Source organism: Bacillus sp. JJ1474 (assembly GCF_036965225.1).
Taxonomy (GTDB): Bacteria; Bacillota; Bacilli; order Bacillales; family Cytobacillaceae; genus Cytobacillus.
In genome coordinates, this window is the sequence record NZ_JBALPC010000066.1 from 1 (window position 1) to 56,215 (window position 56,215).

The following is a 56,215-nucleotide window of genomic DNA, read 5'->3' on the forward strand; positions in this document are numbered from 1 at the left end:
GTAGGACGTCGCTAGGCAAAAGTAAAGGACATCATATAGATGTCTTTTTTTGTTGTTGCTAAAAACGATTATGACGCTCTTTCGGAAGAAAATTTTAAGCTGATTGTAATTAAGAGAGGTTCAAAACGCCTTTCACGCAGAAAAGTAAAGGTCAAAGGTAGTAAAGAGAAGTTTAAAACACCCTTCACGAAGAAAAATAGGGCCCGAAGGTAGTTAAGCACCGTTCAAAACGCCCTTCGTGAAGAAAAGTAAAGGTCAAGGTAGATAAGGAAGGTCCATGGAACGCTTTTTCATAAGAATCCATCAAAAATGATCGCTATGAGTGCTTCATGGAACACATTTTGCTAAGAACTCACCGAAAACGCTCACTATAAAAGGTTCATGGGACGCATTTTGTTAAGGCTCCCTCAAAAACGCTCACCATAAGAGGTTCAGCGAATATGTGTTACAAATAAAAATTGCCGATGATTTTTCCCGGCTCCGGAAGGTTTGAAAATCGCAGAGATATAAAACCAAAATAAAAAGCCCCAAATGGAGCCTACATTATGAAAGTATTTCTGGATTTGTGACTTTTTTTAGCTGTTTTAAATAATATTTATATTTTGGATTACTTGTATCTGTAGAAATTAAATCACTTTCGCAATCTGTACAGATAAAAGAAGTGTATAGATGTATGCCTCTTAATTTTGTTTGCTCGCAAATGACACACTCTTCCCCTATATGCTTCTTTGCTAATAGCGAACTCAATAACTCCACCTCCATACACCAATTCTGTCCTAATTTACCGCATTGTATACAATCCTTTGAAAATTCGATTAAAAAGATTACTTGTTTACTAATGTATGTTAAAAGATGAATTTGGTTGTATGTCTTACTCAATTCTTTCCCATTGGCTTTTGTATTAGAAAGTATCGCAGTTCACTTCTATTTGGTAAAATAGATGGGATGATTAACAATATATTTGGTGATGATATATGAATCAAAATAAAATGCCTATATTTGACGCTTTAAAAGCACATATTGAACGTAGCCCTGTTTCCTTTCATGTTCCTGGACATAAATATGGAGGCCTTCTTCCTGATGAAGCAAAGGGGTATTTTCAGGAATTATTAAAGCTTGATGCAACAGAGCTTAATGGATTGGATGATCTTCACTCTCCAGAAGGGATTATTTTAGAAGCTGAAGAGCTGCTTGCCCATTTTTATGGAACGAAAAGAAGCTTTTTCTTAGTGAATGGCTCAACTGTTGGAAATTTGGCGATGATCATGGCTGCGATCGCAGAACATGATACCGTGCTTGTCCAAAGAAATTGCCACAAGTCAGTTTTAAATGGGGTACAGCTTATGAAGGCCCATCCTGTTTTTCTAGGTCCTGATTTTGATGAGGAATGGGGTGTCGCAGGAGGGGTATCTCTTCAAACAGTAAAAATGGCTGTGGATGAGTATCCGGAGGCTAAGGCCATTATTCTTACATATCCAAATTACTATGGGATGGCCAATGATATAGAGGAAATCATTCAATATTCTCATTCTAAAGGGATTCCCGTTTTAATTGATGAGGCACATGGTGCCCATTTTGCAGGAAACGAAATATTCCCACGGTCAGCTGTGCAATTAAAGGCTGATATAGTTGTTCAGTCAGCTCATAAAACACTTCCTGCAATGACAATGGGGGCTTATCTTCATTTTAATAGTGAAATTCTTTCAGAAAGAAAAGTCAGTGACTATCTTCAAATCCTGCAATCAAGCAGCCCCTCTTATCCCATTATGGCGTCATTAGATATGGCGAGGCACTATTTGGCTACTTATTCAAATGAGGATATGAACGATCTTTTTCAAAAGATAACTGAATTTAGAAGGAGATTGCAGCAAATAAGGGGCATTCAAGTACTAGATTATCGAAATGGCAAAGGAGATCCGCTCAAAATAACGATTCAATCCACCACATCATTGAGTGGATATGATTTGCAAAGATTGCTCGAAGGTACAGGAATTTATGCTGAAATGGCTGACCCCTATAATGTACTGCTTGTTTTTCCTTTATTAAAAAAGGATTTGGATTTTTCTATTGAAGAGATAATTAGGCGTTTTGAGACAGCTCTTCAATCTATCCCAAATACACAGAGGGACAATATAATAAGCAGCTTTGGTAAACCGAGAATTTCAAAGCTGAGCTTGAATGTGAAGCAGATGGCAAGCCTCACAAGCCAATCTATCCCCTTGGAAGAGGCAGTCGGTAAAATAGGTGCGCAATTGCTTATTCCTTATCCTCCTGGTATCCCACTATTATTTCCTGGGGAAAAAATTCAAACGGAAGATATAGATTTTATTAAATTACTGCTGAAAACAGGTGCCAGATTTCAAGGCGGAGATAGCTTGAAATCTGGAAGAATAGACATATTTCCCGAATAATTTAACTTCATTCAGCTGAAGTTTTCCACTTCTATAAGTGGGAGAAGAATGAAAAAAGGTATCAAATTCATTGGGGGTATTACTTCCGCTGAATGAAGTTAAGCCTCCGGCGGATGCCTCAGATTTTTTAGAGGAAATTATCGAGCAAGCTCGATAAAAATCTGGGCGCAATTTCGCCGAGGCGAAATTGATTATATTATGATTGAATCATCTTGGAGGTTAGCGATTTGAAAAAAGGTATTTTTATAACAATGGAGGGCCCTGATGGAGCTGGGAAAACAACCATCATTAACATGCTTGGCTCAAGATTAGAAGCAGAAGGCTATCAGGTTATGCAAACGAGAGAGCCAGGTGGGATTGATATTGCTGAGCAAATTCGAAATGTCATTCTGGACAAGAACAATACAAAAATGGATCCCCGTACCGAGGCCTTATTGTATGCGGCGGCACGAAGGCAGCATCTTGTTGAAAAAGTCATTCCAGCTCTTGAAAAAGGTTATGTTGTTTTATGCGATCGATTTATTGATAGCTCCCTAGCCTATCAAGGCTATGCTAGAGGATTAGGAATGGATGAAGTGTTTTCAATTAATCAATTTGCCATCGAAGGAATGATGCCGCAAATAACGTTCTATTTTGACATTGAACCAGAGGAAGGTCTTGAAAGAATCAACCGGCATAAGGAACGGGAAGTAAATCGTCTAGATCTTGAGAACTTAGAATTTCACCACAAAGTACGCGAGGGTTATTATAAGCTAATAAATAGTTATCCTGAACGGATTTATAAGATAGATGCTTCCCAATCAATCGAAATGGTGTATAAGGCAGCTGAAGAAAAGATAAAAGAGATAATCCATAGGGAAGAATAAATGAAGGAGGGTGACTATTTACATGTGTATCACCCTCTTTTTTGTACCTCAAAGTTTAGTCAATATGGATAAAACATGTTAGTTCTTTAAAAAATTGCTATAATGAATGTAGTAAGGCAATTTTAGAAAAGTGGAACAAATGAAAGGGGATGAGAGTATGAAACTAATATTAGCGGTTATTCAAGATCAAGACAGCAATAAATTAATGAATGCATTGGTAAATAATAATTTCCGGGCAACAAAGCTTGCAAGTACTGGCGGCTTTCTAAAATCAGGGAATACAACCTTCATGATCGGAACAGAGGATATTCGTGTTGACAGGGCATTGCAAATTATTAAAGAAAATTGCAAATCAAGAGACCAGCTAGTGGCCCCTATCTCTCCAATGGGAGGAAATGCAGATTCATATGTTCCATATCCAGTTGAGGTCGAGGTCGGAGGAGCAACCGTCTTTGTACTGCCAATTGAAAAATTCCAGCAGTTTTAATAGAATTTTATTATAAAGAATTAAAGTGGTGATGACAGTGGTCAAAACGTGGGAAGACCTAGAAAGCATTCAGCCTGTTGTTTTGAAAATGTTTAAAAATAGCATCTTAAAGGATAGGCTTGCCCACGCTTATTTGTTTGAAGGGATGAAAGGGACTGGCAAACGGGATGCCGGGAGTCTTTTAGCCAAAAGTGTTTTTTGCCACTCACCCATTCAAGGCTATATGCCTTGTGAGGATTGTGTAAATTGCAAAAGAATTAACAATGGGAATCACCCTGATGTTCATCTTGTTGAACCAGATGGTCTGTCCATTAAGAAGGCTCAAATCCAGACTCTTCAAGAGGAATTTTCGAAAACAGGTGTTGAATCTAGGAAGAAATTATATATGATAGTTCATGCTGATCGAATGACGGTAAATGCTGCCAATAGTTTGTTGAAGTTTCTTGAAGAACCACATCCTCATACAATGGCGATTTTAATGACAGAGCAGGCACAGAAAATACTTCCTACTATTCTTTCTCGCTGTCAAACTATTTCCTTTCAGACGTTATCACCTGAAAAAATGATTGAAAATCTTAAATTAAATGGAGTATCGCCACTGTTGGCCCCATTAATTGCCCAACTTACCAATAATATAGATGAGGCAATTGAGTATAGTCAGAATGATTGGTTTGTACAAGCACAAAAAATAGTGTTAAAATTATATGAAGTGCTTAAGAAAAGTCCTTTAGAGGCGATGGTAGCTCTCCAGGATGATTGGTTTAAGCATTTTAAAGAGAAAGAACAGTTAGATATAGGTCTTGATTTATTACTTCTAATCTTTAAGGATTTACTATATATACAGCTCGGCAAGGAAGGTCAAATTGTCTATCTAAATGAGAAAGCACGTTTAGAACAGTTTGCGTTGCATTCCTCTAGCAGACAAGTATCGGAGCAGATGACAGCAATTTTGGAAGCAAAGAGGAAATTGCATGCAAATATGAATCCGCAGCTGTTAATGGAACAGCTTGTGTTGAAATTGCAGGAGGGGTCTTCATTTGTATGATGTAGTAGGAGTCCGCTTTAAAAAAGCGGGCAAGATATATTATTTTGATCCCGGCGGGCTAGAGATAGAAAGGGATGACTTTGTCATTGTTGAAACAGTCCGTGGTGTGGAATATGGCAAGGTTGTCGTTCCACCGAAAAAAGTGGATGAGCATGATGTGGTTCTGCCCTTAAAAAAGGTTCTGCGAATCGCGGATCAAAAGGATAAAATGATTGTCGAAGAAAATAAGCAGGCTGCAAAAGAAGCTTATGAGGTTTGCAGTGAAAAAGTAAGTACTCATCATTTAGATATGAAACTAGTTGATGTTGAATATACATTTGACCGAAATAAAGTCATCTTTTACTTTACGGCTGATGGAAGAGTAGACTTCCGGGAGCTTGTAAAGGATCTTGCAGCGATTTTCCGTACAAGAATAGAATTGCGTCAAATAGGCGTTAGGGATGAAGCAAAAATGTTAGGCGGCATTGGCCCTTGTGGAAGAATGCTATGCTGTTCTACTTTTCTAGGCGACTTTGATCCAGTCTCCATTAAGATGGCAAAGGACCAGAATCTCTCCTTGAACCCAACGAAAATATCAGGCCTATGCGGACGTCTGATGTGCTGTTTGAAATATGAAAATGATGAATATGAGGAAGCAAAAGCCCAGCTTCCTGACCTTGGTGAGTGGATTCAAACACCTGAAGGTCCTGGCAAAGTAGTAGGATTAAATATTTTAGAACGGGTGCTGCAAGTGGATGTAACTGCTGCTGAACGCGTGCTTGAGTATACTTTAGAAGAATTAGTAAAACAGGGTGCTGTATCAGTTCAATCCACAGATTAATGAGGTGGAATACGTGGATAAAAAAGAAATCTTTGATTCAGTAAGTAATATGGAAGCCCAAATTGGACAGTTATATCAACAGCTAGGTGAGTTAAAGCAGCATTTGGCAGAAATACTAGAAGAGAATAATGCTTTAAAGCTGGAGAACGAGCATTTAAGACGCCGTTTGGAATTAACGACAGATAAAGGAAAGACGACAGTAAAAAAAGGGACGACAGCCACATCGCCAGTGGATTCCGCTGATTACAAAACAGCTGATATTGGAGAAGGCTACGATAATCTTGCCCGTCTTTATCAAGAAGGTTTTCACATATGTAACCTCCATTTTGGAAGCCCGCGAAAAGAAGGAGATTGCCTGTTTTGCTTATCTTTTCTTAATAAGAAATAATTTTTTGGCCTTCCTCTTAATGGGAAGGCTATTTTTTACATGTTAGCTTCACAAGGGACGTTTCGGCAGCATCATCATCGCACGAGTAAAAGCGTTACCTTTTAGGTGGAGCATCAACGCATTTTAAATAATATGGAGGAAAGAGAATGGATATTTTAAAAGGAGACGAGCGTTTAGATTATTTGCTTGCGGAAAATTTGCGTATTATTCAAAGCCCGACGGTGTTCTCCTTTTCACTTGACGCCGTTTTACTTGCCAGGTTTGTTCATGTGCCGATTCAAAAGGGTCGGTTAATCGATCTATGCAGTGGAAACGGTGTGATTCCGTTATTTTTGAGCATGAGATCAAAAGGCTCCATTGTAGGGGTTGAAATTCAGGAACGGCTTTTTGATATGGCAAAGAGAAGCATCGAATATAATCAATTGGAAGATCGGCTTCAGATGATACATGGGGATATTAAGGAGATGACAAAGGAGCTTGGATTTGGAAAGTTTGATGTTGTTACTTGTAACCCACCTTATTTTCCTACTCCCTCATCGGAAGAAATCAATGAGAACGAGCATTTAGCCATTGCCCGCCATGAAATTCTCTGTACACTGGAGGATGCGATAAAGGCTTCAAGCGACTTAGTCAAGCAGGGCGGAAAGGTAGCATTTGTTCATCGGCCGGGAAGGCTCTTAGATATTGTAACACTTATGAGAAAATATAAATTGGAACCAAAAAAGGTCCAATTTGTTTATCCGAAGCAAGGAAAGGAAGCAAATACATTATTAATAGAAGCAACTAAATACGGCAGTCCAGATTTAAAAATCTTGCCCCCATTAATTGTCTATCAGGATAATAATGAATATACCCCTGAAATAAGGAAGATTTTATATGGAGAATAATCATCTTTTCTATGTGCTGCAGTGCAGGGATTATACGTTGTATGCAGGCTACACGAATAATTTAGAAAAGCGGATAAAGCTTCACAATGAGGGAAAAGGGGCAAAATATACAAGGGGAAGAGGACCGGTCAAGCTTGTATTCTCAAAAGCGTACGATAATAAAAGTGATGCCTTAAAGGCAGAATATGAATTTAAGCAATGGCCGAAGAAAAAGAAAGAAGAATTTATAATTAAAAATAAAGAAAACAACTTCGGAAGTTAGAGAAATGTCTAGCTCCAGCGCCTACCCCCTCGAGGTCACAAGCCAATCCTCCCAGAAAGGTAAAAAACACCTTTCCGTGAGGCTCGTCTTGTGCTTGTCGGGGGTGATCAAGGCGCTTCCGCATTTCGTTGAGACGGGTGGTACATATGTGGCAGCAAAAAAGCTTTGATAAGGAAGACAGTAAGGGAATCCTGTATTTAGTTCCGACCCCCATTGGGAATTTAGAGGATATGAGCTTTCGGGCTATTCGTATTATGAAGGAAGCAGATTTTATTGCTGCTGAGGATACAAGAAATACGAAGAAGCTATGCAATTATTTTGAAATAGATACGCCGATCATCAGCTATCATGAACATAATAAAGCGGTGAGCGGGGAGAAATTATTAGAGAAATTAGCAGACGGAGCGAAGATTGCTCTTGTGAGTGATGCAGGGATGCCAACGATTTCTGATCCCGGCTACGAGCTGGTCACCGCTGCAGCCGCTGAAAAATTAACGGTCGTTCCGCTTCCAGGTGCGAATGCCGCTTTAACTGCACTCATTGCATCAGGACTTAATCCGCAGCCTTTCTATTTCTATGGATTTTTAGACCGGAAAAAGAAAACCAAAAGAAAAGAACTTGAGGAGCTTTCGAAAATTTCCGCCACTACGATTCTTTACGAAGCCCCACATCGTTTGAAAGAAACGCTTACACTTATTGAAGAGCAAATGGGGAATAGAAAGATTGTTCTTTGCCGCGAATTGACAAAGAAGTTTGAGGAGTTTATTCGCGGGACTGTGAAAGAGGTATTAGATTGGGCCACATCTGAAGAAATTAGAGGAGAATTTGTTCTGATCCTTGAGGGTTCATCAGAGAAAGAGCAAGAAGAGGGAGAAATTTGGTGGGAGGATTTATCCATTGAAGCTCATGTGGAACATTATATGAATGATAGCGGAATGAATAGTAAAGATGCGATAAAGCAAACAGCAGCCGACAGAGGCATGAATAAGAAAGAGGTTTACCATGCCTTTCATGTTAAATCAAATGATAACGAAGAGTAAAAAAAGAAGCTTCTCTATGCAGAGAAGCTTCTTTTTATTATTTTACAAGTTCAAATCTGTTTTGAATTTCACTTAATAATTGTTCAGCACCCTCACGGCTAACAATTAATTTTCCATTAGCTAATTGGATGTTATCGTCAGAAACTTCCCCAGTTACTAGGCAAGTCATATTTGGCTTGTACTTTTTAAGGATAATACGATCATCGTCTACGTAGATTTCTAAAGCATCCTTTTCAGCAATATCCAATGTACGTCTTAACTCGATAGGAATAACCACGCGACCTAGTTCATCAACTTTACGAACAATACCTGTAGATTTCATATAAAAATTCTCCTCCCAAATCTTAAAAAATATTTTTCTATTTATAGTTCTTTCGCCAATATNNTTTCCCAAATACGTCAATTACTTTATTTTTAATTTAATTAGAAGTTTTTACCTTATCCAATAAAGGTTATTACATCAAGGTTTACTGACATAACAGCAAATTTTAATGGTGGTTTAGTAAATATTTTAACTCTTTAGATATATTATTTTATTATTATCAAAAAAATAATATTCGACAAATATCAACAGTACTTACAGAATTCAACATAATAATATACGAGTGGAGATTTATATTTATTGGGATAAAAAAATAAATAATTTATTTAGTTAGGCAGTGTTCATTTCAGTTGAAGCAAAATATATAACTCTCACAGTTTTTAGGGCTCTAGCTTATCTATATTTGTTGCACAAATACTAAATATTAGGTATATTTTGATGGTATAAGAGGTTATGCTGACTTAATGAGTCGGTTTGCTCACATAGGTTCTAATTAATATAAGAAGCCTATATTTGGCACGTATTACAGTTTAATCTCGTCCATTGTAAGGTCGGGATTTTTTAGCTAAAAAGGAGGGGATATTGTGGGAGGTAAAAAAACGTTTTATCTTACTACACCTATTTATTATCCAAGCGGAAATTTACATATAGGCCACGCCTATACAACGGTAGCTGGCGATGCAATGGCTCGCTACAAGCGTTTGCGCGGATTTGATGTCATGTATTTGACTGGTACGGATGAGCATGGTCAAAAGATCCAGGAAAAAGCGGAGGAAAAAGGGGTTACATCCCAAAGCTATGTAGATGAAATTGTCGAAGGAATTCAAGTGCTTTGGAAAAAGCTTGATATATCCTATGATGATTTCATTCGCACAACACAGGATCGCCATAAGGAAGTTGTTCAAAAGATCTTTGCTCAATTATTAGAGCAAGGAGATATTTATCTTGGGGAATATGAAGGATGGTATTGTACACCATGCGAATCGTATTTCACAGAGCGCCAGCTGAAAGATGGGAACTGTCCGGACTGCGGAAGACCCGTTAACAAAGTAAAGGAAGAATCATATTTCTTTAAGGTAAGTAAATATGCTGATAGACTGCTGCAATATTACGAGGAGAATCCTTCGTTTATTCAGCCTGAATCTCGTAAAAATGAGATGATTAACAACTTTATTAAGCCAGGATTAGAAGATCTTGCTGTTTCTAGAACAACCTTTAATTGGGGAATTGAGGTTCCAGGCAATCCAAAGCATGTCATTTATGTGTGGATCGATGCCTTATCGAACTATATTACAGCTTTAGGCTACGGAACAGAGGATCCTTCCAAATACGAAAACTTCTGGCCGGCAGACGTGCATTTGGTAGGAAAAGAAATTGTTCGTTTCCATACGATTTATTGGCCAATTATGCTGATGGCTTTAGATTTGCCCCTACCTAAAAAAGTGTTTGCCCATGGCTGGTTATTAATGAAGGATGGCAAAATGTCCAAATCTAAAGGAAATGTAGTGGACCCTGTCACCTTAATTGACCGTTATGGTTTAGATGCATTGCGTTATTATTTATTGCGTGAAGTTCCATTTGGATCGGACGGTGTGTTTACACCGGAAGGCTTCGTAGAAAGAATTAATTTTGATCTTGCGAATGATTTAGGAAACTTGTTAAATCGGACGCTGGCAATGGTAGATAAGTATTTTGGCGGGGTTATTCCAAAATATAATGGCTCAAATAGTGAGTATGATCAGTCATTGCTTCAAGCAAATAAGGAAACGGTTAAGAAATATGAAGAGGCAATGGAGAATATGGAGTTTTCCGTAGCTTTATCGACCATTTGGCAATTAGTCAGCAAATCCAATAAATATATCGATGAAACACAGCCATGGACACTGGCAAAGGATGAGGCAAAGACTGCTGAACTTGAAAGTGTAATGGCACATTTAGCAGAGTCCTTAAGAAGAATTGCCATTCTTATACAGCCGTTCTTAACAAGAGCGCCAAAGGAAATATTTGCGCAACTGAATGTAAATGGAGACAGCTTTACGGCTTGGGAGAGCTTAGAAGGATTTGGTTTAATTCCTGAAGGGACAAAAATCGCCAAAGGAGACCCTATTTTCCCTCGTCTTGATTTAAATGAAGAGGTAGAATATATCAAAACAAAAATGCAAGGATCAGCACCAAAAGTGGAAGAAGTGAAACAAGAGGAAAAGCCTGACAGTGAAGAAATCACTATTGATGACTTTATGAAGGTTGACTTGCGGGTAGCACAGGTTATTCATGCAGAGCCAGTAAAAAAGGCAGATAAGCTGCTTAAGCTTCAGCTAGATTTAGGTTATGAAAAGCGGCAAGTCGTTTCTGGAATTGCTCAATTTTACAAACCAGAGGACCTTATTGGCAGGAAACTTATTTGCGTTACGAATTTAAAGCCTGTTAAGCTTCGTGGAGAGCTTTCAGAAGGAATGATCCTTGCCGGAAGCAAGGATGGAGAACTTTCACTAGCAACCATTGCTGAGTCGCTTCCATTAGGTGCAAGAGTAAAATAAATGTTTTATAACATAGAAATGTTTCACGTGTAACATTAGACGTAAAACATTTCTATGTTTTTCTTTTATAAAATAATATTTATTCACATAATTAACGATAATATCAATGATAAGAACGTAAAAAAGAGGATTTTGTTATTTTTCAATAATGAGTAAAAAATGGCAATACTATATTTGGAAAACTACCCGCTGATTGTATCAATTGTTACATATATGAAAGAAATGTTACTGAAATATAATTTATGTAAAAAGGGGAATTTTTGATGTTTTTCGACACCCACGCACATTTAAATGCCGAACAATATAATGATGATCTAAGAGAGGTTATTGACAGAGCATTGGAAGAAGGAGTTACCCGCATTGTCGTTGTTGGCTTTGATCGTCCAACCATTGAAAAGGCGATGGAACTGACAGAGCAATATGAATTTATTTACGCAAGTGTAGGCTGGCACCCGGTTGATGCCATTGATATGACTGATGAGGATCTCCAATGGATTGAGGAGCTCTCTAGCCACCCGAAGGTAGTAGCACTTGGTGAAATGGGGCTCGATTATTATTGGGATAAGTCTCCAAAGGACATTCAGAAGGCGGTTTTTAGAAAGCAAATTCAGCTGGCAAAAAAGGTAAAGCTGCCGATTATCATTCATAATCGGGATGCAACTGCTGATATTGTATCCATTTTGAAGGAAGAGGGAGCAGGGGAAGTCGGAGGAATCATGCATTGCTTTAGCGGCAGCCCGGAAACGGCCAAAGAATGTGTTGAAATGAATTTCTATATTTCACTTGGAGGGCCTGTTACCTTTAAAAATGCGAAGAAACCGAAGGAAGTAGCGGAAGTCATCCCAATGGACAAGCTATTAATCGAGACTGACTGCCCGTATTTAGCCCCTCATCCTTATCGCGGCAAGCGGAACGAGCCTAGCTATGTAAAACTGGTGGCAGAACAAATTGCTGAAATTAAAAATGTCTCAGTGGAAGAAGTAGCCAGAATAACAACAGAGAATGCTAAAAAAATATTCGGCATAATTTGATAAAGAATTTTGTCGATATTCTAGGGTACTTGTCCTTTTTTTTCCTAGTTCCAAAAAGTTCTACATTTCCTTGTCCCATCATAGGATAACCATGTCGATAAGTCTCTCTTTCCTTTCTCAAAAAGATTTTGCATAATAGGAAATACGTTTAGGAGAGGGTGGTGCTAAAATAAGGAAAGTGAAAGAGAGTTGACAAAACTGTAAGATAGTCTATATAATCACTCCGAGAGAAAAGGAGGCGTTTTTCATCGTATTTCAAAACATGAAAAACCTGTTTTCCGAGTCTTTGAGTAAGAAGAGAATTGTCATTATTACTACTAGTTTCATAGTTTTTGCAGCTGCTTTAGGCTTCTTTATATTCGAATCAACAAAGAAAACGGTGGCAATGACATTAGACGGTCAGGAAAAGGTCATTAAAACACATGCGGGAACAATTCAAGAACTTTTTAATGATTTAGACATTTCTTTACGCAAAGAGGACTATGTGTCGTTATCCCTTGACACGAAGGTGAAAAACAATTTAGAGATTGTTTGGGAGCCGGCAAAACAGGTTCACATTGTGAAAGACAACGAGAAGAAAACGATTTGGACAGTGTCCAAAACAGTAGAAGAGCTTTTGAAAGAACAGGAGATTACGATAACTGATCATGATAAGGTTCAGCCAAATCTCGAAGAGCCAATTAAAAATAAACTTGAAATAGTTGTCAATAAAGCTTTTGCATTAACATTGTCGGATGGCGGGAAAGAGCAACAGGTTTGGTCCACTTCGACTACGGTCGCTGACTTTTTATCACAGCAGGGGATTACGCTAAACGAACTAGATCGTATTGAACCCAAAGCGGATACGGTTGTCAAAAAAGACGACACCATTCAAATCATTCGAGTAGAAAAAGTCACCGATGTTGTGGAAGAACCAATTAAATTTGCTGTTGTAACGAAGAAGGACAGCAGCCTGGATAAAGGTTCCCAGAAAGTCGTTAATCAAGGCAAAGAGGGCTTATTAACGAAGGAATATGAAGTTGTATTAGAAAATGGCAAGGAAGTTTCAAGAAAATTATTAAACGAGAAAACCGTTCAGGAAAAACAGGATAAAGTGGTTGCTGTTGGTACGAAGCCGTTAGCTGTTAATGTGGTTGCATCCCGCGGCGAAACAGGCGGGAAGGAAATCTATGTGTCCTCGACCGCATATACGGCTCATTGTAACGGTTGCTCAGGCAAAACCGCGACAGGCATTAATCTGCGTGCAAATCCCGATGCGAAAGTGATTGCAGTAGATCCTAGAGTTATTCCTTTAGGCACGAAAGTTTATGTAGAGGGCTACGGGTATGCGATCGCTGCAGATACCGGTTCTGCCATTAAAGGAAACAAAATCGATGTGTTCTTTGCTACAAAGGGAGAAGCTTATCGCTGGGGACGCAGAACAGTAAAAATTAGAATCCTAAATTAATTTTTTGAAAGTGCAGGGGACCCCTAAATCCTCTGCATTTTTTCTTTTTTTCTTTCTTTCGACTTTTCATATATAATTAAAATCATTATTTAACCAATCATATATACAGACGAATAAGGTTACAAAAATGTTTCAATTTTTTCTCAAATATTTTATTTTTATTTTAAATGTCTCTAATGAAATACAGAGCAAGATAACAGGAGGATTTATGAAGATTAGGGAAATCATCGTGGTCGAAGGAAAGGATGATACGACTGCGATTAAAAACGCACTCGATGCGGATACGATTGAAACAAATGGTTCTGCCATTAATGATGAAACATTAGAAAAGATAAAGCTTGCTCAAGAGACAAGAGGGGTCATTGTATTTACTGATCCTGATTATCCGGGGAAAAAAATCCGCAATACAATTAAAGAACATGTCCCTGGCTGTAAGCATGCATTTATCGATAAAAAGGATGCTCTACATAAATACGGGAAGGGTGTTGGTGTCGAACATGCTTCTCCCGAGATGATTCGGCAAGCTCTTCGCGAGGCACACCTCATGCATGAAGAGGTGGAGGAGGTCATCACTCAAGAGGATTTACTTGCTGCAGGCCTAATTGGCGGCTCCGGAGCAAGGGAAAGAAGAGAGAAGCTAGGTAGGCTTTTAAAAATTGGATTTACAAATGGAAAGCAGCTACATAAAAGTTTAATGATGTTTCAAATTAGCAAAGAAGAGTTTGCGGTTGCCATCCAAGCGATCCGTCAGGAGGAAGAACATGCATAAAGATATAGCGACCCCGGTAAGAACCCGTGCCATACTTGAAAAATACGGATTTTCTTTTAAAAAGAGCTTAGGACAAAACTTTTTAATTGATACTAATATTCTCAGAAGAATTGTGGATCATGCCGAGTTAACGGAAAAATCAGCAGCGATTGAAATTGGCCCTGGGATTGGCGCTTTAACAGAACAGCTGGCGAAAAGAAGCAAAAAGGTAGTGGCCTTTGAAATTGACCAGCGGCTTTTGCCGATTTTACAAGAAACCCTTTCTCCTTATCCGAATACAAAGATCATTCATGAGGATGTACTGAAAGCGGATGTTAGAGGAATGATTGAAACAGAATTAGCGGGGATGGACGATATTATGGTTGTTGCCAATCTCCCCTATTACGTAACAACTCCGATTATTATGAAGCTGCTTGAGGACAAACTGCCAATCAGGGGAATTGTTTGTATGCTTCAGAAAGAGGTGGCAGATCGAATTTCTGCTAAGCCGGGAACAAAAGATTACGGTTCCCTTTCCATCGCGATTCAATACTATACAGAGGCTGAGACGGTTATGATTGTTCCAAAAACCGTATTTATTCCTCAGCCGAATGTCGATTCAGCTGTTATTCGTTTAACGAAAAGGGAGAAACCGGCTGTTTCCGTCCAGAATGAGGAATTCTTTTTTCAAATTATTAGGGCCAGCTTTGCGCAAAGGCGGAAAACCTTATTAAATAACTTAACAAGTTATTTGCCGGATGGGAAACAAAAGAAGGAAGACATTCTTGCTGCATTAGAGCAAGCAGAAATCGAGCCTGGCCGTAGAGGGGAAACCTTATCTATTGAGGAGTTTGCCCGGTTAAGTGACAAATTAGCTGCAATATTTTCTTAAGGCTCACCATGTGTGAGCCTTTTTCTATGGAATGAATAGCTTATGGTGAGCGTTAGGAGGTTCTTCTGCCAAAAAATCGTGTTATGAACGGGTCATGGCGAGGGTTTGAATGGCCTTCAGCTGAAAACGAGTGTCATGGACGGCTCATGCCGAGGGTAAAAACCCCTTTTGCTGAAAACGCTTGTCATGGACCTCTCATGGTAAGGGATTAAGGCACGCCTACAGAAAACACGTGTCATGAACAACTCATAGTGAGCGTTAAAAACTTTATTTATAGATAAATACAGCACATGTTTTTAAACCGATGCATAATTTATGAGAGAACTAGACTATATTCTTTAGAAGGCCCTCCTGAAATGGCAGCTTTTCGATGCCATATGTAGGCTTGATGGGGCTAATTGGAGTGACTTTAGTTGAACATAAACATTATGGATATTGTCGGGAGGGTTTCTTACCATTGTGATATTCTGTTTCGGGTCATCGATTTTCGGGAACAGAATGGGCAAAAATATGCCATCCTTTATGGGGAAGACATTCGGCTAATTGCAGACGCGCCTATTGAGGACTTAATTACAATTAGTCCATCGACAAGGGCAAAGATTGCTGAGGAGTATCATTCCATGGAAGAGCAGTCTCTCCAGCTATTCCGTCAGGATGTCGAGCTGATCAAGCAAAAACAAGAGTATGAAGCCACAGACGGCTACAGCAAATCATTGAGCTATTTTCAAATGCCTGGAAGAGTCCTTCACCTTGATGGGGATCCGGCTTATTTAGAAAAATGCTTAAATTTATATGAAAAAATAGGTGTCCCAGTGACGGGCATTCATTGCAATGAAAAGGAAATGCCGCTGAGGATTGGGCAGCTTATTGACTACTATAGACCAGATATTCTTGTGGTCACCGGCCATGATGCCTATTCAAAGGCAAAGGGGAAAAAATCAGATATTAACGCCTATCGCCATTCTAAACAATTTGCACAAACGGTTAGAGAAGCAAGAAAGAAGGTCCCTCATTTAGATCAGCTAGTCATTTTTGCAGGCGCATGCCAGTCTCATTTTGAATCCATCATCCTAGCAGGCGCTAATTTTGCCAGCTCCCCTTATAGAGTGAATATACATGCGCTAGATCCGGTATATATAGTGGCAAAAGTTAGTTTTACTCCTTTTATGGAGCGAATAAATGTATGGGATGTTTTACGAAATACACTAACAGGAGAAAAGGGCCTGGGCGGAATAGAAACAAAAGGAGTTTTGAGAACAGGAATGCCATTTAATAGTGAACATCATAATGAGTCCTAAATGATAAACCGTTCTTACTCGAGGCGGTTTGTTTTTTTGTAGAAAAAGTTGGCATATTTCTTTGGAAATAGCGTACATATTCTAAGATGAATAAGGATAAGCTAAAAATGTTGAAAAATAGAAGAAATTGTGGACGAAAATATATTGACAATCTTTTTTAAAGACTGTTATAATTTATATTTTTATTTGACTCCACTGTGTCAGTGTGATATACTTAACATAGTGAGGTGGAACGAATGGCAAAAACATTATTGGATATCAAAAAAGCTCTTGATTCAAACCTTGGGAAAAGATTATTGCTCAAGGCTAATGGTGGAAGAAGGAAGACGATTGAGCGTTCAGGTGTTTTAGCAGAAACGTACCCTTCTGTATTTGTGATTGAGCTGGATCAGGATGAAAATGCGTTTGAACGTGTATCCTACAGCTACGCAGATGTTCTAACAGAAACTGTTCAAATTACATTCTACGAAGATACAACAGGACGAGTTGCTTTAAATTAATATAAATTTTTTTTGCTTCAAAGCGGCGAACGAATGTTTGTCGCTGTTTTTTTGTAAAAAAACGATTTAACTCTTATGAATAAACATTGAACGTTCATACTATAATTACCGCAGTGTGAAAGGAGATGTTAATCATAGGCAGGCGAAAAGGGATTATGACAGAAGGCTTTAAAGAGGAGCTAGCAAAGGAACTTGGCTTTTATGATGTTGTGCAAAGAGAAGGCTGGGGCGGTATTAAAGCGAAGGATGCTGGAAATATGGTTAAACGAGCAGTTGAAATTGCACAGCAAAGCCTAAAGAATAATCGGTAACCTTTTGAAGCTTAACATAAACTGTATATAAAACAGATCGTGATTAATAGCGAAATGGATTTACTGCGGTGTGCCGGGGCTAATGCTCCGGCACTTTTTTATAGAAATTTAGACAAAAAGAACAACTTTTTATGAAGAAAGTCTAATCAGGACGTCTTACTTTTGTTGTTTTGTGGTAAAATAGGACAAAAAATGGAGACGTTTTGTCAAAGTAGGTGAAGATGTTGAAGCTTTTAGTAAAGGCACCGGCTAAAATTAATTTATCTTTGGATGTCTTGCATAAACGTGTGGACGGCTATCATGAAGTTGAAATGATAATGACAACCATTGATCTAGCCGATCGCCTTGAATTAACTTTATTAGAGCAAGAGGATATCAAGATCATTTCCCATAACCGTTTTGTACCGGATGATCAGCGAAATCTTGCTTACCAAGCGGCACTTCTTTTAAAAGAGCGGTTTCAGGTGAAAAAGGGAGTCGCCATTACAATTGAAAAAGCCATCCCAGTCGCTGCAGGGCTTGCTGGAGGGAGCAGTGATGCTGCTGCTGTATTAAGAGGGCTGAATAAGCTATGGGATCTTGGATTAAGTTTAGATGAACTCGCTGTGATTGGAGCGGAAATTGGCTCGGATGTTTCATTCTGCGTTTACGGAGGAACGGCCCTTGCTACTGGAAGAGGGGAAGTAATTAAAGAACTTCCTGCCGCGCCGACTTGCTGGGTCATACTGGCTAAACCCTTTATCGGGGTGTCAACAGCAGATGTGTATCGAAGACTTCAATTAGATGGAGTGAATCATCCGAAAACAAAAGAAATGATTCAGGCAATAGAAGCCGGAAGTTATGAACAGGTTTGCGGTCTAGTTGGAAATGTGCTAGAAGACGTTACCTTCCGGCTGCATCCTGAGGTAGCACAAATTAAAGAGCAAATAAGAAGATTTGGTGCAGATGCTGTTTTGATGAGCGGCAGTGGGCCGACTGTATTCGGACTTGTTCGCCATGACTCTAGAATGCAGCGAATTTATAATGGTTTGAGAGGCTTCTGTGATCAGGTATTCGCAGTAAGAATGCTTGGAGAACGACATAGACTTGATTAAATCCGGATAATGGTGATATATTAACAATAAAATATTCGGATTTGGGGGTCCTATGATGAAGTTTCGTCGAAGTGAGCGTTTAATTGATATGACGAATTATTTATTAGAACATCCAAGACAATTGGTTTCATTAACTTATTTCTCAGAAAGATATAAATCAGCTAAGTCCTCCATCAGTGAAGATTTAGCGATTATTAAGGATACATTTGAACAACGGGGAATTGGAACGTTACAAACGGTTCCGGGTGCAGCAGGCGGTGTGAAATTTCATGTCAAAGTATCGAATGAGGAAGCAAAATCATTCATATCGGAGCTTTGTGAGTTAATTGCCAGTCCTGATCGGTTATTACCTGGTGGCTATTTATACATGACAGATATAATAGGAAATCCTTCTATTGTGAATCGGGTCGGGCGTTTATTTGCTTCTGCTTTTGAGGAAACACCCATTGATGTTGTCATGACTGTAGCAACGAAGGGAATTTCTTTAGCTTATGCAGTAGCCAATTATTTAAATGTCCCTGTTGTCATCGTTAGAAAGGACAGTAAAGTCACAGAAGGCTCAACGGTCAGTATTAATTATGTATCTGGCTCATCCAGAAGACTATCAACGATGATGCTTTCAAAGAGAAGCTTGGCAGAAGGTTCTAGAGTGCTTATTGTCGATGACTTCATGAGGGGTGGAGGCACCATCAATGGAATGGTCAGCATGCTTGAGGAATTTAAAGCCTATGTTGCAGGCATAGCTGTTTTAGTGGAAGCAGAAAAGTCAGAGGAACGTCTCGTGGATGAATATTTATCTCTTCTGCGATTATCAGATGTTGATGAAAAGGAAAAGAAGATCAATGTGAATGAAGGTAATTATTTTAAAAAATAAATGATTATCAAATTATATTTGAGGGGGATACAAATATGAAATATGTTCAAACTGCAAGTGCACCAGCCGCAATTGGTCCATATTCACAAGGAATCATCGTAAACAACTTATTTTACAGCTCAGGTCAAATTCCGTTAACGGCTGAGGGTGTCCTAGTGGAAGGAGACGTTATCGCTCAGACTCATCAAGTGTTCAAAAATCTGCAGGCTGTACTTGAGGAGGCAGGCGCGTCTTTAGAAACAGTCGTGAAGGCAACCGTATTTATTAAAAATATGGACGACTTTGGTGCAATTAATGAAGTATACGGAGAATACTTCCATACCCATAAGCCTGCACGCTCTTGTGTAGAAGTTGCTCGATTGCCTAAGGATGTTTTAATAGAAATCGAAGTAGTAGCTCTTGTAAAATAGCAGGTAAAATAAAAAACAAGCTCGTTGAATTCGCGAGCTTGTTTTTTTATAGGTATAAAGCTTCGTAGTTCAGACGCTTTTACTATTTATTGTATAATTTTTGGTAGAATAGTCATAATGGATATGGGGTAATAAATAGAACTTCATCATTTGGAATAAAAGATTCTAAAAATTTTTTCGATTCAAGCAGGAAAAACTGAGTATATGTGGAATTAAATAGAGTAAGATGTGTATCTTTTAGCAAAGGTGGTGAACAGAATGGAAGTAACTGACGTAAGATTGCGCCGCGTTAATACAGATGGCCGAATGAGGGCGATTGCCTCTATTACTTTAGATCATGAATTTGTTGTTCACGATATTCGAGTAATTGATGGGAATAATGGATTATTTGTTGCAATGCCTAGCAAACGTACTCCGGATGGCGAGTTTAGGGATATTGCTCACCCTATTAACTCAGGAACACGGGGGAAAATCCAAGAGGCTGTATTATCAGAATACCACCGTTTAGGTGAATTAGAAGTTGAATTTGAAGAAGCAGGAGCTTCCTAATAATAAACAACTAGAGCCTACTTCATAAGTAAGGCTCTTTTTTGTTATTCGATTGTGTATAGCACTCCTCTCCTAATTCCCCATTACTCTTCATTTCAAACCTATCATTTTTATGAAAAAGCTCTGCGATTATGCTGTCTTTACCCACCTTCCTTCCTTCAAATGGAAATAATTCAATCATTATCATGTAAAAAATATGTAGTTTTTTGTCATTCCTTGAAATATGACCGTTTATAAGATATATTTTTAATGGACAAAAAGGTTGTAAGAAAGAAAAATGCGGATGGAATTAACATCTAATATATTCGTAAATAAGTGAGTGAACCAATATAATGATAAAGGAGTATTGGGGCTTCACGCTGCCTTAATTTGTTCTGAAGGCGCTTGCGCTTTTCTAGAAATGGGCGATATTATATATTTCACTTGAAATGGGGGCCTGTCTGTGTATAATCGTTATGCGGTCATTTTAGCCGCGGGCCAAGGGACGAGAATGAAGTCTAAGCTTTATAAAGTCCTGCATCCTGTGTGTGGAAAGCCGATGGTTCAACATGTGGTTGATCAAGTTTCAAAGCTTAATATAGAGGAAATTGTAACGATCATTGGTCATGGGGCGGAATTGGTACAGGCACAACTCGGTGACAACATTAAGTATGCACTGCAGAAGGAACAGCTAGGTACGGCTCATGCTGTCATGCAGGCAAAGGAAATGCTTGATGGGAAAGAAGGCGTTACGATTGTCGTTTGTGGAGATACTCCGCTTATCGCACATGAAACAATGGAGGCACTCTATAAACACCACGAGGACAAAGGCGCTAAAGCAACGGTACTGACTGCTTGGGCCGACAATCCTGCTGGCTATGGACGCATCGTCCGAAATGAAAGCGGACATGTCGAGAAGATAGTCGAGCATAAAGACGCGACAGAAGAAGAACGAAAGATTCAAGAGATCAATACGGGTACTTATTGTTTTGATAATCAAGCTTTATTTCAAGCCTTAAGCCTGGTAAGCAATGATAATGTCCAGGGCGAATATTATTTGCCGGATGTCATTGAGATTTTGAAAAATGAAGGAGCCCCTATTGCAGCTTTCCAAACCGCTGAATTTGAGGAGACTCTTGGTGTGAATGACAGGGTTGCTCTTTCTGAGGCGGAACGATTGATGAGAAAGAGAATAAATGAGTTCCACATGCGAAATGGCGTGTCAATCATTGATCCATCCAATACGTATATTGATTCCGATATATCGATAGGAATGGATACGATCATATACCCTGGCACGATTCTTTCTGGCAAAACAGCGATCGGATCTAATTGTGTCATTGGTCCTCATAGTGAGATTTCAGATTGTACGGTTGGTGATCATACCACGATCCGGCAATCTGCAGCTTTTGACAGTCAAATTGGTTCTGATGTCCAAATTGGGCCATTTGCTCATATCCGTCCGAAATCTGACATTCATGGGCATGTGAAAATTGGAAACTTTGTTGAAGTGAAAAAAGCTGTTTTCGGTGAAGGAAGCAAGGCATCTCATTTAAGCTATATAGGGGATGCTGAAGTCGGCCGCGATGTAAATATTGGTTGCGGCACGATTACAGTCAACTACGATGGGAAAAATAAATTCCTGACGAAGATAGAAGATGGAGTTTTCGTAGGCTGCAATTCTAATCTCGTGGCACCAGTAACCATTGGGGAAAATGCCTATGTTGCAGCGGGCTCAACGATAACAGAGGATGTTCCTGGAGGGGCTTTATCCATCGCAAGGGCGCGTCAAGTAAATAAAGAGAATTATGCAGAAAAACTAAACGGCAAGAAATAATTCAGGTGGAGGCTTAACATGTCTAATCAATATTTAGATCCAAATTTAAAGGTTTTTAGTCTTAATTCTAACCGTGAATTGGCAAAAGAAATTGCTAATGTTATCGGAGTAGAGCTTGGAAAATGTTCAGTGCAGCGTTTTAGCGATGGAGAAATTACAATTAATATCGAAGAAAGCATTCGTGGATGTGATGTTTATGTGATTCAATCTACAAGCTCTCCAGTGAATGAACATTTAATGGAGCTCCTCATTATGATTGATGCCCTAAAACGTGCATCGGCAAAAACGATTAATATTGTTATGCCTTATTATGGGTATGCACGTCAAGATCGTAAAGCTAGAGCCCGTGAACCAATTACGGCAAAGCTTGTCGCAAACTTACTTGAAACAGCAGGTGCAACACGTGTTATTACACTTGACTTGCATGCTCCGCAAATTCAAGGTTTCTTCGACATTCCAATTGATCATTTAATGGGTGTTCCGATTCTTTCTGATTACTTTAAAGATAAAGCTATGAATAACGATGTTGTTATCGTATCACCAGACCATGGCGGTGTAACCAGAGCAAGAAAGCTTGCTGAACGATTAAAAGCTCCGATTGCCATTATTGATAAGCGCCGTCCGAAGCCGAATGTAGCGGAAATTATGAATATTGTTGGACATATTGATGGAAAAGTAGCTATCTTGATTGATGATATTATTGATACTGCTGGAACGATCACATTAGCTGCAAATGCACTTGTTGAACATGGTGCGTCTGAAGTGTATGCATGCTGTACACATCCAGTATTATCAGGCCCGGCCATTGAGAGAATCCAAAACTCCTCAATTAAAGAGTTAGTTGTGACGAATTCAATCGCCCTTCCAGAAGAAAAGAGAACGGAGAAAATAGTTCAGCTTTCAGTTGCGCCTCTTATTGGAGAAGCAATCATCCGTGTACATGAGGAGCAATCTGTAAGCACACTATTTGATTGATTTAAATATTATTAACAATAGACAGGCATGCTAAATAGCATGCCTGTCTTTATTTGCTCCACAATGTTATACTAAATATTGTTAGAAGGTTTAGACTCCCCCCATTTAGGGCATTTTTTATATAGAGTCTTGATTAATGTAATAAGGAAAGGGGACCTACTTATGACAACTGTTTTACAAGCAAAGGAAAGAAAGGAATTTCGCGGCTCGGTCTTAACGCGTATTCGACAAGAAGGGAATATTCCTGCTGTGGTCTATGGGGCCAAGATTGAAAGTCAATCGATTTATTTTAATGAGAAGGATTTCACGAAAGTAATCCGTCAAGTGGGCAGGAATGGCGTCATTTCATTGGATTTAAGCGGTAAGAAGCATAATGTAGTGTTAAGTGACTATCAGGCAGACCCGATAAAAAATGAGATTATTCATGTTGACTTTCTTGCAGTAGATATGAACCAAGAAATAACTGCTAATGTCCGTATTGCTCTTACTGGAGATGCAGCAGGAGTGAAGGACGGTGGTGTTATGCAGCAGGCTTTACATGAAGTTTCTGTTACAGCTACGCCGGATAACATCCCTCAATCTGTTGATGTCGATGTAACTAGTCTTCAGGTTAATGAAACGTTAACAATTGGTGATATAAAAACAAACCTCAGCTATGAGATCAATAATGAGGAAGAGGAAGTCATTGCTTCTATTCTTCCACCTAGACAAGAAGAAGAAATTCATAGCGGTGAACAGCAGGCTGGTGGAACTCCGGAAAATGAAGAAGGCAGAGAAACTAAGGCTAGTGAATAATAAAGGTTAAAATAGATGAGTTCCTTGCAATGAATAAGGGGCTGACCCGAAAAATGATTGGTCAGCCCTATTTTCACGTTCAGTGCTCTGTGCTTTTTATAATAAGAGGTGGAATCATGAAACTAATAGTAGGGCTAGGGAACCCTGGGAAGCAGTATGAGAAAACAAGGCATAATATTGGTTTTGAGGTCATTGATGCACTTTCAGAGAAGTTTAATATCCCTCTTGACCAGGCGAAATTCCAGGGGGTTTATGGAGTGGGCCATGTAAATGGGGAAAAGGTATATTTATTAAAGCCGCTTACATATATGAACCTTTCAGGTGAATCTATTGTTCCGTTAATGGATTATTTCGAAATTGACAATGATGAGCTTGTAGTTATCTATGATGATCTAGATCTCCCGGTTGGGAAGATCCGGTTAAGGCAAAAGGGCAGTGCTGGAGGGCATAATGGAATCAAGTCCACCATCGCACATTTGGGTACACAAGAGTTTAACAGAATAAGAGTTGGAATTGACAGGCCGTCGAGCGGGATGAAAGTGTCTGACTATGTGTTAGGGCGCTTTTCAAAAGAAGAGCAGGAGCAAATGGGTGAAGTCATCAAAAGATGTTCAGATGCCTGTGAGGAATGGATCTCTAAGCCGTTTTTACAAATCATGAATGAATTTAATCAATAATTCCTCATATATCTCTACTTTTTTCATAAGATAGTATATCATTCTTATTATGCTGTATAAGCTATTGCCGAATGAATAAGTTCCTTTAGAAACGATCATACTATTGATACTGAGTGTATAATAGGAGGAACAGGCATGGCTATACATTATCATTGCCGCCATTGTGGAGTGGAGATTGGTACGATAGAAGATACCGACATCCACACGGAGCAATTAGGCTTTCATTTATTAAATCATGAGGAACGTCAAGAGATGATTGCGTACGATATGGCGGGCAATCTTCAGGTAAAGGCAATTTGCGAGGATTGTCATGAATTACTACAGAGAAATCCGGAATACCATCAGCATGATTTTCTAATTCAATAACAGGCTTTGGACATCCATCCAAAGCATTTTTCTATTTAATTCAAAAATGCGGAGAACGCTTTGAATAAAAAAGGAACGCAGACTAAGAACGCCACGTCCTGTGGCAACGTCTGCATGACCCGCATCCACGGGCCTCATTCTTCTTAAGAAAGGGAGGGTAGTCATATGAAAGGACTCAAGAATATGATTAGTGGGCAAGATGATCTGCAATCCGTCTTGTCTGGAATTAAGGAAGGGCTTAAGGAGCAGTTAATATCAGGCTTATCCGGTTCTGCAAGGACTTTATTTCTATCATCTGTCTATGAGCAAACACGAAGGCCGGTATTAATCATTACACATAATCTTCTGCAGGCGCAAAAGCTTTATGATGATATCGTTCATCTCGTTAAGGAATCAGAAGTGTTTTTATATCCGGCTAATGAATTAATTGCCGCTGAAATTAGTATTGCCAGCCCAGAATTAAAGGCACAGCGAATCGAAGTGTTAAATTATTGGAGTAAAAGTAAAAATGGAATATTAATTGCACCAATGGCAGCCTTAAGGAAAATTCTTCCACCAGCCTCTCTCTGGAGAAAAAGTCAGCTTACCTTAAAGATAGGAGATGAACTTCAGGAGGAGCAGCTTCTAACATTCGTCCAAATGGGCTACTCGCGTGTGAGCATGGTTTCGTCTCCCGGTGAGTTTAGTGTAAGAGGCGGAATTATTGATATCTATCCATTAACAGAATCCGATCCCATTCGAATTGAATTATTTGATACAGAAGTAGATTCTATTCGATCGTTTTCATTGGAAGATCAACGGTCCAAGGAAAAAATATCTGAAGTTACAATTGGTCCCGCAACTGAATATCCATTAACAGTTGAGCACTTTCAGAAAATGATTGAAAAGATTGAAGCGGGATTAGGCATAAGCCTAAAGAAGTTAAAGGATGAAAAAGTAAAAACATTGCTCACACAGAACATCGGATACGAGCTTGAGCAATTAAGAATGGGGAGCAAGCCTAACCAGCTATTTAAGTATCTCTCTTTTGCATATGAAAAAGAAAATAGTTTAGTAGACTATCTTCCAGAAAATGCGCTGATTTTCATCGATGAAATTAGCAGAGTTCAAGAAATGAATGACTCTCTTGAAAAGGAAGAGGCCGAGTGGTATACAAGTCTATTAGGTGAGGGGCAAATGATTCATGATGTGAAAATATCCCATAATTTAAAGGGGTTTTTACAGCAAAAGAAACAGCCGCTCATTTATTTGTCATTGTTTCTAAGACATATCCCAAATACGAATCCGCAAAATATTATTAATATTTCCTGTAAACAAATGCAAAACTTCCACGGTCAAATGAATGTCCTCAAAGGGGAAATTGAACGATGGAGAAAAGGAAATTACACGGTCATCTTTTTAGGCTCTGATGAAGAAAGAGTGAAGAAGCTTCAAAGAGTTTTGGAAGACTATGAAATCGAAGCATTCTATATCAAGAATGATCAGCCTCTCCTTTTAGGAAAGGTTCAAATTATGGCAGGTGGTTTGTTAACTGGATTCGAGCTACCAAGCCAAAGATTTGCGGTCATTACAGAAGAAGAGCTTTTTAATAAAAGAACGAAAAAGCAGACCCGCCGTCAAAAGCTGTCTAATGCGGAACGGATTAAAAGCTATTCCGAGTTAAAAGTTGGAGATCATGTCGTTCATGTGAATCACGGGATAGGAAAATATTTAGGAATTGAAACACTTGAAATTAATGGGGTTCATAAGGATTATCTCCATATTCGTTATCACGGTACGGATAAGCTTTATGTTCCAGTCGAGCAAATTGATCTTATTCAAAAATATGTAGGCTCCGAAGCAAAGGAACCTAAATTATATAAGCTTGGCGGAAGCGATTGGAAGAGGGTTAAGAAGAAGGTTGAATCCTCTGTACAAGATATTGCAGATGACTTAATTAAGCTTTATGCAGAGCGAGAAGCATCGAAAGGACATGCTTTTAGCCCAGATGGGGAGATGCAGCGGGAATTCGAGGCAGCCTTTGCATATCAAGAAACAGAGGATCAGCTTCGTTCCATTCACGAAATTAAAAGAGATATGGAAAGAGAGCGCCCGATGGACCGGTTATTATGCGGGGATGTGGGCTATGGGAAAACAGAAGTAGCGATTCGTGCTGCCTTCAAAGCGATCGCCGATGGAAAACAAGTAGCTTTCCTTGTTCCGACAACTATCCTTGCTCAGCAGCATTACGAAACAATGAGAGAGCGCTTTCAGGATTATCCGATCGAGGTCGGATTGCTAAGCCGATTTAAATCTAGGAAACAGCAAACAGAAACGATCAAAGGTTTAAAGGTGGGGACCATTGATGTGGTAGTCGGGACTCATCGTATTCTTTCAAAGGACATTTCGTATCGAGACCTAGGCCTGCTTATTGTCGATGAGGAACAGCGGTTTGGGGTCACACATAAGGAGAAAATAAAACAGCTGAAAACAAATGTGGATGTTCTAACATTAACGGCTACACCTATTCCTAGAACTCTTCATATGTCGATGCTCGGCGTGCGTGATTTATCGGTCATCGAAACTCCTCCGGAAAATCGCTTTCCTATTCAGACATATGTGATGGAGTATAATGGAGGAATTGTACGAGAGGCGATTGAAAGAGAGCTTGCTCGCGATGGGCAGATTTATTTCCTTTATAACCGAGTAGAGGATATAGAACGGAAAGCGGAGGAAATATCTATGCTTGTTCCAGACGCAAGAGTGACCTATGCCCATGGGAAAATGACTGAAAATGAGCTCGAATCGGTTATGCTAGGTTTCCTTTCCGGCGAATATGATGTACTTGTGAGCACGACAATCATTGAGACTGGGGTAGATATCCCAAATGTCAACACGCTCATTGTTCACGATGCCGATAAAATGGGGCTATCACAGCTTTATCAGCTGAGAGGAAGGGTTGGCCGTTCTAATCGGGTCGCCTACGCGTATTTTACCTATAGAAAAGATAAAGTACTAACCGAGGTAGCTGAGAAGCGGCTCCAGGCTATTAAAGAATTTACAGAGCTTGGCTCCGGATTCAAAATTGCCATGCGTGACCTGTCCATTAGGGGCGCGGGAAATTTATTAGGTGCTGAACAGCATGGCTTCATTGATTCTGTTGGGTTTGATTTATATTCGCAAATGCTTAAGGAAGCGATCGAAAATAGGAAAGGCAATCTGGAGCATGAGAATAAGCAGAGGCTCGAAATTGATCTAGAATTAGATGCTTATATTCCTGATTCCTATATTTCAGATGGCCATCAAAAGATTGAAATGTATAAACGCTTTAGAGGTGCTTCAAGTATAGAGGATATCGAGGAGCTTCATGATGAAATGCTCGATCGATTCGGAGAATACCCTGAAGAGGTTGCCTATTTATTCCAAGTCGCACAAATGAAGGTTCTTGGAGAGCTTGCCGGAGTGGAAACGATTAAACAGAGTAAACAAGAAATACTGATTCTGCAATCAGAAAAGGCAAGCGAACGAATAGACGGTCCGAAAATCTTTGAAGTCACAAGTAAATTTGGACGTACAGTAGGGCTTGGGATGGATGGAAAAAAACTCAAGGCAGTACTCCATATAAAAGGAATCAAACCAAATGAATGGTTAAAAATAGCCTTTGAAGTGGTACAAGGGATGAAGGATTCCGTTAAAGAACAGCATAGTCAGGCATTATAAATTCTAATGCCCCTTAAATAAATAAGCAGAGCAAAAGCCCTAAAAGCTTTCAAATATGTTTACTCATGGAAAACGAAGGGTATTTCTTTAGAAAAACCACCAAAGTTCATCTAAGTACAGAAAACGATCCAGATGATTTTTCCGAGTTTTAATGGAAAGATAAACTCGAGAAAAAATAATTGAACGTGTATAGAACTTTCCATATGAAAGATACTAAGTTCAAACATGGCGATGTATTCAATTTCTCCCAATTTTGAATCATGGCCAGATAAGAAAAGCTGAAAATTGCGCGCTTTCAGTGCGGGACTCCAACCTTGGGCATTATACTTTAGTACAATGCGCCAGAAGTCGGACATCTGTCTGAATTTGGAAAATCCTTTTTCTTATTTCTATAAAAAATCATCAGATGAAAGTGAGGCAACATTGGATGAAAGCAACTGGTATTGTTCGTCGAATCGATGATTTAGGGCGTGTGGTTATTCCTAAGGAAATTCGCAGAACGCTGCGTATTCGTGAAGGAGACCCATTAGAAATTTTCGTTGACCGTGATGGAGAGGTCATTTTGAAGAAGTACTCACCGATCAGTGAACTAAGCGACTTTGCAAAAGAGTATGCGGAGGCACTGTTTGACAGCTTAGGAAACCCAGTATTAATTTGTGACAGAGATACATATATCACTGTTGCAGGGGGATCCAAGAAGGAATACTTAAACAAAAACATTAGTGAATTAGTAGAGAAGACGATGGAGGACCGTAGTTCAGTCCTTATAACACAATCAGGTGAATTTGCACTGGTTGATGGTCATACTGAAGCCATTTCTTCCTACACCATTGGACCAATCATTGCAAATGGAGATCCAATTGGTGCTGTGATCATCTATGCCAAAGAAGATACGTTAGGAGAAGTTGAGCAAAAGGCTGTAGAAACAGCTGCAGGATTTTTAGCAAGACAAATGGAATCATAAGGTGAAACTTCCATCAGTGGGCCTCCATATAATTGGGGGCCCACTGATGGTTTTTCGGGTTGGCTGCCCTTTAAATTAATAAACTGTTATATATGTGCTCCTGCGCCATAGTATACTCGGGGAAGCGTTGTTCAGCTCGTCGCATGGCAGCACGAGGTAAATTCAATGAAGTGACTCATGGGGGCAATTAAGTAAGCAGCCATGTTATAATACTTTCGAATGTAAGATTTGGAAGGAGAGGGGCAATGGGTCCCGAGAAAAAAGCTATAGAATTATTTAAAGGGGCTTTCGTTTTAACTTTTGCCGCATTAATCGTAAAAATATTAAGCGCCGTCTACCGCGTACCGTTTCAAAATATTGTGGGAGATGTTGGTTTTTATATTTATCAGCAAGTTTATCCGTTTTATGGAGTTGCCCTTGCTTTATCTACATATGGTTTTCCGGTTGTGATTTCAAAGCTTTACACGGAGCTTTCGAGCCGGGAGGAAAAAAATGGGGCACAGCATCTATTTTTCACATCCGCCCTAATATTATTTATAATCGGATTTATTTGTTTTGCTTTTCTTTTCTGGGGCGCGGATTGGCTGGCGGCTCAAATGAAGGATCCTAAGCTTGTGATTTTACTGAAAGTCATTTCAGTCACCTTTTTAATTTTCCCTGTAGTTGCATTGCTGAGAGGCTTTTACCAAGGGAGAGGGAATATGGTTCCTACAGCCATATCCCAAGTGGTTGAGCAATTAATAAGAGTGATTACGATCTTCTTAGCCGCTTTTTTGCTGACAAGTAAGGGATATAGCTTGTACGTTGTAGGAGGAGGAGCGGCGTTCGGCTCTGTAACAGGCGGAATCGCAGCCATTATTGTTCTCATAACGTTTTATTGGATAGGAAGACGGAAATCTCATCTTCCTTTAGCAAAATTTGATATTCAAAAAAACATACAAATAGCTAGGGCTCTTTTGGTACAGGGATTTGCCATATGCGTAAGCAGCTTGCTCCTTGTGTTTTTGCAAATGGCAGATTCTTTAAATCTATATTCGATGCTTATTTCTTCAGGAGTAGATGGTCATGAGGCGAAAGAGCTTAAGGGAATTTATGATCGAGGTCAGCCGCTTATTCAGGTAGGGATGGTGGTTGCCACTTCCATGTCATTATCATTAGTTCCGATTATTACAAGTGGAAAATTAAGGTCAAATTTTGCATTTATGCATGATAACATTCGGCTGGCGCTTAAAATCGCCTTGTTTGTAGGCGTTGCCGCAACAATCGGCTTATGGAGTATTATTCGCCCAACAAATATTATGCTGTTTGAAAACAGCGAGGGTTCAGATGTTTTAGGGGTTTTGAGCCTTATTATTTTGTTAAGCTCCATCATAATGACCGTTACCGCAATATTACAAGGCTTAGGCATTATTCTTTTTCCAGCCTTTGTTATTCTCGGCAGCTTCGTGGTGAAATATGTACTAAATGCAATACTTATTCCGCCATTAGGGACATTGGGAGCAGCGGCAGCCTCGTGTTTGACCTTAAGTTTCATTATGGTCATCTTGCTTGTTAAGCTCCGCAATCAAGTGCGGACTCGGATTTTGAACAAACGATTTATCCTGATTATTGGAATAGCTGCACTTTCTATGTTTATTGCCTTGCGGGTTTATTTATATATGACGGGTTATTTAGCCAGCTTCGAAGAAGGGCGTTTGTTTAATGGCTTTCAGGCATTAAGTGCTGTGGCTGTTGGCGGATTTATTTATCTATGGATTGTATTAAAAGGGAATACCTTTAAAGAAAAAGAGCTTTTAATGCTGCCATTTGGGAGCAAGCTGGTTTTTTTTCTGCCTAAAAGGAATAGGAGATGAACCAATCAATGTCAAAAATCACGATTCTTGGGTTAGGTGCCGGGGATTTAGAGCAACTCCCTCTAGGAGTCTACCGTGCCCTGAAAAGCGCTTCCCCCCTATATCTGCGGACGAAAGAACATCCTGTCGTTATGGAATTGGTGAAGGAGGGGCTTGAATTCTCTTCATTTGACTCTATATATGAAAAACACGAGCAATTTCATGAAGTATATGAAGAAATTTGTTCGAGCCTGCTAGATGAAGCTTTACGCGGAGATGTTACTTATGCAGTACCAGGTCATCCGCTTGTTGCGGAACGCACTGTTCAGCTGTTGCTGGAGAGAGCGGCAGATCATGGAATAACGATAGAAATCGGCGGGGGGCAAAGCTTTCTTGATGCCTTGTTCCAGTCACTTAAAATTGATCCAATCGAGGGTTTTCAGCTGCTTGATGGAACAAGCTTGAAGAAAGATGAGCTAGAAGTGAAGCATCACATGATCATTGGGCAGGTGTATGATCAGTTTGTGGCATCTGAAGTAAAGCTTACACTAATGGATTTATTGCCTTATGATTATAATGTTTTTATTGTGACGGCCGCAGGGAGCAAGGAAGAGCAGCTTCGCAAGGTTCCTTTGTACGAATTGGATCGGGATATGGAGATAAATAATCTTACTTCTATTTATGTTCCTCCCGTAACGGATGAGGCCATTTTGTATAAAAGCTTTTCCAAGCTGCGCGAGATTATTGCCGAGCTTCGCGGGCCAAATGGCTGCCCATGGGATAAAAAACAAACGCATGAGTCATTAAAAAAGTATTTAATCGAAGAAGCGTACGAGCTTATTGAAGCGATTAATGAAGACGATATCGATCATATGGCGGAGGAACTCGGAGATGTCCTTCTGCAGGTCATGCTTCATGCGCAAATAGGGGAGGATGAAGGCTTCTTTTCCATTGAAGATGTGATTGAAGGGATTTCCGGAAAAATGGTACGCCGCCATCCGCATGTATTTGGGGATGTAACCGCTGAGACGGAAGAAGATGTATTAAGAAATTGGCAGGATATTAAGCAGGAAGAAAAGGGCCAATCAGAGGAAAAATCAATCCTTGACGGAATAAGTAAATCCCTTCCCAATTTAATGGGCGCTGCAGAAATTCAGAAAAAGGCAGCAAAGGTTGGCTTTGACTGGGAGGAAGTCGGGCCTGCCTGGGAGAAAGTAAAGGAAGAGCTTCGTGAATTTGAATTAGAGGCGGAAAAAGGAAGCAAGCAAATCGTGAATGAGTTTGGTGATATCCTATTTGCTATCGTGAATATTGCACGTTTTTACCAAATTGACGCTGAAGAAGCTCTGTTTTTAACAAATCAGAAGTTCAAACGCCGCTTTGCTTATGTAGAAAAGAAGGTAAAAGAGAGCGGAAAGCGCTTTGCCGATTACCGGTTAGAGCAATTAGATGAATTCTGGGAAGAAGCAAAACGGTTGGAGAGGAGTCCAGACAATGAGATTAGATAAATTTTTGAAAGTATCCCGATTAATAAAAAGAAGAACGCTGGCAAAAGAGGTTTCCGATCAAGGGAGAATTCTTGTGAATGGCCAGCAGGCAAAGGCAAGCACTGTTGTTAAGGTCGGGGATGAGTTAGTTATCCGCTTTGGGCAAAGAGTAGTCACTGTCAAAATTGACCGGATTCAAGAAACAACGAAAAAAGAAGAAGCTGCAGAAATGTATACGATTGTAAAAGAGGAAAAGGTCGGAGTCGAGGAATAAGTACTCCACTTTTCTATTTGTCTAGCTCCAGCACCTAGGGGCTCGCCGACTAAGTACGCCACGTCCTGTGGCAAAGTCGGCACTAGTACGTCCTGTACGTCGGAGGTCATAAGCCGAGTTAACAAGAAGGTAAAGACCAACCTTCCTGCCAACTCGTCTTATGCTTGTCGCCCCTGATCAAGGTGCTTCCGCTTTTCTATGTTCTATTTCTCATCCCTTTCTCATAACATGTACAAAAAGCTTGTACTTTGTGATTGTGAGGGGATGTAAGATGAGCCAATATTTTGAGCAAAATTCAACAAAGTCGAATGTTCAGGACCACGATGTTATTATGCGTGGAAGAAGGCTTTTGGACATTACAGGGGTTAAACAGGTAGAGAGCTTTGATAATGAGGAATTTTTATTAGATACTGTAATGGGGTTTTTGGCGATTAAAGGTCAGAACCTGCAGATGAAAAATCTTGATGTCGATAAAGGGGTTGTCTCCATAAAAGGGAAAATATTTGATCTCGTTTATTTAGATGATCAGCATGGAGATAAGGCTAAAGGCTTCTTTAGCAAGTTATTCCGATGACTTTATCGACACAATTTATCACCATGCTAGCCATGATTGGCATGGGCAGTGTCTTTGGCGCAGCTCTTGATACTTACAACCGCTTCCTAAAACGCAGTAATCGCAAAAGCTGGATTGTTTTTATCAATGATATCCTCTTTTGGGTTGTACAAGGGCTGGCTATTTTTTATATTTTATTTATCGTCAATCGCGGAGAACTGAGATTTTATATATTTATTGCCCTTTTATGCGGCTTTGCGGCCTATCAAAGTTTATTTAAAGGATTATATGTGCGTCTTCTGGAGATTCTTATTTCGGTAATTGTCGCTATTTATCGCTTTTTATTAAAATTGTTTCATTATATGATCTATAAACCAGTAAGAGGACTCATATTTGCTGTTATTTCTTTACTTTTAATGATAAAGAAGGGACTAGTGGCTCTTTTAATATTAATATTCAGGATTATTTTATTCATATGTAAGATTATTCTTCTCCCTTTCAAGTGGCTTTTGTTATTATTTTGGAAAGTTTTGCCGAAAGGTCTTAAAAAATCAGTCGAGAAGATTTATAATAGAATGGCAGGAGTTTTACGAAAGATAAAGAATCATTTAACTAAGTGGATAACAATCCTGAAAAAATATAAAAAGTAAGGAGGGGTGCGAGATGGGGGCTATCAAGAAAAGAAATGTAGCCAAAATTCATACAAGCTATGTCAAGCAGCAGGAGGCCGAAGAAATTCATGCTGGAAGGAAGAGACGACTCTTATATAGAAGATTAACAGTCTTCTTCACGGGTGCCATCGCTCTATCCTTTTTCATGATATCCACGCTCGTTTCGCAATCCTCATCGATCGAAGCAAAGACAGTGGAGAAACAGAAGCTAGAACAGGAATTGGCTTTATTAGAGAAAAAGGAAGTGGCCCTGGAGGAGGAAATTGTCAAGCTGAATGATGATGAATACATAGCCAAGCTTGCTAGAAAGGATTACTTCCTTTCGGATAACAATGAGGTCATTTTTAATTTGCCGGAGTTAAAGGAAAAAGAGGAAAAAAAGGATTCAACTTCTAATTAGCCCTTGTATTGAACTCTTTTCTTAAGTTCGGTATAATATGTAGTAAGTATTTTTATATCTTTCAAGGAGGCAATTTCTTTTTATGTCAATCGAAGTGGGCAGCAAGTTACAAGGAAAGGTAACAGGAATTACAAATTTCGGAGCGTTTGTGGAGTTACCGGAAGGCTCAACAGGTCTGGTGCACATTAGCGAGGTCGCTGACAATTATGTGAAGGACATTAATGATCACCTTAAAGTTGGCGACCAGGTCGAAGTGAAAGTTATTAATGTCGAAAAGGATGGAAAGATCGGTCTTTCCATTAAAAAGGCAAAGGATCGGCCTGAAAGACCAGATAGACCAGATAGACCGGAAAGACCTGAAAGAGGCGAAAGAAGAGAGTCTAGAGGACATTCACATTCTCAACGTCCACGTCAAGGCAGAGCAAACGATAATCGTCCATCAAGAGAAAATTTCGAATCTAAAATGGCTCGTTTCTTAAAGGATAGTGAAGATCGTCTGTCATCATTAAAACGTAATACTGAATCGAAGCGTGGGGGAAGAGGCGCTAGACGAGGTTAACTTGCTGCTTAGTTGATATATATTTTTAATTTTGCAGGGTTGAACGTTTATGATTCCCATTCAAGACAAGTCGTAAAGGACTTGTCTTTTTTATGCTTTTATAGAACATTTTGTTTCCTTTTTGTGCTTTACGGAGAAATGAGTCGAACGAAAAATAGAAGCCTGTCCGCTCTTTTGACAAACTTCTAGCCCCATTGAATTTATAATAAGCAATACGATAAAGGATGGGGAGTGTAATAAAATGGAAAAGGTAGAAAGGAATTTAGTCGAGCCGATCGGAGAAGTAAATTTAGACAGACCAAAATTGGAATTCGCAAAAGGATTGAATAAATTTCAGTTAGGGATGGAAACCTTTTTCTTCAAAAAGGGCTATCTTCTGTTGTTGATTGGCTTTTTACTTGGCAGAGCGTTAATTTTGGCCAAGCTTACTCCTTTTAGTCTCCCGTTTTTTGCTGCGGTTTATTTCATTAGAAGGGATAAAGCCCCCCTCGCATTAGTAGGATTAATTGCTGGTGCTGCTACGATTTCTATCCCAAATGCGGTTTCCGCTTTTGGAATTACCTTTATGTTTCTATTTGTCTTTCGAATGGCAAAAAAGTGGCTCCATAATGAAATGCGAGCATTGCCGTTTTTTGTATTCCTTACATTGCTAGGCGGAAAATTATTAGAGGATTTTATTTTAACAAAAACGCTGACTGTCTATGATGGAATGATGGCAGGGGTGGAAGCAAGCCTTGGCTTCATCCTTACACTTATTTTTATTCAAAGCATTCCGCTGTTATCGATAAGCAAGCGCCGGCAATCGTTGAAAACGGAAGAAATTGTCTGCTTAATCATTATGCTCGCTTCTGTTATGACGGGTACGATTGGCTGGACGGTCTACGATCTTTCTGTTGAACATATTATGTCGAGATACCTAGTCCTGCTTTTTGCCTTTGTTGCCGGAGCAACTGTGGGATCGACAGTGGGAGTGGTAACAGGCTTAATCTTCAGTCTTGCGAATGTTTCCAGCTTCTATCATATGAGCTTGCTTGCGTTTGCGGGCCTTCTTGGCGGTCTATTAAAAGAAGGAAGAAAAATAGGCGTTGCTGCCGGATTGCTGATAGCTACTCTATTAATTGGGATGTACGGAGAAGAAAGCAGTAATCTATTAAAAACAGTTTTGGAAACGTCTGCCGCTATTTTCCTGTTTCTTCTAACCCCTCAAGCATTATCAGCCAAGCTCGCCAAGCATATTCCAGGCACACCTGAGTATGCTGCTGAACAGCAGCAGTATATGCGGAAAATGCGTGATGTTACTGCTCAAAGGGTAGCTCAATTTTCAAATGTCTTTCAGGCCCTTTCAAAAAGCTTTTCCTCCTATGACGAGCCGACTGAATGGAAAGAAGATGAATCCGACCGGGAGCTTGATTACTTTTTAAGTAATGTAACAAGTAAGACCTGTCAATCCTGCTTTAAAAAGGATCATTGCTGGACAAGAAACTTTGATACAACATATGCCTATATGGAAGAGATTATGAATGATTTGGATGAAAATCACGGCGAACTTTCACCTCGGCTTTCAAGAGAATGGGAAAAGCATTGTACAAGGTCGAAGAAAGTGACAGAAACGATTCAGCAGGAGCTCACCTTTTATTATGCAAATCAAAAGCTTAAGAAGCAGGTTCAGGAAAGCAGAAAGCTAGTTGCAGATCAATTACGCGGTGTTTCAGAGGTGATGGGGGATTTTGCAAAAGAAATTCAAAGAGAGCGGGAAAATCATCATAAGCAGGAGGAGCTTATTCTAGAGGCTTTACAGGATTTTGGGATCCATATCGAACAAGTTGAGATTTATAGCCTTGAGCAAAGAAATGTCGATATTGATATGACCATTCCTTACTGCCAAGGGCACGGGGAATGCGAGAAACTGATTGCTCCAATGCTTTCAGATATTTTAGGAGAATCGATTGTTGTGAATTCGGAGGAATGTTCCGCTTATCCGAATGGGTTTTGCCATGTTACTTTCCGATCAGCGAAGGCGTTTACAGTGGAAACGGGGGTTGCGCATGCTGCAAAAGACGGCGGGTTTATCTCAGGTGACAGCTACTCTACGATCGAATTAGGCTGTGGGAAATTTGCGATAGCCATTAGTGACGGAATGGGCAATGGAGAGAGGGCGCATATAGAAAGCAAAGAAACGCTTCAGCTTTTACAAAAAATCTTGCAATCAGGCATTGAGGAAAAGGTGGCGATTAAATCAGTCAACTCTGTATTAGCCTTGCGCACAACAGATGAAATATTCTCAACCTTAGACTTAGCGATGATTGATCTTCAAAACGCGGGAGCTGAATTTCTGAAAATAGGCTCCACCCCAAGCTTTATTAAACGAGGATCTAAAGTTCTAAAGGTCGAAGCTAGTAATCTCCCAATGGGCATATTTCAAGAATTCGAAGTAGATGTTGTGAGTGAGCAGCTTAAGGCCGGTGATCTATTAGTGATGATGAGTGATGGAATCTTTGAAGGGCCGAAGCATGTAGAAAACTTCGACTTGTGGATGAAGAGAAAACTTAGTGAGTTAAAAACGGAAGATCCGCAAGACGTAGCTGATTTGATTATGGAAGAGGTCATTCGATCTAGATCCGGATATATTGAAGACGACATGACAGTAGTTGTAGCCAAGATAAAACATAATACGCCAAAATGGACAAGTATTCCTGTCCATGCATTGCGTAAAAAAGCCAATTAGTTAATTTAACCTAAACATCCGAAAATATGTATAATTCCCCTCCTGAGAGTCGAAAATGATAACGAAAGGCGGAGTGCGCCTGTTTAAATGAACGCAGACTAAGTACGCCACGTCCTGTGGCAACGTCTGCATGACCCGCATCCTGCGGGCCTCAAGCATAAGACAAGCCGGCAGAAAGGTTGTACTTTAACCTTTTTGTCGGATTGGCTTATGACCTCGAGCCGATGGCGCACGCAGCTAGACAATTCTCAAATTCGAAAAAGCCAAATTATTTTATTTTAATGGAGGGGAGACCTTATGAAAACTGGCACGTTAAAGCAAATATTACTGATAACAGATGGATGCTCTAACCAAGGCGAGGATCCGATGGCGATGGCTGCTCTGGCAAAGGAGCAAGGAATTACGGTAAATGTCATAGGAGTCATGGAAAAAGACGTATTAGATGAAAAGAGCATGAGTGAAATTGAAGGGATTGCCATGTCAGGAGGAGGCATCAGTCAGATTGTCTATGCCAAGCAGCTTTCCCAAACGGTCCAAATGGTTACGAGGAAAGCGATGACACAAACACTTCAAGGAGTTGTAAACCGTGAATTGCAGCAAATTCTTGGGGGAGCGAAAACAGTTGAGGATCTTCCGCCTGATCAAAGAGGCGAGGTCATGGAGGTTGTCGATGAGCTTGGAGAAACCGTTGAGCTTGAGGTGCTTGTTTTAGTGGATACGAGCGCTAGTATGGCACATAAGCTCCCTACCGTAAAGGAAGCATTGCTAGATTTATCGTTAAGCCTGAATGCACGTTCTGGAGAAAATCGTTTTTCAGTCTTCGTATTTCCGGGGAAAAAGAAGGAAGTCGAAAAGCTTCTGGATTGGTCCCCTAATCTAGGTGCCCTAACAAGTATTTTCGGGAAATTAACAACAGGCGGCATTACCCCGACTGGCCCTGCCATACGCGAAGCTTTATCTCAATTCAAGAAAAAACGCTCATTAAGGAGTCTGCTTTCCCGTGATGATGAATCATTCTTTGAAGAATCAATTTAAACTTAAACTTGGCACGGTGATCGAAGGAAAGTGGCATCACAATCGGTATACGATTTTAAAGGAGCTTGGTTACGGGGCAAATGGCATCGTGTTTTTAGCTAATTCCGGAGGTCAGCGAGTTGCATTAAAAATGAGTGATAACGGAATGTCCGTAACATCAGAGGTAAATGTACTAAAATCCTTTGCAAAGGTCCCAGGCTCCGCCCTTGGACCTTCTTTGCTTGATGTCGATGATTGGATATGGAAAGGCAGGCAAATATCTTTTTATGTAATGGAATACATCGAAGGACCAGATCTTTTAACGTTTATTCAGGAAAAGGGGCCATCCTGGACAGAGGTTGTCGTTCTCCAGCTCTTAAGTGATTTACATAAGCTACACGAAAGCGGATGGGTATTTGGCGACCTTAAACCAGAAAACTTAATTGTAACAGGACCGCCGCCTAGAATTCGTTGTATCGATGTTGGCGGCACAACGATACAGGGGAGGGCCATTAAGGAATTTACGGAGTTTTTTGATCGGGGGTATTGGGGGCTTGGTTCAAGAAAGGCTGATCCTGCCTATGATCTTTTCGCAGTTGCGATGATTCTAATAAATATTGCCTATCCGAAAAGGTTTCACAAAACATCAGGAGATTTGAAACAGCTCATTTTTATGGTGAGGCAAAAGAAAGAGCTTTTGAAATTCGAAGGCGTTATCTTACATGCTCTACATGGGAAGTTTACTTCAGCAGAAGAAATGCGACAATCCATTTTACAACTGAACCAGCAGCCAGAACCAAAGCCTCAAAAAGTAAATAGAGCCCCGCAAAGGAAGCAAACACAAGTACAAACAAATAATACTACAGTTAGACGTCAATCCTATATAAGGAAGAAAAAGAGGGGAGGCGTTCTGGAAACCATTCTAATCTTTCTAATCATTTCCCTTTTATATGTCATTTATATATATGGACAATTAGTGTAATTTTTGAAAAGAACATCGTGAAAATGTTATGCTTTAAGTAAAATCAAGAAGGAAGAATCATATGCTAGATGCCAAAGTAAGAGCATTTCTTCAGCGAAAAGGCTTGGAGCTGGACAATAAGAAGCTTTTGATAGGGGTTTCAGGCGGGCCTGATTCATTGGCCCTTCTTCACTATTTATGGAGCAAAAAAGATCAGTTTAATCTTCAAATTATAGCTGCTCATGTTGATCACATGTTTAGAGGAGATGAATCATTCGCAGAAGCAAAATTTGTTCAGCAGTTTTGCGAAGCGAGAATGATTCCATTTGAAATGGAACAGGTGAATGTTCCGCAATACATACAAGAAACAGGAAAAAGCTCACAGATTGCAGCAAGAGAGTGCAGATACCGCTTTTTTGAAAAAGTAATGAGTAAGCATAAAACAGATTATCTCGTTTTAGGCCACCACGGAGATGATCAGGTTGAAACTATTCTTATGAGGCTAACAAGAGGAAGTTCGGGGGAAGCTAGGGCAGGAATAGCTTTTTTTAGGCCCTTTGGCAATGGGCAAATCCTCCGCCCCTTTTTATGTCTAAATAGATGGCAAATAGAAATGTATTGTCTGGAGCATGATTTGGACCCGCGACGAGATCCTAGCAATGAAAAGGGGATTTACAGCCGAAACCGCTTTCGTAAGGAAATTATGCCTTTCCTTAGAAAGGAAAATCCCCAGGTTCACGAGCATTTTCAGCGTTTTAGTGAAGAAATTCAAAGCGATGAGTTTTTTTTGCAGGAATTAACTGTCCAAAAAATGAATAAAGTAATGGAAAAGAAATCTGCTCAGGAAATAATCCTGAATATAAAGGACTTTCAAGCAATGCCAATGCCTTTACAAAGGAGAGGTATTCAACTAATATTAAACTATCTTTATAAGAAAAAACCTGCATCTCTATCTGCATTACATACAGAAAATGTTTTTTCATTAATGAGCAGTCCTCATCCATCCGGAACCCTTCATTTCCCAAGCGGTTTGAATATTGTACGTTCATACGAAAGATGTCATTTTCTATTTCGTTCTCATCCTGTACAATCTTATCGTTTTGAAATAGCTGAACCCGGAAAAGTTAGCTTGCCTAACGGCAGCAGTATCGCATTTGAATATACCTATGGTTCAGATGGGAGCTTAAAGCCTCACACCCTTCTATTAGATCGGAACTCCATCTCCTTGCCGATTGTTATTCGCACTAGAGAAAATGGAGACCGTATGACATTGAAAGGTATGCAGGGGTCGAAGAAGGTTAAGGACATTTTTATTGATAAGAAGATGCCGTTGACGGAGCGAAATACTTGGCCGATTGTAACGGATAGCAAAGGTGAAATCCTGTGGATACCAGGGATAAAGGAATCTCAATATTCCATCGGTTACCATCCTGATTCTAGTTATATCCTTTTATCTTATATGGAAAAATGATTTTGATGAATGTATAACAGTAAGTATAGAATTACATTTTATTACAAGCAATGAACTTCTAGGGGGCTCACGAAAGATGAAAAATGATATTGAAAAGGTACTAATTTCAGAAGAAGAAATTCAGGAAAAAATAAAAGCCCTTGCCGCAGAGCTTACAGAGGAGTACAAGGATCGCTTTCCTCTTGCCATTGGCATTTTAAAAGGGGCAATGCCTTTTATGGGTGATCTGTTAAAGCGTATGGACACTTATTTAGAAATGGACTTTATGGATGTTTCCAGCTACGGGAATTCCACTATTTCTTCGGGAGAGGTCAAAATTGTAAAGGATTTGGATACTTCAGTTGAAGGCAGGGACATTCTAATTATTGAAGATATTATCGATAGCGGCTTAACTTTAAGCTACTTAGTTGATTTATTCCGCTACCGTAAGGCAAAGTCCATTAAAATTGTCACTTTACTTGATAAACCAACAGGACGAAAAGCCGATCTTCATGCAGATTATGTTGGCTTTATTGTTCCTGATGAATTTGTCGTAGGCTACGGTTTGGACTACGCTGAAAAGTATCGTAACCTGCCATATATTGGCGTTCTTAAGCCGGAAATATATAGTAACAACAATTAAGCAGAAAAATCAAGTTAATAATGAGGATGCTTTATTTACTTCTAGAATTTTTCCAGTCTTATGAAGGGTAATTCCTTGAATTGTCGCAATTCACTATGCTACTATACATTATAGTTTGTTAACCGTGGGAGGAGGTAAGGGATGAATCGGATCTTCCGGAACACCATCTTTTATTTATTGATATTTTTAGTCATTATAGGTGTTGTCAGCTTTTTTAACGGCAATAATGAGCCGACTGAACAAATTTCTTACGATAAATTTGTTACTTACTTAGAAAGTGGAGAAATAACGTCTATTACCATGCAGCCGGAAAGAGGCGTTTATGAAGTAAGAGGCCAGCTTGAAGGCTATGAAAAAGGGAAGTACTTCCTAACTTACGTGGTGAATAGTGATAATATCCTTGACCGTATTGATGCACTTGCGCAGAAATCGGAAGTAGATTTTCAGCCAGCGAAGGAAACGAGCGGCTGGGTCACATTTTTCACGTCCATTATTCCATTTATCATCATCTTCATTTTATTCTTCTTCTTGCTGAACCAAGCACAGGGTGGTGGCAGCCGTGTGATGAATTTCGGTAAAAGTAAAGCAAAGCTTTATGATGAGAGTAAGAAGAAAGTCCGCTTTAAAGATGTTGCGGGCGCAGATGAGGAAAAACAGGAGCTTGTAGAAGTTGTTGAATTCTTGAAGGACCCTAGAAAGTTCTCTGAATTAGGCGCAAGAATTCCTAAAGGGGTTCTATTAGTTGGGCCTCCAGGAACTGGTAAAACGTTACTTGCACGTGCTGTTGCAGGTGAAGCAGGAACACCGTTCTTCTCCATTAGCGGATCAGACTTCGTTGAAATGTTTGTCGGGGTCGGTGCTTCACGTGTCCGTGATTTATTTGAAAATGCGAAAAAGAATGCACCATGTATTATCTTTATTGATGAAATTGATGCGGTTGGTCGTCAGCGTGGCGCAGGACTAGGCGGCGGTCATGATGAACGTGAACAAACGCTTAACCAGTTACTAGTTGAAATGGATGGATTCGGTGCAAATGAAGGGATTATTATCGTTGCAGCGACAAACCGTCCAGATATCTTGGACCCAGCCTTACTTCGTCCAGGACGCTTTGACCGCCAAATCACAGTGGACCGCCCTGATGTTAAGGGGAGAGAAGCTGTTCTTAAAGTGCATGCTAGAAATAAACCTTTAGATGACTCAGTGAACCTAAAGGCTATTGCACAACGCACACCAGGCTTTTCTGGTGCAGATTTAGAGAATTTATTAAACGAAGCCGCGCTTGTAGCAGCTCGTTCAAATAAGAAAAAGATCGATATGCTAGATATTGATGAGGCTACGGATCGAGTGATTGCTGGTCCTGCTAAGAAAAGCAAAGTCATTTCGAAAAAGGAAAGAAATATTGTTGCGTTTCATGAAGCTGGCCATGTTGTAACTGGTGTTGTGCTTGAGGATGCAGAAATGGTTCATAAGGTTACTATTGTCCCTCGTGGCCAGGCTGGCGGATATGCCGTTATGCTTCCAAAAGAAGACCGTTTCTTCATGACGAAGCCAGAGCTTCTTGACAAAATTGTCGGATTGCTCGGCGGACGTGTCGCAGAAGAAATTGTATTCGGTGAAGTAAGTACTGGAGCCCATAACGACTTCCAGCGTGCAACAGGGATTGCGCGCAGAATGGTGACTGAGTTTGGAATGAGCGATAAGCTTGGTCCGCTGCAATTCGGTCAATCACAAGGCGGCCAAGTATTCTTAGGAAGAGATTTCAACAACGATCAGAACTATTCTGATGCCATTGCCTATGAAATTGACTTAGAAATTCAGCGTATTATTAAAGAAAGCTATGAAAAGGCAAGAAAGGTTCTTACAGAAAATCGCAAGAAGCTAGATCTGATTGCCAATACCCTGCTTGAGGTTGAAACGCTTGATGCAGAGCAAATTAAGCATTTAATGGATCATGGAACACTGCCAGATCGCCCTGTCGCTAAGGAAGATGAATCATCTTCAAATGACGTTAAAGTAAATATTAACGTCAATAAAGAGGACAATGCGGTTACTGGAGAGATCCAAGAGACAAGAGAAAATTCATCGCCTGCGGAAATGGAAGACCCACCTGCAATTGGCGAAGATAAAAAAGAATAGTCTGGCAAAAGCGCCCGCTTTGGGCGCTTTTTTTAATTTGATAAAGTATAGTTTTTTCAAGTTTGAGAACTGTCTAGCTGCGAGTGCCATCGGCTCGAGGTCATAAGCCAATCCATCAAGAAGGTAAAGAACAACCTTCCTGCTGGCTCGTCTTATGCTTGTCGCCGATAATCGGGCACTCTCCGCATTTCTTATTACACCATCCCATTCAAGTTATGTTATGATGTTTTCAGTGAAAATGCTGTTAATAGCAACTTAAAACTCAAATATAAAAGTGGTGAGAAAATTGATATTTGTTTTTGATATAGGGAACACGAATATGGTATTAGGTGTATATGATGGGGACGAGCTGAAATACCATTGGCGAATAGAGACAAACCGGCATAAAACAGAAGATGAATACGGGATTGTGATAAAATCCCTGTTTGAACATGTAAACCTAACGTTTGCCGATATAAATGGAATCATCATTTCCTCTGTTGTCCCGCCAATCATGACAGCTCTTGAGCGAATGTGTGAAAAGTACTTTCATATCAAACCGCTGATTGTTGGCCCTGGAATCAAGACCGGTTTAAATATTAAATATGAAAACCCAAGAGAGGTTGGAGCGGATCGAATTGTGAATGCTGTTGCAGCGATTCATGATTATGGCAGCCCGCTCATTATTGTCGATTTTGGCACGGCTACAACCTACTGTTATATTAACGAAAAGAAACAATACATGGGCGGTGCAATTGCCCCTGGTATTGGCATTTCAACGGAGGCCCTATATTCGAGAGCAGCCAAGCTTCCTCGAATTGAAATTGCCCGTCCTGAGGGCATTATTGGGAAGAATACCGTTTCTGCGATGCAAGCAGGAATTTTATTTGGTTATGTTGGCCAAGTAGAGGGAATTGTAAAAAGGATAAAAGAACAGGCAAAAGAAAGCCCTACGGTAATTGCTACTGGAGGATTAGCAGGGTTAATTGCGAAAGAATCAGCCGCTATTGATATCGTTGATCCATTTTTAACACTAAAAGGGCTACAGCTGATTTATAAGCGTAATATGGAAACGGCAAAATAAAAGAACAGTGTGTTAAAGCAACAGAAAGGGGCTTACAAATGAGTGATTATTTAGTAAAAGCAATTGCATATAATGGACAAGTTCGCGCATATGCCGTTCGTACGACAGAGACGATTGGAGAAGCTCAAAGACGGCATCAGACATGGCCGACTGCATCTGCCGCACTAGGCAGGGCTATGTCCGCAGGTGTGATGATGGGAGCTATGTTAAAAGGTGAAGAGAAAATCACTATTAAAATTGAAGGCGGCGGCCCAATCGGCCCCATTTTAGTAGATAGTAATTCCAGGGGTGAGGTGCGTGGGTATGCGACTCATCCGCAAACCCATTTTGACTTAAATGAACAGGGCAAGCTTGATGTCCGCCGCGCGGTCGGCACTACGGGGTCATTAACGGTTATCAAGGATATCGGAATGAAAGAAAATTTTTCAGGTCAGGTTCCGATTGTCTCAGGTGAATTAGGAGAAGATTTCACGTATTACTTCGTCACCTCAGAGCAAACACCATCATCCGTTGGGGTAGGCGTTCTAGTAAATCCAGACAACACGATCCTTGCTGCAGGCGGATTTATTGTGCAGCTAATGCCTGGAACGGAAGACGAGACGATTAGTCAAATTGAAAATAGATTAAAAACGATTCCTCCAGTATCTAAGCTAATTGAGCAGGGTTTAACGCCTGAGGAGTTGTTGGAAGAGCTTTTAGGAAAAGAAAATATTAAAATTCTAGAAAAACTGCCTGTATCCTTTACTTGCACATGTTCAAAAGAGAGATTTGGAAATGTTATCACTAGTTTAGGCGCTGAGGAAATACAGGATATGATCGATAAAGAAGGAAAAGCAGAAGCACAATGCCATTTCTGCAATGAAATATATCATTATTCAAAGGATGAATTAGAGGGATTAAAACGAGAAGCAGATTAGACGGCTTTGGAGGAGAATGAATTGAAGAGGGAAAGGCTGAAGAAGGATAAGTTGCGTTTCATTATTGTTGGACTAATTTTGCTAAATTGCTTAACGATTGCTCTTTTTCTTGCAAAAGGCAGCTCAGGAAATCATGAAACCGTGGCGACCATTGGTAAAGAGAAGATTACTCGGCAGGATTGGCTAAGTGAAATGGAATCACGATATGGGAAAGAGGTTTTAAAAGAGCTTATTGACCAAAAGGTGATTGAAACAGCCGGGAAAAAGTACGCCGTTAACATATCAGATAAAGCAGTTGAACGTGAATTAAATATGTTCAAAACGATGTACGGGTCTTCTGGCGGCTATCAAGCGTCTGACGAGAATAAATGGAGACAGCAAATAAAAAGCAGTCTTATGCTTGAAGAACTTTTAACAAGAGATGCAAAAATCTCGGAAAAAGAAATAAAAAGTTATTACGAAAAAAATAAAAGCCAATTTAACTTGCCTGACTCCTATCATATTTCTCAAATCATTGTCAAAACAAAGAAAGAGGCGGACCAGACTATAAAGGAATTGGATCAGGGCTCTAGCTTTTCTGTACTGGCGATGGAGCGCTCGATTGATGAATTCACAGCTAATTTTGGCGGGGATGCCGGGTATATTAACGAGGATACTGAACGCTATTCGAAATCCTTTATTGATGAGATTAAAAACCTTAAACCAGGCAGTTGGAGCAAGGCAATTAAGATGGATGACGGTTATGCCATTGTCATGCTTCATGAGCATGTCAGAGGAAAAGAATACTCCTATAAGGAAGTGAAAGACCAAATCCGCCGACAAATTGCCTTAGAACAAATGGATACTCCTGTTTCTGCAAGGCCTCTTTGGAATGAATTAGATGTAGAATGGTTTTATGGGAAAACAGAAGCACATTAGAATACCTTTAGAGATGACTCAGGACGAGCTGAGTCATCTTTTTTCTGCGGAAAATATAATCTTAGGATACAGGCATGATTTGTGATGAAGAAGGATAGTTTATAGAAGAATAGGCGAAAGTATGAAATTATGTAAAAATCAGCCTTTTTTCATAGAAAACATTTGACATGAACGCTTATAAGTATTAAATTTTAATTAAACCAATAAATATACTCGGATTAAGGAGTGGGGAAAATGCCTCGTTTAGCAAATTCAATTGCAGAACTAGTAGGTCAAACACCGATTGTTAAGCTTAATCGACTTGTAGATGAAAATAGTGCAGATGTGTATGTCAAATTAGAATATATGAACCCTGGAAGCAGTGTAAAGGATCGTATCGCCTTAGCCATGATTGAAGCGGCAGAAGAAAGTGGCGCCTTGAAGGAAGGTTCAACCATTATTGAGCCTACGAGCGGCAACACTGGAATTGGTCTTGCGATGATTGCAGCTGCAAAAGGCTATAAGGCTATACTCGTCATGCCAGAAACAATGAGTATGGAGCGCCGTAATCTTCTTCGTGCCTATGGTGCAGATTTAGTGTTAACTCCAGGACCTGAAGGAATGAATGGGGCTATCCGAAAGGCTGATGAACTAGCGAAAGAGCACGGGTATTTTATGCCTCAGCAATTCGAAAATCCGTCCAACCCAGAAATTCATCGCCGTACAACAGGGAAAGAAATTGTCGAGCAGATGGGTGATCAGATTGATGCCTTTATTTCAGGTATCGGTACGGGTGGAACGATCACTGGTGCGGGCAGCGTACTTCGTGAAAAATATGATAATATTAAAATTTATGCAGTTGAACCAACTGATTCACCGGTTCTCTCAGGTGGAAAGCCTGGTCCGCATAAAATCCAAGGAATTGGTGCTGGGTTTGTTCCGAAGGTTCTTAATACGGAAATCTATGATGAAGTCCTTAAGATTTCGAATGATGAGGCATTTGAATATGCACGTCTTGCAGCGAAGGAAGAAGGAATTCTTGGCGGAATTTCCTCAGGAGCTGCTATCTCCGCTGCGTTAAAGGTAGCGAAGGAGCTAGGTAAAGGAAAGAAGGTTCTTGCCATCCTTCCGAGTAACGGGGAACGTTATTTAAGTACACCGCTTTATCAATTTGAAACAGAATAATTAACATAAAGCAATAGCTTAGTCTTAGCTGTTGCTTTTTTTTGTTTTTCCTCTAAGCAATCTTCATGTATGATGGAAAAAGATAAATATGTAGAGGTGAAAATCCTGTGAAAAAATTCAACATACACGCAAAAAAAATCCCTTTTTCTTTTGATTTATTTTTTACGCAATACCGGCATCTTGCTGAAGGTAAGCAGCATCATGTCATATTGGAAAGCGGGAGAGGGGGTCAATACAGCATCGCTGCGTTTGACCCTGATGCCGTGCTAATCGGGAAGCAATCGAAATTAGAAGTGATCCAATCAGATGGAAAACAGGTGCTAGAAGGCAATCCCCTGCACTTACTGAAAGATTGGATGAGCCAGTACGAGGTTGAAAGAGTAGATGGGCTGCCTGACTTCCAAGGTGGAGCCATTGGTTTGATCAGCTATGATTATGGCCGTTACATTGAGCGTTTGCCGAATATCGCGGAGGATGATCTGCAAATTCCTGACATCCATTTCCTAACTTTTAAAGAATGGTTTGTGTTTGATAAAGTACATAATGTTTTATGGATCATGTTTTTGTATGGGGATAATGAAGATGAGCAATCATTGGAAAAGAAAGCGAAAGAATGGGAGTCCCTTTGGACGAAAGAATACCCTTCATTACTCAAGAACAAGCCTCGGAATGTAGATGATCAGCTTGAAGTTTCCGTAAGTGAAGGGGAATTTATTCAAGCTGTTGAAAAAGTGCAGGATTATATCTCTCAGGGAGATGTTTTCCAAGTAAACCTCTCTGTTCGTCAAAGCCGGCCAATACGGGTCGAGGGCATTGATGTTTATGATCAGCTAAGGGTGCTCAATCCATCTCCGTATATGGGCTATTTTCACACGCCTGAGTACCAGCTTGTCAGCGGTTCGCCTGAATTATTAATTAAGAAAAAGAATCAGGAAGTAAGCACTCGTCCAATCGCTGGTACTCGTTCTCGGGGCGGAGATGAGGCGGAGGATATGAAGCTTGCGAATGAACTAATTGAAAATGAGAAAGAGCGGGCTGAGCATGTGATGCTTGTCGACTTGGAAAGAAATGACCTAGGGCGTGTATGCGCGTTCGGTTCTGTTGAAGTAAATGAATTCATGGTCATCGAAAAATATTCCCACGTCATGCACATCGTTTCGAATGTCAGAGGAGAGCTTGCTGAAGGCAAGGATGGCTTTGACTTAATAGATGCTGTATTCCCCGGAGGAACGATTACGGGTGCTCCGAAAATTAGGACGATGGAAATTATTGAGGAACTGGAACCTGTAACAAGAGGACCATATACAGGTTCATTAGGATGGATTAATTTTAACGGGGATGTTGAACTGAATATCATCATCCGCACGATGATTGTTAAAGAAGGAAAAGCACATGTACAAGCAGGTGCAGGAATAGTTATTGATTCAAATCCCAAAAATGAATATGAAGAATCCTTGAAAAAAGCCATTGCCCTTTGGAAAGCGAAAGAAATGGCTGAACAGGAAGCAGGTGCACCAAAATGATTCTGATGATTGATAATTATGATTCATTTACGTATAACCTTGTTCAATATCTTGGTGAGATTGGCGAGGAATTACTCGTGAAAAGAAACGATGAAATCACCATTGAAGGGATCGATCAGCTGAAGCCAAAGTTTCTGATGATCTCACCAGGCCCATGCAGTCCGAATGAGGCGGGTATAAGCTTAGAAGCGATTGAGTCCTTTGCTGGCAAGATCCCAGTATTCGGCGTATGTCTAGGGCACCAATCGATTGCACAGGTATTTGGCGGGGAAGTTGTTCAGGCTGAAAAGCTCATGCACGGGAAAACCTCTGAAATTTATCATGATGGAAAAACCATTTTTGAAGGTTTGCCTAATCCATTTCCAGCAACTAGGTACCATTCCTTAATCGTTAAAAAGGAAACCCTTCCTTCATGCTTAGAAGTGTCTGCATGGACCTCTGAGGGAGAAATAATGGCTGTCCGACATAAAGAGCTTCCTGTTGAGGGTGTGCAATTCCATCCGGAGTCAATTATGACGACGGCAGGTAAGGATTTACTAAAGAACTTCCTTCACTCTTATGGCAGATAGGGGGAGTGGAAATTGTATTTATATATGAATGGCGAGTTGGTTCGGAAGGAAGAGGCGCTTATTTCTCCATTCGACCATGGCTTTCTGTATGGGATGGGCTTGTTTGAAACGTTTAGAACATATAACGGTCATCCATTTTTATTGAACGACCATATGGAACGGTTGAACAATAGTTTAAAGGTGTTGAATATTAACGTTCAATATACATGTGAGGAAATCGTACAGGCACTTCAGCTCCTTCTAAAGGAGAATAAATTAGAAGATGCGTATTTTCGATTAAATGTATCTTCGGGGATAGGTGAGATCGGGCTGCAAACAGAACCATATGACCACCCCAATTTGATTATTTTTGCAAAGCCTCTTCCTCCAAGGAATCCGATGCAGGAGAAAAAGGCAGTGACACTGAGATTAAAGCGTAATACACCCGAAGGATTTGAAAGGCTCAAATCACACCATTATTTAAATAATATTTTAGCAAAAAGAGAAATAGGCAATTCCCCAGATTATGAAGGGATTTTTCTAACGAAGGAAGGATTCTTGGCTGAGGGTGTTGTATCGAATCTGTTTTGGATAAAGGACCATACTCTTTTCACGCCGGCAGTGGAAACTGGCATTTTAAACGGAATTACAAGACAGTTTGTTATCAAGATGGCCAATTCTATTGGGATGGATATTCAAGAGGGCTTTTTCACAGTAGATCAGGCTCTAGAGGCGGACGAAATGTTTGTCACGAACTCCATCCAAGAAATTGTTCCAATATCCTCGTTTGACGGGAAGGAAATGCCTGGAGTATCGGGAGCAAAGGTAAAGGCTCTCCAAAAGCTTTATGAGCAGCAATGCACGAGGCTGTGGAGCAGACAAGATGTTTGAGGAGGTTTTGTTCTTGAAAAATAACATTCAATGTGGACCTTATACATTAGATTACAGCAAGAAAACACTTATTATGGGAATTTTAAATATGACTCCTGATTCTTTCTCCGATGGGGGAAAGTTTAACCGCATGGATGAAGCGGTCGAACGCGCTTTTCAAATGGTAAAGGACGGGGCTGATATCATTGATATTGGCGGGGAGTCAACACGTCCAGGCTTTGATCCTGTGACAGTGGAAGAAGAGCTGGAAAGGGTCGTCCCAGTGATAGAGGCCATCTCAAAAGAAGTTAAAGTCCCAATTTCAATAGATACGTATAAAGCGGAAGTGGCTAGGCAATCGATTAAAGCAGGCGCTCACATTATTAATGATATTTGGGGGGCAAAGGCTGATCCCGACATGGCCGGGGTTGCTGCCGATTTGCAGGTACCCATTATATTAATGCACAATCGAAAGAATATTGATTATACTGATTTTTATCGAGATGTTGTAAATGATTTATTTGAAAGCATTACCTTGGTAAAAAATGCAGGCGTTAAGGATGAAAATATTATTTTAGATCCAGGGATTGGTTTTGCGAAAGGATTAACCTATGACCTTGAAATGATGAAAAATCTGGATAAGCTTGTGTCAATAGGCTACCCGGTCCTATTAGGAACATCCCGAAAATCTATGGTAGGGAAGGTTCTTGATTTGCCTGTTGAAGAGAGGCTGGAAGGAACTGGTGCAACCGTTTGTTACGGAATTGAAAAAGGATGCCAGATTATCCGGATTCATGACGTTAAGGAAATGAAACGAATGGCGGTTATGATGGATGCACTTGTCGGGAAGGGGATCTGATCTCGATGGATAAAATCACCTTAACGAAAATGGCCTTTTATGGCTTCCATGGCGTTTTTCCTGAGGAAACCCGCCTTGGGCAGCGTTTTTTTGTAGATTTGACGGTAGAAGCAGATTTAAAAAGGGCTGGAGAAACAGATAATCTTGAAGACTCCATCAATTATGCTGAGCTTTATCAAGTTTGTAAGGACATTGTTGAAGGAAAGCCTTTTAAACTTGTAGAAGCTGTAGCTGAAAAGATTGCCGGGGAAATGCTTAATCATTTTGAAGCTATTTCCCAGGTGAATGTAAGGGTAATTAAGCCAGACCCTCCTATAGCTGGCCACTATGAATCGGTAGCAGTTGAAATTACAAGGAGCAGGGGATAATGAATAATAAAGCTTACATAGCTTTAGGCTCAAACATCGGGGATCGGTTTGAGAGCTTAAAAGATGCAATTGCAAGTATTAATTCGGTGCCGCGAGTAAAGGTGGTAAATGTTTCATCCATTTACGAAACAGATCCGGTTGGCTACGAAGAGCAAGATCAATTTTTGAACATGGTTATTCAAGTGAAAACGGACTTAAGCCCTTTTGAATTACTTAATACCTGCATGGAAATTGAAAAAAGCCTGGGCAGAAAAAGGGATATTAGATGGGGTCCTAGGACGATTGACCTTGACATTTTGCTGTATAATCAAGAGAATATTATTTCAGAGAAATTAACTGTTCCCCATCCTCGGATGCATGAGAGAGCCTTTGTCATCATTCCTCTTTTAGAGATTTATTCCGGCATCAAGCTTCCGATGATGGACATTCCTCTTCAAGATGCTTTAGAGGAAATTCCTGATAGAGAGGGAGTACGGATATGGAAGCAGATAAATGGGGAAGACGAATTCGCGCTTTTCGAAAATTGAAAGGCTATACACAAGAAGGATTTGCAAAAGAGTTAGGTGTATCTGTTTCCATTCTTGGTGAGATTGAAAGGGGAAACCGTATGCCTGCACCGGATTTAATTGAGCGGATTGCCGGCTTGCTAAATATTACCGTTGGAGATTTAGCGCCTCCGGAGGAAAATGAGTAATTGTAACCTGCGAATTTTTTTAAAAGGAGGTTGTGTCATTTGTTTAAAATTGGCGACATTGAGTTAAAAAATCGAGTTGTACTTGCCCCAATGGCTGGAGTATGCAACTCGGCATTCCGTCTGACTGTTAAAGAATTTGGCGCGGGACTCGTATGCGCCGAAATGGTCAGTGATAAAGGAATTGTTTTTAAAAACGAAAAGACAATGAATATGCTTTATATAGATGAACGTGAAAAGCCGCTTAGTTTGCAAATTTTCGGCGGAGAAAAGGAAACCTTAATTGAAGCGGCTCAATTTGTAGATAAAAATACAAATGCTGATATTATAGATATTAATATGGGCTGTCCTGTTCCGAAAATCACAAAATGTGATGCTGGGGCAAAGTGGCTGCTGGACCCAGATAAAATTTATGAAATGGTTTCGGCTGTAACAAATGCTGTTGAAAAGCCTGTTACGGTTAAGATGCGTATGGGCTGGGATGAAGATCATATTTACGCTGTCCGCAACGCTCAAGCCGTTGAAAGTGCCGGGGGGAAAGCAGTTTCCCTTCACGGACGTACACGTGTGCAAATGTATGAGGGAAAAGCAAATTGGGATATCATTCGTGAAGTAAAGCAGAACCTCAATATTCCTTTGATCGGAAATGGAGATGTTCAGACCCCTCAGGATGCAAAGCGTATGCTTGAGGAAACTGGTTGTGATGGAGTCATGATCGGCCGGGCAGCACTAGGAAATCCATGGATGATCTATCGTACCATTAAGTATTTGGAAACAGGAGAATTAATGGGAGAACCAAGTGTGCGCGAAAAAATCGATGTATGCATCCTTCACCTTGACCGCTTGATTGCTTTGAAAAATGAGAATATAGCTGTTCGTGAAATGCGTAAGCATACTGCATGGTACTTAAAAGGAATCCGCGGAAACGCAAATGCAAGAAACGCCATCAATACATGCGAAACAAGAGAGGATCTTGTTACCTTGCTAAATGCGATTGTTATAGACGCAGAAGAGAAGGAGCATAGCCGAATACAAGCTGGGTAATGTTTGACATCACTAGCTTCTTTAACTATAATACTTTTGATACAGAGAGGACTGCCAGTGTATAAACTGGCAGTTTTTATTCTATTTATAAACATTATTGGTGTGTGTCCTGCTTACTTTGTGTAAAATAATAAAAGTATAAAGACCTTTATTTAGCAGTTTTACGCTTTACATAAAAAGATTTGCAAATTGGAGATGATACAAGTGAGTCAGAATCATGAGGAATTAAATGACCAACTCATAGTCAGAAGGGAAAAAATGAATAGCCTGCGTGAGAAAGGGCTAGATCCATTTGGGAAAAGATTTGAGCGTTCTCATCAGTCTCAGGATTTAATCGATCAATATGGAGAACTTGAAAAAGAAGAATTAGAGGGAAAAAATATTTCAGTAACGATTGCTGGCCGTATTATGACAAAGCGCGGAAAAGGTAAAGCAGGTTTTGCTCATATTCAAGACTTAACTGGCCAAATTCAAATCTATGTCCGTACTGATGCAGTAGGAGAAGAGAGTTATGAAATTTTCGATTCTGCTGATCTTGGAGATTTAGTAGGAGTATCGGGTACGCTTTTTAAAACAAAAGTAGGCGAGCTTTCTATAAAAGTACAAGCGTTTGAGCTTTTAACGAAAGCTTTACGTCCGCTTCCTGATAAGTTCCACGGACTTAAGGATGTTGAACAGCGCTATCGCCAACGTTATTTAGATTTAATTATGAGTGATGAAAGTAAAAAGACGTTTGTAGCGCGCAGCCGCATTATTCAATCTATGCGCCGTTACTTAGATAGTCAAGGATATTTAGAAGTTGAAACACCAATGATGCATTCCATTGCCGGCGGTGCATCAGCTCGTCCATTTATTACTCACCATAACGCATTAGATATGGAGCTCTTTATGAGAATTGCAATTGAGCTGCATTTAAAGCGTCTAATTGTTGGAGGATTAGAAAAGGTTTATGAAATTGGCCGGGTTTTCCGAAACGAAGGGGTTTCAACTCGCCATAATCCTGAATTTACGATGATTGAACTATATGAAGCTTATGCTGATTACCGCGATATTATGAGTTTGACAGAGAACCTAATTGCACATATTGCACAAGAGGTGCTTGGAACAACTACTGTTCAGTATGGTGAATATGAGGTAGACCTTAAGCCTGAGTGGAAAAGACTTCATATGGTGGATGCCATTAAAGAATATACAGGAGTAGACTTCTGGAAAGAGATGTCTGCTGATGAAGCTCATGCTTTGGCGAAGGAACATGGAGTTGAAGTAACGGAGCATATGCTTTATGGCCACGTTGTAAATGAATTCTTTGAGCAAAAGGTAGAAGAAAAGTTAATTCAGCCAACATTTATTTACGGCCATCCAGTAGAAATTTCGCCTCTTGCTAAGAAAAATGAAAAAGACCCAAGATTTACAGATCGTTTTGAGCTGTTCATTGTCGCTCGCGAGCATGCGAATGCATTTACAGAATTAAATGATCCAATCGATCAAAGAGAACGTTTCGAAGCACAGCTTAAGGAGCGTGAGCAGGGCAATGATGAAGCTCACATGATGGATGACGATTTTATTGAGGCATTAGAATATGGTATGCCTCCAACAGGTGGATTAGGGATCGGGATTGACCGTCTCGTTATGTTATTAACGAATTCTCCATCTATAAGAGATGTACTTCTTTTTCCACTTATGCGTCATCGTTAATAAAATACTAAAGGCAAGGCACACTAAAAAGGTGCTTTGCCTTTTTTGTTAAAGGAAGCCCTTGTTTACGGGGTAAAAATAATATGAATATTTTTACTTTAATATTATCCGAAAAAATACTAAAAAATCTATTGCACAATAGTATTTATGGTGGTATATTTATATCCGTTGCCGCAAACGGCATCGAAAAAAGATGAAAAAAGTTGTTGACTCAGCTTGAGGAATCTGTTATTATTAAAAAGTCGCCTATGAGCGACATGGTAGTTCTTTGAAAACTGAACGAACAAAAACGTCAACGTTTATTTTTTAGTCTTTTTATCAAAAAAGACATTTATGAGC

At 40.0% G+C, this 56,215-nt stretch carries 56 protein-coding genes; 54 read left to right on the forward strand and 2 right to left on the reverse strand.

Annotation, left to right across the window (positions count from 1 at the left end):
- Positions 1-543 precede the first annotated feature (543 nt).
- Positions 544-747 carry a sigma factor G inhibitor Gin gene (locus V7164_RS09985; RefSeq protein WP_335345260.1) on the reverse strand — a complete coding sequence of 68 codons (204 nt, stop codon included), beginning with the start codon at positions 745-747 and terminating at the stop codon, positions 544-546.
- 227 nt (positions 748-974) lie between these two features.
- On the opposite strand from V7164_RS09985, the gene V7164_RS09990 reads away from it, so the two are divergent.
- From V7164_RS09990 to rsmI, 9 genes are all read left to right on the forward strand, one after another.
- Positions 975-2,411, forward strand: a complete 1,437-nt coding sequence (locus V7164_RS09990) for an aminotransferase class I/II-fold pyridoxal phosphate-dependent enzyme (RefSeq protein ID WP_335345261.1) — start codon at positions 975-977, stop codon at positions 2,409-2,411.
- 227 nt (positions 2,412-2,638) lie between these two features.
- A complete protein-coding gene (gene tmk, locus V7164_RS09995; RefSeq protein WP_335345262.1) occupies positions 2,639-3,277 on the forward strand; it encodes a dTMP kinase in 639 nt (212 codons plus the stop codon).
- Between the two features lie 157 nt (positions 3,278-3,434).
- Positions 3,435-3,764: a cyclic-di-AMP receptor gene (locus V7164_RS10000; protein WP_335345263.1), complete on the forward strand. Its 330-nt coding sequence runs from the start codon at positions 3,435-3,437 to the stop codon at positions 3,762-3,764.
- 37 nt (positions 3,765-3,801) lie between these two features.
- On the forward strand, positions 3,802-4,809 hold the full coding sequence (gene holB, locus V7164_RS10005; RefSeq protein ID WP_335345264.1) for a DNA polymerase III subunit delta': 1,008 nt from the start codon (positions 3,802-3,804) through the stop codon (positions 4,807-4,809).
- Positions 4,802-5,629, forward strand: coding sequence for a PSP1 domain-containing protein (locus V7164_RS10010; RefSeq protein ID WP_066302014.1), 828 nt, complete (start codon positions 4,802-4,804; stop codon positions 5,627-5,629). The genes holB and V7164_RS10010 overlap by 8 nt, the downstream gene beginning before the upstream one ends.
- A 13-nt stretch (positions 5,630-5,642) precedes the next feature.
- Positions 5,643-6,017, forward strand: coding sequence for a DNA replication initiation control protein YabA (yabA, locus tag V7164_RS10015; protein ID WP_335345265.1), 375 nt, complete (start codon positions 5,643-5,645; stop codon positions 6,015-6,017).
- Between the two features lie 146 nt (positions 6,018-6,163).
- On the forward strand, positions 6,164-6,904 hold the full coding sequence (locus tag V7164_RS10020; RefSeq protein ID WP_335345266.1) for a tRNA1(Val) (adenine(37)-N6)-methyltransferase: 741 nt from the start codon (positions 6,164-6,166) through the stop codon (positions 6,902-6,904).
- Complete coding sequence (locus V7164_RS10025) at positions 6,894-7,166, forward strand: GIY-YIG nuclease family protein (protein WP_335345267.1); 273 nt, start codon at positions 6,894-6,896, stop codon at positions 7,164-7,166. Before V7164_RS10020 ends, V7164_RS10025 begins: the two co-directional genes overlap by 11 nt.
- Positions 7,167-7,312: 146 nt before the next feature.
- On the forward strand, positions 7,313-8,206 hold the full coding sequence (rsmI, locus tag V7164_RS10030) for a 16S rRNA (cytidine(1402)-2'-O)-methyltransferase (RefSeq protein ID WP_335354018.1): 894 nt from the start codon (positions 7,313-7,315) through the stop codon (positions 8,204-8,206).
- A 37-nt stretch (positions 8,207-8,243) separates the two neighbouring features.
- Here rsmI and V7164_RS10035 read toward each other — a convergent pair whose 3' ends face one another.
- Complete coding sequence (locus V7164_RS10035) at positions 8,244-8,528, reverse strand: AbrB/MazE/SpoVT family DNA-binding domain-containing protein (protein WP_066301993.1); 285 nt, start codon at positions 8,526-8,528, stop codon at positions 8,244-8,246.
- A gap of 581 nt (positions 8,529-9,109) precedes the next feature.
- On the opposite strand from V7164_RS10035, the gene metG reads away from it, so the two are divergent.
- The 45 genes from metG (at position 9,110) to lysS (ending at position 55,876) form a co-directional block, all read left to right on the forward strand.
- The gene (metG, locus tag V7164_RS10040; RefSeq protein ID WP_335354030.1) at positions 9,110-11,065 is read left to right on the forward strand and encodes a methionine--tRNA ligase; all 1,956 of its coding nucleotides are present in this window, start codon (positions 9,110-9,112) and stop codon (positions 11,063-11,065) included.
- 263 nt (positions 11,066-11,328) lie between these two features.
- Positions 11,329-12,096 carry a TatD family hydrolase gene (locus V7164_RS10045; RefSeq protein WP_335345269.1) on the forward strand — a complete coding sequence of 256 codons (768 nt, stop codon included), beginning with the start codon at positions 11,329-11,331 and terminating at the stop codon, positions 12,094-12,096.
- Positions 12,097-12,358: 262 nt separating this feature from the next.
- On the forward strand, positions 12,359-13,543 hold the full coding sequence (locus tag V7164_RS10050) for a ubiquitin-like domain-containing protein (RefSeq protein ID WP_335354019.1): 1,185 nt from the start codon (positions 12,359-12,361) through the stop codon (positions 13,541-13,543).
- A 208-nt stretch (positions 13,544-13,751) separates the two neighbouring features.
- On the forward strand, positions 13,752-14,312 hold the full coding sequence (rnmV, locus tag V7164_RS10055) for a ribonuclease M5 (RefSeq protein ID WP_335345271.1): 561 nt from the start codon (positions 13,752-13,754) through the stop codon (positions 14,310-14,312).
- The gene (rsmA, locus tag V7164_RS10060) at positions 14,305-15,183 is read left to right on the forward strand and encodes a 16S rRNA (adenine(1518)-N(6)/adenine(1519)-N(6))-dimethyltransferase RsmA (protein ID WP_335345272.1); all 879 of its coding nucleotides are present in this window, start codon (positions 14,305-14,307) and stop codon (positions 15,181-15,183) included. Before rnmV ends, rsmA begins: the two co-directional genes overlap by 8 nt.
- A 413-nt stretch (positions 15,184-15,596) precedes the next feature.
- On the forward strand, positions 15,597-16,481 hold the full coding sequence (gene yabG / locus V7164_RS10065; RefSeq protein ID WP_335345273.1) for a sporulation peptidase YabG: 885 nt from the start codon (positions 15,597-15,599) through the stop codon (positions 16,479-16,481).
- A 236-nt stretch (positions 16,482-16,717) separates the two neighbouring features.
- Positions 16,718-16,981, forward strand: coding sequence for a biofilm formation stimulator Veg (gene veg, locus V7164_RS10070; protein WP_057776771.1), 264 nt, complete (start codon positions 16,718-16,720; stop codon positions 16,979-16,981).
- A 134-nt stretch (positions 16,982-17,115) separates the two neighbouring features.
- On the forward strand, positions 17,116-17,292 hold the full coding sequence (locus V7164_RS10075; RefSeq protein WP_335345289.1) for a small, acid-soluble spore protein, alpha/beta type: 177 nt from the start codon (positions 17,116-17,118) through the stop codon (positions 17,290-17,292).
- Between the two features lie 224 nt (positions 17,293-17,516).
- On the forward strand, positions 17,517-18,386 hold the full coding sequence (gene ispE, locus V7164_RS10080; protein WP_335354031.1) for a 4-(cytidine 5'-diphospho)-2-C-methyl-D-erythritol kinase: 870 nt from the start codon (positions 17,517-17,519) through the stop codon (positions 18,384-18,386).
- A 55-nt stretch (positions 18,387-18,441) separates the two neighbouring features.
- Positions 18,442-19,260 carry a pur operon repressor gene (purR, locus tag V7164_RS10085; protein ID WP_335354032.1) on the forward strand — a complete coding sequence of 273 codons (819 nt, stop codon included), beginning with the start codon at positions 18,442-18,444 and terminating at the stop codon, positions 19,258-19,260.
- Positions 19,261-19,295: 35 nt separating this feature from the next.
- The gene (locus tag V7164_RS10090; RefSeq protein ID WP_335354020.1) at positions 19,296-19,670 is read left to right on the forward strand and encodes a RidA family protein; all 375 of its coding nucleotides are present in this window, start codon (positions 19,296-19,298) and stop codon (positions 19,668-19,670) included.
- 258 nt (positions 19,671-19,928) lie between these two features.
- Entirely contained in the window at positions 19,929-20,219 is a 291-nt protein-coding gene (spoVG, locus tag V7164_RS10095; protein WP_053479353.1) for a septation regulator SpoVG, read from the forward strand.
- Positions 20,220-20,661: 442 nt separating this feature from the next.
- Positions 20,662-22,035 carry a bifunctional UDP-N-acetylglucosamine diphosphorylase/glucosamine-1-phosphate N-acetyltransferase GlmU gene (gene glmU, locus V7164_RS10100; RefSeq protein ID WP_335354021.1) on the forward strand — a complete coding sequence of 458 codons (1,374 nt, stop codon included), beginning with the start codon at positions 20,662-20,664 and terminating at the stop codon, positions 22,033-22,035.
- Positions 22,036-22,053: 18 nt separating this feature from the next.
- Entirely contained in the window at positions 22,054-23,010 is a 957-nt protein-coding gene (locus V7164_RS10105; protein WP_335345278.1) for a ribose-phosphate diphosphokinase, read from the forward strand.
- Positions 23,011-23,172: 162 nt separating this feature from the next.
- Positions 23,173-23,805, forward strand: a complete 633-nt coding sequence (locus V7164_RS10110; RefSeq protein WP_335354022.1) for a 50S ribosomal protein L25/general stress protein Ctc — start codon at positions 23,173-23,175, stop codon at positions 23,803-23,805.
- A gap of 116 nt (positions 23,806-23,921) precedes the next feature.
- Positions 23,922-24,482, forward strand: coding sequence for an aminoacyl-tRNA hydrolase (gene pth, locus V7164_RS10115; protein ID WP_335345280.1), 561 nt, complete (start codon positions 23,922-23,924; stop codon positions 24,480-24,482).
- A 135-nt stretch (positions 24,483-24,617) separates the two neighbouring features.
- Positions 24,618-24,848, forward strand: coding sequence for an anti-sigma-F factor Fin family protein (locus V7164_RS10120; RefSeq protein WP_315666815.1), 231 nt, complete (start codon positions 24,618-24,620; stop codon positions 24,846-24,848).
- Positions 24,849-25,013: 165 nt separating this feature from the next.
- Positions 25,014-28,547: a transcription-repair coupling factor gene (mfd, locus tag V7164_RS10125; protein ID WP_335354023.1), complete on the forward strand. Its 3,534-nt coding sequence runs from the start codon at positions 25,014-25,016 to the stop codon at positions 28,545-28,547.
- Between the two features lie 427 nt (positions 28,548-28,974).
- Positions 28,975-29,511 carry a stage V sporulation protein T gene (gene spoVT / locus V7164_RS10130; protein WP_335345282.1) on the forward strand — a complete coding sequence of 179 codons (537 nt, stop codon included), beginning with the start codon at positions 28,975-28,977 and terminating at the stop codon, positions 29,509-29,511.
- 245 nt (positions 29,512-29,756) lie between these two features.
- Positions 29,757-31,364, forward strand: a complete 1,608-nt coding sequence (locus V7164_RS10135; protein ID WP_335354024.1) for a putative polysaccharide biosynthesis protein — start codon at positions 29,757-29,759, stop codon at positions 31,362-31,364.
- A gap of 8 nt (positions 31,365-31,372) precedes the next feature.
- On the forward strand, positions 31,373-32,851 hold the full coding sequence (gene mazG / locus V7164_RS10140; RefSeq protein WP_335354025.1) for a nucleoside triphosphate pyrophosphohydrolase: 1,479 nt from the start codon (positions 31,373-31,375) through the stop codon (positions 32,849-32,851).
- Positions 32,838-33,104, forward strand: coding sequence for an RNA-binding S4 domain-containing protein (locus tag V7164_RS10145; protein WP_335345285.1), 267 nt, complete (start codon positions 32,838-32,840; stop codon positions 33,102-33,104). Before mazG ends, V7164_RS10145 begins: the two co-directional genes overlap by 14 nt.
- 271 nt (positions 33,105-33,375) lie before the next feature.
- Complete coding sequence (gene yabP, locus V7164_RS10150) at positions 33,376-33,678, forward strand: sporulation protein YabP (RefSeq protein ID WP_335345286.1); 303 nt, start codon at positions 33,376-33,378, stop codon at positions 33,676-33,678.
- Positions 33,675-34,307: a spore cortex biosynthesis protein YabQ gene (yabQ, locus tag V7164_RS10155; RefSeq protein ID WP_335354026.1), complete on the forward strand. Its 633-nt coding sequence runs from the start codon at positions 33,675-33,677 to the stop codon at positions 34,305-34,307. The genes yabP and yabQ overlap by 4 nt, the downstream gene beginning before the upstream one ends.
- A 13-nt stretch (positions 34,308-34,320) precedes the next feature.
- The gene (locus V7164_RS10160; protein ID WP_335347202.1) at positions 34,321-34,728 is read left to right on the forward strand and encodes an FtsB family cell division protein; all 408 of its coding nucleotides are present in this window, start codon (positions 34,321-34,323) and stop codon (positions 34,726-34,728) included.
- Between the two features lie 82 nt (positions 34,729-34,810).
- Positions 34,811-35,287: a S1 domain-containing RNA-binding protein gene (locus V7164_RS10165; RefSeq protein WP_335354027.1), complete on the forward strand. Its 477-nt coding sequence runs from the start codon at positions 34,811-34,813 to the stop codon at positions 35,285-35,287.
- Between the two features lie 241 nt (positions 35,288-35,528).
- Positions 35,529-38,012 (forward strand): stage II sporulation protein E, encoded by a 2,484-nt coding sequence (gene spoIIE, locus V7164_RS10170; RefSeq protein WP_335347200.1) that lies wholly within the window; start codon positions 35,529-35,531, stop codon positions 38,010-38,012.
- Between the two features lie 297 nt (positions 38,013-38,309).
- Positions 38,310-39,047 (forward strand): vWA domain-containing protein, encoded by a 738-nt coding sequence (locus V7164_RS10175; RefSeq protein ID WP_335347199.1) that lies wholly within the window; start codon positions 38,310-38,312, stop codon positions 39,045-39,047.
- Positions 39,016-40,008, forward strand: coding sequence for a serine/threonine protein kinase (locus tag V7164_RS10180; protein ID WP_335347198.1), 993 nt, complete (start codon positions 39,016-39,018; stop codon positions 40,006-40,008). Before V7164_RS10175 ends, V7164_RS10180 begins: the two co-directional genes overlap by 32 nt.
- Positions 40,009-40,069: 61 nt before the next feature.
- A complete protein-coding gene (tilS, locus tag V7164_RS10185) occupies positions 40,070-41,458 on the forward strand; it encodes a tRNA lysidine(34) synthetase TilS (RefSeq protein WP_335347197.1) in 1,389 nt (462 codons plus the stop codon).
- A 76-nt stretch (positions 41,459-41,534) separates the two neighbouring features.
- A complete protein-coding gene (gene hpt / locus V7164_RS10190; RefSeq protein ID WP_335354028.1) occupies positions 41,535-42,080 on the forward strand; it encodes a hypoxanthine phosphoribosyltransferase in 546 nt (181 codons plus the stop codon).
- Positions 42,081-42,221: 141 nt separating this feature from the next.
- Positions 42,222-44,216 (forward strand): ATP-dependent zinc metalloprotease FtsH, encoded by a 1,995-nt coding sequence (gene ftsH, locus V7164_RS10195; protein ID WP_335347195.1) that lies wholly within the window; start codon positions 42,222-42,224, stop codon positions 44,214-44,216.
- Positions 44,217-44,502: 286 nt separating this feature from the next.
- Positions 44,503-45,279, forward strand: a complete 777-nt coding sequence (locus V7164_RS10200) for a type III pantothenate kinase (protein ID WP_335347194.1) — start codon at positions 44,503-44,505, stop codon at positions 45,277-45,279.
- 38 nt (positions 45,280-45,317) lie between these two features.
- Complete coding sequence (gene hslO / locus V7164_RS10205; protein ID WP_335347193.1) at positions 45,318-46,196, forward strand: Hsp33 family molecular chaperone HslO; 879 nt, start codon at positions 45,318-45,320, stop codon at positions 46,194-46,196.
- A 21-nt stretch (positions 46,197-46,217) separates the two neighbouring features.
- Positions 46,218-47,114 carry a peptidyl-prolyl cis-trans isomerase gene (locus V7164_RS10210; RefSeq protein WP_335347192.1) on the forward strand — a complete coding sequence of 299 codons (897 nt, stop codon included), beginning with the start codon at positions 46,218-46,220 and terminating at the stop codon, positions 47,112-47,114.
- A 234-nt stretch (positions 47,115-47,348) separates the two neighbouring features.
- A complete protein-coding gene (gene cysK / locus V7164_RS10215) occupies positions 47,349-48,278 on the forward strand; it encodes a cysteine synthase A (protein ID WP_335347191.1) in 930 nt (309 codons plus the stop codon).
- A gap of 107 nt (positions 48,279-48,385) precedes the next feature.
- A complete protein-coding gene (locus V7164_RS10220; RefSeq protein WP_335347190.1) occupies positions 48,386-49,801 on the forward strand; it encodes an anthranilate synthase component I family protein in 1,416 nt (471 codons plus the stop codon).
- A complete protein-coding gene (gene pabA, locus V7164_RS10225; protein WP_335347189.1) occupies positions 49,798-50,370 on the forward strand; it encodes an aminodeoxychorismate/anthranilate synthase component II in 573 nt (190 codons plus the stop codon). Before V7164_RS10220 ends, pabA begins: the two co-directional genes overlap by 4 nt.
- 12 nt (positions 50,371-50,382) lie before the next feature.
- Complete coding sequence (gene pabC / locus V7164_RS10230; protein ID WP_335347188.1) at positions 50,383-51,240, forward strand: aminodeoxychorismate lyase; 858 nt, start codon at positions 50,383-50,385, stop codon at positions 51,238-51,240.
- A gap of 73 nt (positions 51,241-51,313) precedes the next feature.
- Positions 51,314-52,078: a dihydropteroate synthase gene (gene folP, locus V7164_RS10235; RefSeq protein ID WP_335347204.1), complete on the forward strand. Its 765-nt coding sequence runs from the start codon at positions 51,314-51,316 to the stop codon at positions 52,076-52,078.
- A 5-nt stretch (positions 52,079-52,083) separates the two neighbouring features.
- Positions 52,084-52,446, forward strand: a complete 363-nt coding sequence (folB, locus tag V7164_RS10240) for a dihydroneopterin aldolase (RefSeq protein ID WP_335347187.1) — start codon at positions 52,084-52,086, stop codon at positions 52,444-52,446.
- On the forward strand, positions 52,446-52,973 hold the full coding sequence (gene folK, locus V7164_RS10245) for a 2-amino-4-hydroxy-6-hydroxymethyldihydropteridine diphosphokinase (RefSeq protein ID WP_335354029.1): 528 nt from the start codon (positions 52,446-52,448) through the stop codon (positions 52,971-52,973). Before folB ends, folK begins: the two co-directional genes overlap by 1 nt.
- Entirely contained in the window at positions 52,925-53,140 is a 216-nt protein-coding gene (locus tag V7164_RS10250; protein WP_335347185.1) for a helix-turn-helix domain-containing protein, read from the forward strand. Before folK ends, V7164_RS10250 begins: the two co-directional genes overlap by 49 nt.
- Positions 53,141-53,179: 39 nt before the next feature.
- Positions 53,180-54,181, forward strand: a complete 1,002-nt coding sequence (dusB, locus tag V7164_RS10255; protein ID WP_335347184.1) for a tRNA dihydrouridine synthase DusB — start codon at positions 53,180-53,182, stop codon at positions 54,179-54,181.
- 195 nt (positions 54,182-54,376) lie between these two features.
- Positions 54,377-55,876, forward strand: coding sequence for a lysine--tRNA ligase (gene lysS, locus V7164_RS10260; protein WP_335347203.1), 1,500 nt, complete (start codon positions 54,377-54,379; stop codon positions 55,874-55,876).
- The last annotated feature ends 339 nt before the right edge of the window (positions 55,877-56,215 follow it).

Coding starts and splice junctions, on each gene's coding strand:
- V7164_RS09990 (WP_335345261.1), top strand. CDS start 975: ATGAATCAAAATAAAATGCCTATATTTGACGCTTTAAAAGCACATATT.
- V7164_RS10000 (WP_335345263.1), top strand. CDS start 3,435: ATGAAACTAATATTAGCGGTTATTCAAGATCAAGACAGCAATAAATTA.
- V7164_RS10020 (WP_335345266.1), top strand. CDS start 6,164: ATGGATATTTTAAAAGGAGACGAGCGTTTAGATTATTTGCTTGCGGAA.
- V7164_RS10025 (WP_335345267.1), top strand. CDS start 6,894: ATGGAGAATAATCATCTTTTCTATGTGCTGCAGTGCAGGGATTATACG.
- rsmI (WP_335354018.1), top strand. CDS start 7,313: ATGTGGCAGCAAAAAAGCTTTGATAAGGAAGACAGTAAGGGAATCCTG.
- V7164_RS10035 (WP_066301993.1), bottom strand. CDS start 8,528: ATGAAATCTACAGGTATTGTTCGTAAAGTTGATGAACTAGGTCGCGTG.
- V7164_RS10045 (WP_335345269.1), top strand. CDS start 11,329: ATGTTTTTCGACACCCACGCACATTTAAATGCCGAACAATATAATGAT.
- V7164_RS10050 (WP_335354019.1), top strand. CDS start 12,359: ATGAAAAACCTGTTTTCCGAGTCTTTGAGTAAGAAGAGAATTGTCATT.
- rnmV (WP_335345271.1), top strand. CDS start 13,752: ATGAAGATTAGGGAAATCATCGTGGTCGAAGGAAAGGATGATACGACT.
- rsmA (WP_335345272.1), top strand. CDS start 14,305: ATGCATAAAGATATAGCGACCCCGGTAAGAACCCGTGCCATACTTGAA.
- veg (WP_057776771.1), top strand. CDS start 16,718: ATGGCAAAAACATTATTGGATATCAAAAAAGCTCTTGATTCAAACCTT.
- purR (WP_335354032.1), top strand. CDS start 18,442: ATGAAGTTTCGTCGAAGTGAGCGTTTAATTGATATGACGAATTATTTA.
- V7164_RS10090 (WP_335354020.1), top strand. CDS start 19,296: ATGAAATATGTTCAAACTGCAAGTGCACCAGCCGCAATTGGTCCATAT.
- spoVG (WP_053479353.1), top strand. CDS start 19,929: ATGGAAGTAACTGACGTAAGATTGCGCCGCGTTAATACAGATGGCCGA.
- V7164_RS10105 (WP_335345278.1), top strand. CDS start 22,054: ATGTCTAATCAATATTTAGATCCAAATTTAAAGGTTTTTAGTCTTAAT.
- V7164_RS10110 (WP_335354022.1), top strand. CDS start 23,173: ATGACAACTGTTTTACAAGCAAAGGAAAGAAAGGAATTTCGCGGCTCG.
- pth (WP_335345280.1), top strand. CDS start 23,922: ATGAAACTAATAGTAGGGCTAGGGAACCCTGGGAAGCAGTATGAGAAA.
- V7164_RS10120 (WP_315666815.1), top strand. CDS start 24,618: ATGGCTATACATTATCATTGCCGCCATTGTGGAGTGGAGATTGGTACG.
- mfd (WP_335354023.1), top strand. CDS start 25,014: ATGAAAGGACTCAAGAATATGATTAGTGGGCAAGATGATCTGCAATCC.
- spoVT (WP_335345282.1), top strand. CDS start 28,975: ATGAAAGCAACTGGTATTGTTCGTCGAATCGATGATTTAGGGCGTGTG.
- V7164_RS10135 (WP_335354024.1), top strand. CDS start 29,757: ATGGGTCCCGAGAAAAAAGCTATAGAATTATTTAAAGGGGCTTTCGTT.
- mazG (WP_335354025.1), top strand. CDS start 31,373: ATGTCAAAAATCACGATTCTTGGGTTAGGTGCCGGGGATTTAGAGCAA.
- V7164_RS10145 (WP_335345285.1), top strand. CDS start 32,838: ATGAGATTAGATAAATTTTTGAAAGTATCCCGATTAATAAAAAGAAGA.
- yabP (WP_335345286.1), top strand. CDS start 33,376: ATGAGCCAATATTTTGAGCAAAATTCAACAAAGTCGAATGTTCAGGAC.
- yabQ (WP_335354026.1), top strand. CDS start 33,675: ATGACTTTATCGACACAATTTATCACCATGCTAGCCATGATTGGCATG.
- V7164_RS10160 (WP_335347202.1), top strand. CDS start 34,321: ATGGGGGCTATCAAGAAAAGAAATGTAGCCAAAATTCATACAAGCTAT.
- V7164_RS10165 (WP_335354027.1), top strand. CDS start 34,811: ATGTCAATCGAAGTGGGCAGCAAGTTACAAGGAAAGGTAACAGGAATT.
- spoIIE (WP_335347200.1), top strand. CDS start 35,529: ATGGAAAAGGTAGAAAGGAATTTAGTCGAGCCGATCGGAGAAGTAAAT.
- V7164_RS10175 (WP_335347199.1), top strand. CDS start 38,310: ATGAAAACTGGCACGTTAAAGCAAATATTACTGATAACAGATGGATGC.
- V7164_RS10180 (WP_335347198.1), top strand. CDS start 39,016: ATGATGAATCATTCTTTGAAGAATCAATTTAAACTTAAACTTGGCACG.
- tilS (WP_335347197.1), top strand. CDS start 40,070: ATGCTAGATGCCAAAGTAAGAGCATTTCTTCAGCGAAAAGGCTTGGAG.
- hpt (WP_335354028.1), top strand. CDS start 41,535: ATGAAAAATGATATTGAAAAGGTACTAATTTCAGAAGAAGAAATTCAG.
- ftsH (WP_335347195.1), top strand. CDS start 42,222: ATGAATCGGATCTTCCGGAACACCATCTTTTATTTATTGATATTTTTA.
- hslO (WP_335347193.1), top strand. CDS start 45,318: ATGAGTGATTATTTAGTAAAAGCAATTGCATATAATGGACAAGTTCGC.
- cysK (WP_335347191.1), top strand. CDS start 47,349: ATGCCTCGTTTAGCAAATTCAATTGCAGAACTAGTAGGTCAAACACCG.
- pabA (WP_335347189.1), top strand. CDS start 49,798: ATGATTCTGATGATTGATAATTATGATTCATTTACGTATAACCTTGTT.
- folP (WP_335347204.1), top strand. CDS start 51,314: ATGGGAATTTTAAATATGACTCCTGATTCTTTCTCCGATGGGGGAAAG.
- folB (WP_335347187.1), top strand. CDS start 52,084: ATGGATAAAATCACCTTAACGAAAATGGCCTTTTATGGCTTCCATGGC.
- folK (WP_335354029.1), top strand. CDS start 52,446: ATGAATAATAAAGCTTACATAGCTTTAGGCTCAAACATCGGGGATCGG.
- V7164_RS10250 (WP_335347185.1), top strand. CDS start 52,925: ATGGAAGCAGATAAATGGGGAAGACGAATTCGCGCTTTTCGAAAATTG.
- lysS (WP_335347203.1), top strand. CDS start 54,377: ATGATACAAGTGAGTCAGAATCATGAGGAATTAAATGACCAACTCATA.